The 47841-nt window shown below is 38.7% G+C and carries 46 protein-coding genes, 2 tRNA genes, 1 rRNA gene, 1 other RNA gene, 1 riboswitch and 1 other annotated feature; of the genes, 37 read left to right on the forward strand and 13 right to left on the reverse strand.

The annotated features are described in order from the left end of the window. Positions 1 to 333: 333 nt before the first annotated feature. From jag to rpmH, 4 genes are all read right to left on the reverse strand, one after another. Entirely contained in the window at positions 334 to 1068 is a 735-nt protein-coding gene (gene jag, locus H514_RS0110535) for an RNA-binding cell elongation regulator Jag/EloR (protein ID WP_027446941.1), read from the reverse strand. Continuing rightward, positions 1065 to 1832 carry a YidC family membrane integrase SpoIIIJ gene (spoIIIJ, locus tag H514_RS0110540; RefSeq protein WP_027446942.1) on the reverse strand — a complete coding sequence of 256 codons (768 nt, stop codon included), beginning with the start codon at positions 1830 to 1832 and terminating at the stop codon, positions 1065 to 1067. Before spoIIIJ ends, jag begins: the two co-directional genes overlap by 4 nt. Positions 1833 to 1919: 87 nt before the next feature. Further along, positions 1920 to 2273: a ribonuclease P protein component gene (gene rnpA, locus H514_RS0110545; protein WP_027446943.1), complete on the reverse strand. Its 354-nt coding sequence runs from the start codon at positions 2271 to 2273 to the stop codon at positions 1920 to 1922. 261 nt (positions 2274 to 2534) lie between these two features. After that, positions 2535 to 2669: a 50S ribosomal protein L34 gene (gene rpmH, locus H514_RS0110550; RefSeq protein WP_027446944.1), complete on the reverse strand. Its 135-nt coding sequence runs from the start codon at positions 2667 to 2669 to the stop codon at positions 2535 to 2537. A gap of 619 nt (positions 2670 to 3288) precedes the next feature. Here rpmH and dnaA point away from each other — a divergent pair. The 8 genes from dnaA to H514_RS0110590 all read left to right on the forward strand — a co-directional run bounded on the left by dnaA (position 3289) and on the right by H514_RS0110590 (position 13802). Beyond that, complete coding sequence (gene dnaA / locus H514_RS0110555; RefSeq protein WP_027446945.1) at positions 3289 to 4638, forward strand: chromosomal replication initiator protein DnaA; 1350 nt, start codon at positions 3289 to 3291, stop codon at positions 4636 to 4638. A 255-nt stretch (positions 4639 to 4893) separates the two neighbouring features. Further along, positions 4894 to 6036, forward strand: a complete 1143-nt coding sequence (gene dnaN, locus H514_RS0110560) for a DNA polymerase III subunit beta (RefSeq protein ID WP_027446946.1) — start codon at positions 4894 to 4896, stop codon at positions 6034 to 6036. A gap of 208 nt (positions 6037 to 6244) precedes the next feature. Continuing rightward, a complete protein-coding gene (gene yaaA / locus H514_RS0110565) occupies positions 6245 to 6466 on the forward strand; it encodes a S4 domain-containing protein YaaA (protein ID WP_027446947.1) in 222 nt (73 codons plus the stop codon). A 28-nt stretch (positions 6467 to 6494) separates the two neighbouring features. Next, the gene (gene recF, locus H514_RS0110570) at positions 6495 to 7619 is read left to right on the forward strand and encodes a DNA replication/repair protein RecF (protein ID WP_027446948.1); all 1125 of its coding nucleotides are present in this window, start codon (positions 6495 to 6497) and stop codon (positions 7617 to 7619) included. A gap of 9 nt (positions 7620 to 7628) precedes the next feature. Continuing rightward, entirely contained in the window at positions 7629 to 7913 is a 285-nt protein-coding gene (remB, locus tag H514_RS0110575) for an extracellular matrix regulator RemB (protein WP_027446949.1), read from the forward strand. 45 nt (positions 7914 to 7958) lie between these two features. Next, positions 7959 to 9887: a DNA topoisomerase (ATP-hydrolyzing) subunit B gene (gyrB, locus tag H514_RS0110580; protein WP_407946837.1), complete on the forward strand. Its 1929-nt coding sequence runs from the start codon at positions 7959 to 7961 to the stop codon at positions 9885 to 9887. Between the two features lie 155 nt (positions 9888 to 10042). After that, positions 10043 to 12550 carry a DNA gyrase subunit A gene (gene gyrA, locus H514_RS0110585; RefSeq protein WP_027446951.1) on the forward strand — a complete coding sequence of 836 codons (2508 nt, stop codon included), beginning with the start codon at positions 10043 to 10045 and terminating at the stop codon, positions 12548 to 12550. Between the two features lie 148 nt (positions 12551 to 12698). Further along, the gene (locus H514_RS0110590) at positions 12699 to 13802 is read left to right on the forward strand and encodes an HD-GYP domain-containing protein (protein WP_027446952.1); all 1104 of its coding nucleotides are present in this window, start codon (positions 12699 to 12701) and stop codon (positions 13800 to 13802) included. A 42-nt stretch (positions 13803 to 13844) separates the two neighbouring features. Here H514_RS0110590 and H514_RS0110595 read toward each other — a convergent pair whose 3' ends face one another. Next, positions 13845 to 14789 (reverse strand): YaaC family protein, encoded by a 945-nt coding sequence (locus tag H514_RS0110595; protein ID WP_036842280.1) that lies wholly within the window; start codon positions 14787 to 14789, stop codon positions 13845 to 13847. Positions 14790 to 14928: 139 nt separating this feature from the next. Here H514_RS0110595 and guaB point away from each other — a divergent pair, with 139 nt between their 5' ends. The 6 genes from guaB (at position 14929) to H514_RS0110625 (ending at position 21869) form a co-directional block, all read left to right on the forward strand. After that, on the forward strand, positions 14929 to 16398 hold the full coding sequence (gene guaB, locus H514_RS0110600) for an IMP dehydrogenase (RefSeq protein ID WP_027446954.1): 1470 nt from the start codon (positions 14929 to 14931) through the stop codon (positions 16396 to 16398). A gap of 152 nt (positions 16399 to 16550) precedes the next feature. Continuing rightward, entirely contained in the window at positions 16551 to 17882 is a 1332-nt protein-coding gene (locus H514_RS0110605) for a serine hydrolase (RefSeq protein WP_027446955.1), read from the forward strand. A gap of 125 nt (positions 17883 to 18007) precedes the next feature. Then, a complete protein-coding gene (gene pdxS / locus H514_RS0110610; protein WP_027446956.1) occupies positions 18008 to 18892 on the forward strand; it encodes a pyridoxal 5'-phosphate synthase lyase subunit PdxS in 885 nt (294 codons plus the stop codon). 21 nt (positions 18893 to 18913) lie between these two features. Beyond that, the gene (gene pdxT, locus H514_RS0110615; RefSeq protein ID WP_027446957.1) at positions 18914 to 19504 is read left to right on the forward strand and encodes a pyridoxal 5'-phosphate synthase glutaminase subunit PdxT; all 591 of its coding nucleotides are present in this window, start codon (positions 18914 to 18916) and stop codon (positions 19502 to 19504) included. Between the two features lie 40 nt (positions 19505 to 19544). Next, positions 19545 to 19771 (forward strand) — a binding site (T-box leader). 265 nt (positions 19772 to 20036) lie between these two features. Then, entirely contained in the window at positions 20037 to 21311 is a 1275-nt protein-coding gene (gene serS / locus H514_RS0110620) for a serine--tRNA ligase (protein ID WP_027446958.1), read from the forward strand. A gap of 183 nt (positions 21312 to 21494) precedes the next feature. Next, on the forward strand, positions 21495 to 21869 hold the full coding sequence (locus H514_RS0110625; RefSeq protein WP_027446959.1) for a VOC family protein: 375 nt from the start codon (positions 21495 to 21497) through the stop codon (positions 21867 to 21869). Positions 21870 to 21923: 54 nt separating this feature from the next. Here the strand turns inward: H514_RS0110625 and H514_RS0110630 are convergent, their stop codons facing one another. Further along, entirely contained in the window at positions 21924 to 22532 is a 609-nt protein-coding gene (locus H514_RS0110630) for a hypothetical protein (RefSeq protein ID WP_027446960.1), read from the reverse strand. A 158-nt stretch (positions 22533 to 22690) separates the two neighbouring features. On the opposite strand from H514_RS0110630, the gene H514_RS0110640 reads away from it, so the two are divergent. Together H514_RS0110640 and H514_RS0110645 are read left to right on the forward strand one after the other, a co-directional pair. After that, positions 22691 to 22783, forward strand: a tRNA-Ser gene (locus H514_RS0110640). A gap of 177 nt (positions 22784 to 22960) precedes the next feature. Further along, on the forward strand, positions 22961 to 23140 hold the full coding sequence (locus tag H514_RS0110645) for a hypothetical protein (protein ID WP_027446961.1): 180 nt from the start codon (positions 22961 to 22963) through the stop codon (positions 23138 to 23140). A 28-nt stretch (positions 23141 to 23168) separates the two neighbouring features. Here H514_RS0110645 and H514_RS0110650 read toward each other — a convergent pair whose 3' ends face one another. Together H514_RS0110650 and H514_RS0110655 are read right to left on the reverse strand one after the other, a co-directional pair. Then, complete coding sequence (locus H514_RS0110650; RefSeq protein WP_027446962.1) at positions 23169 to 23849, reverse strand: deoxynucleoside kinase; 681 nt, start codon at positions 23847 to 23849, stop codon at positions 23169 to 23171. Then, complete coding sequence (locus tag H514_RS0110655; protein WP_027446963.1) at positions 23846 to 24487, reverse strand: deoxynucleoside kinase; 642 nt, start codon at positions 24485 to 24487, stop codon at positions 23846 to 23848. The genes H514_RS0110650 and H514_RS0110655 overlap by 4 nt, the downstream gene beginning before the upstream one ends. 225 nt (positions 24488 to 24712) lie before the next feature. Between H514_RS0110655 and H514_RS0110660 the strand changes: the two genes are divergently transcribed. The 4 genes from H514_RS0110660 (at position 24713) to H514_RS0110675 (ending at position 28182) form a co-directional block, all read left to right on the forward strand. Continuing rightward, a tRNA-Arg gene (locus H514_RS0110660) sits at positions 24713 to 24785 on the forward strand. A gap of 121 nt (positions 24786 to 24906) precedes the next feature. After that, positions 24907 to 25437 (forward strand): hypothetical protein, encoded by a 531-nt coding sequence (locus H514_RS0110665; RefSeq protein WP_027446964.1) that lies wholly within the window; start codon positions 24907 to 24909, stop codon positions 25435 to 25437. 138 nt (positions 25438 to 25575) lie between these two features. After that, a complete protein-coding gene (locus H514_RS0110670) occupies positions 25576 to 26526 on the forward strand; it encodes a BMP family lipoprotein (protein WP_027446965.1) in 951 nt (316 codons plus the stop codon). 3 nt (positions 26527 to 26529) lie between these two features. Further along, on the forward strand, positions 26530 to 28182 hold the full coding sequence (locus tag H514_RS0110675) for a methyl-accepting chemotaxis protein (protein ID WP_027446966.1): 1653 nt from the start codon (positions 26530 to 26532) through the stop codon (positions 28180 to 28182). An 84-nt stretch (positions 28183 to 28266) separates the two neighbouring features. On the opposite strand, the gene H514_RS0110680 is transcribed toward H514_RS0110675, so the two are convergent. Beyond that, the gene (locus H514_RS0110680) at positions 28267 to 28863 is read right to left on the reverse strand and encodes a hypothetical protein (RefSeq protein WP_027446967.1); all 597 of its coding nucleotides are present in this window, start codon (positions 28861 to 28863) and stop codon (positions 28267 to 28269) included. Positions 28864 to 29055: 192 nt separating this feature from the next. Between H514_RS0110680 and H514_RS0110685 the strand changes: the two genes are divergently transcribed. Then, a complete protein-coding gene (locus H514_RS0110685) occupies positions 29056 to 29802 on the forward strand; it encodes a gluconate 2-dehydrogenase subunit 3 family protein (protein WP_027446968.1) in 747 nt (248 codons plus the stop codon). Positions 29803 to 29819: 17 nt separating this feature from the next. Continuing rightward, complete coding sequence (locus tag H514_RS0110690; RefSeq protein WP_027446969.1) at positions 29820 to 31532, forward strand: GMC family oxidoreductase; 1713 nt, start codon at positions 29820 to 29822, stop codon at positions 31530 to 31532. 43 nt (positions 31533 to 31575) lie between these two features. On the opposite strand, the gene H514_RS0110695 is transcribed toward H514_RS0110690, so the two are convergent. Both H514_RS0110695 and queF read right to left on the reverse strand, forming a co-directional pair. Beyond that, positions 31576 to 32208 carry a queuosine precursor transporter gene (locus H514_RS0110695; RefSeq protein ID WP_027446970.1) on the reverse strand — a complete coding sequence of 211 codons (633 nt, stop codon included), beginning with the start codon at positions 32206 to 32208 and terminating at the stop codon, positions 31576 to 31578. A 47-nt stretch (positions 32209 to 32255) separates the two neighbouring features. Beyond that, a complete protein-coding gene (gene queF / locus H514_RS0110700; protein ID WP_027446971.1) occupies positions 32256 to 32753 on the reverse strand; it encodes a preQ(1) synthase in 498 nt (165 codons plus the stop codon). A 71-nt stretch (positions 32754 to 32824) separates the two neighbouring features. Beyond that, positions 32825 to 32869, reverse strand: a riboswitch (PreQ1 riboswitch). A gap of 168 nt (positions 32870 to 33037) precedes the next feature. Here queF and aldA point away from each other — a divergent pair. The 7 genes from aldA (at position 33038) to H514_RS0110735 (ending at position 41756) form a co-directional block, all read left to right on the forward strand. Continuing rightward, a complete protein-coding gene (gene aldA, locus H514_RS0110705; protein ID WP_027446972.1) occupies positions 33038 to 34486 on the forward strand; it encodes an aldehyde dehydrogenase in 1449 nt (482 codons plus the stop codon). A 239-nt stretch (positions 34487 to 34725) separates the two neighbouring features. Next, the gene (gene acsA / locus H514_RS0110710; protein WP_027446973.1) at positions 34726 to 36435 is read left to right on the forward strand and encodes an acetate--CoA ligase; all 1710 of its coding nucleotides are present in this window, start codon (positions 34726 to 34728) and stop codon (positions 36433 to 36435) included. A 229-nt stretch (positions 36436 to 36664) separates the two neighbouring features. Next, a complete protein-coding gene (locus H514_RS0110715; protein WP_051255112.1) occupies positions 36665 to 37975 on the forward strand; it encodes a lysine N(6)-hydroxylase/L-ornithine N(5)-oxygenase family protein in 1311 nt (436 codons plus the stop codon). A gap of 426 nt (positions 37976 to 38401) precedes the next feature. Further along, positions 38402 to 38842: an RrF2 family transcriptional regulator gene (locus H514_RS0110720; protein ID WP_027446975.1), complete on the forward strand. Its 441-nt coding sequence runs from the start codon at positions 38402 to 38404 to the stop codon at positions 38840 to 38842. Positions 38843 to 38969: 127 nt separating this feature from the next. Then, the gene (locus H514_RS0110725) at positions 38970 to 40289 is read left to right on the forward strand and encodes a lysine N(6)-hydroxylase/L-ornithine N(5)-oxygenase family protein (RefSeq protein WP_027446976.1); all 1320 of its coding nucleotides are present in this window, start codon (positions 38970 to 38972) and stop codon (positions 40287 to 40289) included. A 71-nt stretch (positions 40290 to 40360) separates the two neighbouring features. Continuing rightward, positions 40361 to 40876, forward strand: coding sequence for a type 1 glutamine amidotransferase domain-containing protein (locus H514_RS0110730; protein WP_027446977.1), 516 nt, complete (start codon positions 40361 to 40363; stop codon positions 40874 to 40876). 115 nt (positions 40877 to 40991) lie between these two features. Continuing rightward, positions 40992 to 41756 carry a DUF3891 family protein gene (locus H514_RS0110735; RefSeq protein ID WP_027446978.1) on the forward strand — a complete coding sequence of 255 codons (765 nt, stop codon included), beginning with the start codon at positions 40992 to 40994 and terminating at the stop codon, positions 41754 to 41756. 50 nt (positions 41757 to 41806) lie between these two features. On the opposite strand, the gene H514_RS0110740 is transcribed toward H514_RS0110735, so the two are convergent. After that, positions 41807 to 42109 carry a LysM peptidoglycan-binding domain-containing protein gene (locus H514_RS0110740; RefSeq protein ID WP_027446979.1) on the reverse strand — a complete coding sequence of 101 codons (303 nt, stop codon included), beginning with the start codon at positions 42107 to 42109 and terminating at the stop codon, positions 41807 to 41809. Positions 42110 to 42169: 60 nt separating this feature from the next. Then, positions 42170 to 42712, reverse strand: coding sequence for a cysteine hydrolase family protein (locus H514_RS0110745; protein WP_027446980.1), 543 nt, complete (start codon positions 42710 to 42712; stop codon positions 42170 to 42172). A 73-nt stretch (positions 42713 to 42785) separates the two neighbouring features. Between H514_RS0110745 and tadA the strand changes: the two genes are divergently transcribed. From tadA to H514_RS0110780, 8 genes are all read left to right on the forward strand, one after another. Beyond that, entirely contained in the window at positions 42786 to 43253 is a 468-nt protein-coding gene (gene tadA, locus H514_RS0110750; protein WP_027446981.1) for a tRNA adenosine(34) deaminase TadA, read from the forward strand. Positions 43254 to 43374: 121 nt separating this feature from the next. After that, positions 43375 to 43640: signal recognition particle sRNA large type (gene ffs / locus H514_RS24335), an RNA gene on the forward strand. Positions 43641 to 44078: 438 nt separating this feature from the next. Beyond that, positions 44079 to 45779 (forward strand): DNA polymerase III subunit gamma/tau, encoded by a 1701-nt coding sequence (gene dnaX / locus H514_RS0110755; protein ID WP_027446982.1) that lies wholly within the window; start codon positions 44079 to 44081, stop codon positions 45777 to 45779. A gap of 13 nt (positions 45780 to 45792) precedes the next feature. Then, a complete protein-coding gene (locus tag H514_RS0110760; protein WP_027446983.1) occupies positions 45793 to 46113 on the forward strand; it encodes a YbaB/EbfC family nucleoid-associated protein in 321 nt (106 codons plus the stop codon). Between the two features lie 11 nt (positions 46114 to 46124). Then, entirely contained in the window at positions 46125 to 46721 is a 597-nt protein-coding gene (gene recR / locus H514_RS0110765; protein WP_027446984.1) for a recombination mediator RecR, read from the forward strand. A 17-nt stretch (positions 46722 to 46738) separates the two neighbouring features. After that, positions 46739 to 46951 (forward strand): YaaL family protein, encoded by a 213-nt coding sequence (locus H514_RS0110770; RefSeq protein ID WP_027446985.1) that lies wholly within the window; start codon positions 46739 to 46741, stop codon positions 46949 to 46951. Between the two features lie 70 nt (positions 46952 to 47021). Beyond that, complete coding sequence (locus H514_RS0110775) at positions 47022 to 47285, forward strand: pro-sigmaK processing inhibitor BofA family protein (protein ID WP_027446986.1); 264 nt, start codon at positions 47022 to 47024, stop codon at positions 47283 to 47285. 388 nt (positions 47286 to 47673) lie between these two features. Further along, positions 47674 to 47841 (forward strand): 16S ribosomal RNA (locus H514_RS0110780); the annotation flags it as partial.

Genomic DNA, 47841 nt, shown 5'->3' on the forward strand with positions numbered 1-47841 from the left:
TAATCCTATCATGACAAGGTTTTGAGCAACTTCTGTGAATATAAATTCCAATCAATTTGAGATGGGAAAGTCCAAATTATGGTCCGTTAATCTCCATAATCGCGTGGAGGGAAGGAAACGGCAAACTGTCGTGGTAACAAAGGGAAGACGAGACCCCGCAGGCACGAGGAGGCTCGGCTTTTCTTCCACAACAGGCTTGCCGTTTCACTGACCGCAACAAATTACTCAACAGCAACGGACTCCTCTCAGTTTCAAGTCTTCAACATAACTGCCATATTGTTGAATAACTAGGTTCAAATAAGCAAAAAAAATAACCCTGGAACTAATCCAGAGTTATTTCGGTTTAATGACAACGTGTCGATAGGGTTCATTTCCGTCTGAAAACGTTGAAATCTCATGATGATGTTGTAAAGCAGTATGAATGATTTTTCGTTCGTAAGATGGCATAGCCTCCAACTTTACTTCTCGACGAGTTGTAATAGCTTTATCAGCTAAACGATTAGATAATTGCGTCAACGTTTCCTTTCTGCGCTCTCTGTACCCTTCAGCATCAACAATAACAGTTACATACTGGTTTGTTTTACCATTAATTGTAAGTTGCGTGAGGTATTGAAGTGCATTCAAAGTCTGTCCACGTTTTCCAATAAGAAGTGCAATTTTATCTCCTACTAAATCAAACGTAATCTCTTTCCCTTTACGATAAACTTCAACATGAATAGAAGCACCCATACCGTTTGCTACAGTTTCAAGATATTGCTTAGTTTCTTCAATAGCCGTTTCAGTATCGTGTTTATCATCTTCTACTATTTCTGAAGCTTCGACCTGTTCTTCTGTACCTTCCGATGCTTCATCTTGATGGATGTGTTCTTGACTTTCTTCTTCTTCCGTCTCTTGATTCACAATGCTAACTTTCACAATAGCACGTTTGGATCCAAATAGACCGAAAAATCCTTTTTTGCCTTCATCAATGACTTCTACATTGGTTTGGTCCCTCGAGGTGTCTAACTGCTCTAAAGCTGATTGGACCGCGTCCTCAACTGTTTGTCCAGTAGCAGTTATTTGTCTCACTTGGCCGCGCCTCCTGTTTCTGTATCTTTCATCATTGGTTTTCGAATAAACATCGTTTGTCCGATCATAAAGATGTTACCAACTACCCAGTAAAGTGCAAGAGCTGCTGGGAAGTTAATTGCAAATACACCGATCATGACTGGCATGATATAAAGCATCATAGTCATTTGTGGATTAGCGTTCGCCATACCTGCCATCATTAGCTTTTGTTGAATAAACGTTGTTGCTGCAGCAATGAGTGGCATTAAAAAGATCGGGTCTGGATTTCCTAGTTCAAACCATAGGAAGTTATGTCCTTCTATGGCTTGAGTACGCATAATTGCATGGTAGAATGCGATTAAAATCGGCATTTGTACTATAATCGGGAAACAACCAGCTAATGGATTTACTCCATGCTTTTGGAATAACTCCATCGTTTCTTTTTGCAACTGCTGTTGTGTTTGTTGGTCTTTAGAACTGTGCTTTTCTCTAATTTTCTGTAATTCAGGCTGAATCTCCTGCATAGCTTTTGAACTTTTCAATTGTTTTACGTTTAACGGTAATAAAACCAAACGAATGATAAGCGTTACAACAATAATAGATAGGCCATAATTCTCTCCGAATAGTTCAGCGAAATATATAATCGTTTGGGACAGTGGGAATACAAAGTATTTATTCCAAATTCCTTCACTTTCAGCTGTAATGTTCTGATCCATTTCCATACAGCCTGTTAATAAACTGAGGAGTCCTGTCAAGACGACCATTAAAAGGACTTTCTTTCGCAACGTCACTTCCTCCTTATACTTCCAATATCCATAGAAACATCAAATGTATTTTACCACTAATCTATGGAACAGTTCTATATGAAATCTTTAGGCTTTCTTTGATTTTACCAAAAGATTATTTTTCGATAGCACATGGTTCAAGCTTTTCTTCATTTCATGATAGTTCATTTGACTTGTTGGTTTTCTAGCAATAATAACAAGATCATATTCTGAAAGAATGCGATCTTCCATCTCATGAAACGCTTGTCTTAAATATCTTTTTATTTGGTTTCTAGTCACAGCATTGCCAATTCGCTTGCTTACAGACAAACCAATTCGAAAATGACCCTGGTTTTCTTTCTTTAAGTAATACAAAACGAGCTGACGATTTGCAAAGGAAGTCCCTTTTTTAAATACCTGTTGGAATTCTTCGTTTTTCTTAATTCGGTTTTGTTTTTTCATGGTTCAATTCACTCTCCAATAATGTAGAGCAGATTATTAGAAAGAAAGGACTTCATATATGACAACACTCCCTCTACATATGTAGAAAGTTTATGTTCAGGCATCATATACCTTTTTCCAAAATCGCGATTGTTTCATGTTATATAGAAAAACATGATATCCACCTGAAATGGTGAATATCCATGTTCTCCTTAATTAAGGTCATTCTAGAACTTATTATAAAAAAACTAGAAAAAAGACCACTGAGATCGAATCAGTGGCCTATGCGGATAATTGTTTTCTACCTTTACGACGACGGCGTTTTAATACTTTACGACCGTTTGCACTACTCATACGTGCACGGAAACCGTGTACTTTGTTACGCTTACGATTATTTGGTTGAAATGTACGTTTCATTTATAGACACCTCCCTGAGGAATGTAAATACAATAATCTTCTTAAGACAGTCCAATTCATTATAAAAAATCCACCAGGGAAATGTCAACTTATTTTTAAGTTATACACCACAGATCCTCTATTCAATTTTTCCACTCACATATCCTGTGAATAATTTTTTCTGCTCTTTTTTTTATCCACATACATTATCGACAAGATAATCACAAAATATAGTGTTGTGGATAAAATTTATCTACAATCCCTAGATAATGTGGATAAGTGTCGAAAAACCATTGCAACAATGGGATTTATTTGGTATCATATTTGTGTTTTAGTTCTGAATAAACCTCAAGCCCATTATTTGTTTTCCACAGTCTGTGGATAATCTGTGGATAGACATTCACATGGGTGTTGAAGCACTTATCAACAATAATGTGGATTATGCTAACAATTTATTTCAGTACTGTTATAGTAACAGTTTTAAATCCACAGCCATAATTTCTCTTATAGTTTTACAAATGTTGTACAGCACCTCCGGATCTTTCTGCTTCTAGCTTATTTTCTCAATTTAGAAGAGAAAGGATACGTGAGGTTTTTTGTTTCATACTGGTTCCTTAGGATGAAAGGGGTGAACATGTAGTTGGAAAATATACAAGAGCTCTGGGAAAACACGTTAACGAAAATTGAAGAAAAAATTAGTAAACCAAGCTTTGAAACTTGGCTCAAAAGTACAAAGGCTGACTCTTTAAAGGATGACACGCTAGTTATTGTGGCACCGAATGAGTTTGCAAGAGATTGGTTGGAGAGTCGTTATGCAAGTTTGATTTCCGACACATTATATGAAGTGACTGGAGCGGAACTTCAAACGAAATTTATTATTCCGGAAACCAAAGACGTCTCACATGATGATATAAAACCGGCTATTAAACAGGTTCCTAATGATAAAGAGGATGGACAAGAATCTCCTCAAAGTATGCTGAATTCTAAATACACGTTTGATACTTTTGTTATTGGTTCAGGTAACCGATTTGCCCATGCAGCTTCACTTGCAGTTGCGGAAGCTCCAGCCAAAGCATATAACCCATTATTTATATATGGTGGCGTGGGACTTGGTAAAACCCACTTAATGCATGCAATTGGGCACTATGTATTGGATCATAATCCATCAGCAAAAGTGGTTTATCTATCTTCTGAGAAATTTACAAATGAGTTCATTAATTCAATTCGTGATAATAAAGCCATCAACTTCCGCAATAAATATCGAAATGTGGACGTGCTTTTAATAGATGATATTCAATTTTTAGCTGGAAAAGAACAAACACAAGAAGAATTTTTCCATACGTTTAATACACTTCACGAGGAAAATAAGCAGATCGTTATTTCTAGTGATCGACCACCTAAGGAGATTCCAACTTTAGAAGATCGACTACGTTCTCGATTTGAATGGGGCTTAATTACTGATATTACGCCGCCTGATTTAGAAACTCGTATTGCGATATTACGCAAGAAAGCAAAGGCTGAAGGTTTGGATATTCCAAATGAAGTTATGCTATATATTGCGAATCAAATTGACACCAATATTCGTGAATTGGAAGGTGCCCTCATTCGAGTGGTAGCTTATTCGTCATTGATTAATCAGGATATTGATGCATCACTTGCTGCTGAAGCATTGAAGGATATTATTCCTAGTTCGAAACCAAAAGTGATTACGATCCAGGCTATTCAAGAGGTAGTTGCTGAAAAATATAATGTAAAACTCGAGGATTTCGCAGCAAAAAAACGTACAAAAACGATTGCATTCCCAAGACAAATTGCTATGTATCTGTCTAGAGAAATGACGGACTACTCCCTACCGAAGATTGGTGAAGAGTTTGGCGGGCGTGATCATACTACGGTTATTCATGCTCATGAAAAAATTTCGAAACAACTAGCAGACGATCAGCAGTTACAAAAAGATTTAGATGAATTACGTGAAACACTTAAGTCTTAATCATGATAGATGAACGCTAAATTTAACTCCAATTATCTACTTTTTTAGACATTTCGACACGTTTCTTCAAAATCACCCTGTTGATAACTGCAGAAACTGTCCCATGATTTACTCACAAACTATCCACATGTGGATATCCTTTTTCGCATGTGTTTAAATAAGTTATTCACAAATTCACACGCTCTATTACTATTACGATCTTTAAAATATAAATAAATATATAATATAAAGATCCATTTAGGAGGATTCGTTTCAATGAAATTTACAATTCAACGCGATCAATTGATGGATAGCGTACAAGATGTCATGAAAGCTATCTCTTCTAGGACAACAATTCCTATTCTGACCGGGATGAAAATTGAAGCAACTACAGAAGGGGTTAAGCTAACAGGTAGTGATTCTGATATCTCTATTGAATCGTTTATCCCTAGAGAAGATGATGGGATCGTTTATGTTGAAAATATAGAACCTGGAAGTATCGTATTACAGGCTAAATACTTTCCTGATATTGTTCGGAAACTTCCTCAACAGACTGTAGAAATTGAAGTTGATGATCACTTAAACGTTAGTATTCGTTCTGGTAGTGCTGAGTTTCACCTAAATGGCCAGGATGCAGAAGAATATCCGCATCTTCCTCAACTTTCAACAGAACAGAGTTTTGAGGTACCAATCGATTTACTCAAAGACCTTATTCGTCAAACCGTATTTGCGGTGTCCACCTCAGAAACACGCCCCATCTTGACAGGTGTAAACATGAAGGTGGAAGATGAGAACTTAAGTTTTGTAGCAACGGATAGTCACCGTTTGGCATCACGTGATATTCCTTTGAAGGAACAAGCTCAAAACCTTTCGTTTAACAACGTTGTAATCCCAGGGAAAAGTTTAACGGAATTAAATAAAATTCTTGGAGATTCTCAGGAGAGTATTGTTATCAGTGTTACGGAAAACCAAATCTTATTCCGTACGAAGAATCTATATTTCTTATCTCGACTGTTAGATGGCAACTATCCTGAAACATCTCGATTAATTCCTGATCAAACGAAAACACTTGTAACGATTGATACGAAAGAGCTTCTACAGTCTATCGATCGTGCTGCATTACTAGCCAAAGAAAATCGAAATAGTGTTGTTAAATTAACAACGAAAGAAAATAACCAAATAGAAATTACAAGTAATTCTCCTGAGATTGGTAAAGTAGTGGAAGAAGTGCATGCAGAGGTAGTTGAAGGGGAAGATTTAAAGATTTCATTTAGTGCAAAATATATGATGGATTCCCTGAAGATTATGGATACGGATAAAGTTCATATTCAATTTACTGGAGCTATGCGACCTTTCCTTATTCGTCCAAATGAGGATGAACAAATTCTTCAGCTAATCCTACCAGTAAGAACTTACTAAAATTAAGAGCAATATAAAAAAAGGTATTCAATCCAAAAAATCCTACTGCTATGAAGATGGTGGTAGGATTTTTTAATACTTCCTTTAGGAACGTTTTAAAACTGCAACAAAAAGGCTTTTTGAAATACATTTTCCCGTTCCTTTTCTTATGGGCAAATCTTTAGTAAAATAGATAGAAGGCCAAGACTGAAGAAATAAGGTGGATAACATGAACGAAAATATTGAAATTGCAACAGAAACCATCCAATTGGGTCAATTTTTACAGATTGCCAATGTCATTGAGACGGGCGGAATGGCAAAGTGGTTCCTTTCTGAATATCCAGTTTTTGTAAACGGTGAACAAGAGGATCGACGAGGTAAGAAAATTTCCATTGGCGATGTTGTAGAAGTTGAAGGGGTTGGAACCTTTACTGTTGTAAGAGAATCCTAATTCCCATGAAAACTAAAGGGGAATATTCATGCACATAGAAGAGTTAACGTTAAAGCAATATCGAAACTATAAAGATCTCCATTTAACCTTTGATGATAAAATTAATGTCATTATCGGTGAGAATGCTCAAGGTAAGACGAATCTCATGGAGGCTATCTATGTTTTAGCTTTTTCGCGATCTTATCGAACACCCCGTGACAAAGAACTCATTATGTGGGACGAAGAATATGCTAAAATAAAAGGTAGTGTTTATAAACGAAAGCGCCGTTTCCCTTTGGAAGTTATCGTGTCTAAAAAGGGCAAAAAAGCTAAATTAAATCACTTAGAGCAGAAGCGATTAAGTGATTATATTGGTGCTTTAAATATTGTAATGTTCGCACCTGAAGATTTAAACCTGGTAAAAGGCAATCCTCAGGTTCGTCGTCGTTTTATAGATATGGAGATCGGACAAATACAACCTGCCTATATTTATCATTTAGGACAGTACCAAAAAGTTTTAAAGCAGCGAAATCATTTATTAAAAGAATACCAGCGGAATCAGCATAAACAACAAGATACTACCATGCTACAAATCCTGACAGAACAACTGATTGAGCATGCAGCTACTGTGGTTCAGCGTAGATTTAACTTTTTACACTTGCTTAGAAAGTGGGCTGGACCGATTCATCATGGAATAAGCAGACAGCTAGAGGAACTTCAAATTGAGTACGATGCCTCGGCGGATGTATCAGAGGACATGGATTTGTCAACACTGGTAAGGGTATTTCAAGATAAATTTGCAGAAGTTGAAAAAAGAGAAATTGAGAGGGGGACAACTCTTGTTGGTCCTCATCGTGATGATTTGATTTTCAAGGTAAACGGCAAGGATGTGCAAACGTATGGTTCACAAGGACAACAGCGTACAACAGCACTTTCTTTAAAACTTGCTGAAATTGAGTTGATCTTCAACGAAGTAGGCGAATATCCGATACTTTTATTGGATGATGTATTAAGTGAGTTAGATGATTATCGTCAATCACACTTATTACATACCATTCAAGGAAAAGTTCAAACATTCGTCTCAACAACGAGTGTGGAAGGAATCGAACACGAAACCCTTGAACAAGCGGAGTTATTTTATGTTCAAGAAGGCCATGTATCGAGAGAGAATTGAGGTGGCACGATGTTTATTCATATCGGAGATGATCATGTAATTGAATCTGAGGATGTCATTTCAATCATTGATTGTGAACTATTATCCTCATCTTCCATTGTGGAAGAAATGATTTTTAACCAAAGGAAAAATCAACGAGTTTTTGAAACGCCAGATGCGGATGCGAAAGCCATTGTCATCACAAAGGACTATATCTACTTTAGCTCATTATCCGTTCTAACGTTAAAAAAACGTGCTAACATGACATCTACTTTAAATAAATTAGAAGATTTCTCTGAAGGAACTGTGGAGTAAGACAAGATAAATAATAACCTCTGGAAAGAAGTGTAGGTGAATATTATGACAATGGAAGAAAAGCTTTCAGAGCAACAAGCCTATGATGAAAATCAAATACAAGTCCTTGAAGGATTAGAAGCTGTACGTAAACGCCCAGGGATGTATATTGGTTCAACGAATGAAAAGGGGTTACACCACCTCGTATGGGAAATCGTTGATAACAGTATCGATGAAGCGTTAGCTGGCTATTGTGATCATATTACGGTAACGATTGAAAAGGATAATAGTATCACTGTTACCGATAATGGTCGTGGAATTCCTGTAGGGATGCACAAAAAGGCGAATCGTCCAGCTGTTGAAGTTATCTTAACTGTTTTACACGCTGGTGGTAAATTTGGTGGCGGCGGTTACAAGGTATCTGGTGGACTACATGGTGTAGGTGCTTCTGTAGTTAACGCTTTATCTAGTGAATTAGAAGTATTCGTTCATCTAGATGGCCAGATTCACTACCAAAAATATCATCGTGGCGTACCTGATGAAGATTTAAAAGTGATTGGTGAAACAGACGTGTCTGGTACACGCATTCACTTTAAGCCTGATACAGAAATTTTCTCAGAAACGCAAGAATACCAATTTGATACATTAGCAAATCGTTTACGAGAACTTGCCTTCCTAAACAAAGGAATTAAAATCTCGATCAACGATGAGCGTGATGAAGAACAAGAAGACAAAGAATTTTTATATGAAGGCGGAATTGTTTCTTACGTTGAGCACTTAAATCGTACACGTGATGGACTTCATGAGCCGTTTTATGTTGAAAGTGAAAGTGAAGAAATTAGTGTTGAGGTCGCGTTACAATATAACGATGGCTTTGTGAGTAACATTTATTCCTTTGCGAATAACATCCACACGTATGAAGGTGGGACGCATGAGTCAGGATTTAAAACGGCATTGACCCGTGTAATTAATGACTATGCACGTAAGAATCAAATGTTTAAAGAAAATGATCCGAACTTAACTGGTGATGACGTACGTGAAGGTTTAACGGCTATTATCTCAATCAAGCACCCTGACCCTCAGTTCGAAGGTCAAACGAAAACCAAGCTTGGAAATAGCGAAGCACGTACAGTTACGGACAATATTTTTAACGAGTATTTCTCTAAATACCTATTTGAAAACCCTGATTCTGCAAAACAAATTGTTGAAAAAGGATTAATGGCATCACGCGCTCGTGCAGCTGCGAAGAAAGCACGTGAGTTAACACGACGTAAGAATGCTTTAGAGGTTTCAAATCTACCTGGTAAGCTTGCTGATTGTTCATCTAAAGATCCTTCTATCAGTGAACTTTATGTCGTGGAGGGTGACTCTGCGGGAGGTTCAGCTAAGCAGGGGCGTGACCGTCATTACCAAGCAATCTTACCATTACGAGGTAAGATCATTAACGTTGAAAAGGCACGTTTAGATAAGATTCTCTCCAATAATGAGGTTCGAGCAATCATAACAGCACTTGGAACGGGCATTGGAGAAGAGTTTGATATTTCTAAAGCACGTTACCAAAAAATCGTTATTATGACGGATGCTGACGTCGATGGGGCTCATATTCGTACGTTATTATTAACCTTCTTCTACCGATATATGCGTCCATTGTTAGAGCATGGTTATATTTATATTGCACAGCCACCGTTGTATAAAATTCAACAAGGTAAAGCCATTTACTATGCGTTTAACGATAAAGAGATGGAATCGAAGCTAGAGGAACTATCAAAGACACCTAAGCCTGGTTTACAGCGCTACAAGGGTCTTGGTGAGATGAATCCTGAACAGCTTTGGGAAACGACGATGGATCCAGAAACTCGTACATTGCTTCAGGTTAGTTTACAAGATGCGATTGAAGCAGATGAAATTTTTGAGATCCTTATGGGCGATAAAGTAGAACCTCGTCGTAATTTCATTCAGGATAACGCTGCATACGTTAAAAACTTAGACGTATAAAGCAGTCGTAAATACCATTATTCTAGTTTCGACTCCTAGCTTCTAGTGACATGAGTAATCTTTCTAAAGCAAACTTTACCACCTATGAAATCTTGCTTATGCACAAGGAGCTATACAGTCGCCTACACTTTTCGTTTTAAGAGGGAGGTAATTCTATGGCGGAACAAGATCGCCCCCAGGTTCAGGAAGTCAATATAAGTCAGGAAATGAAGACATCCTTTTTAGATTATGCAATGAGTGTTATTGTCTCTCGTGCATTACCTGACGTGCGTGACGGACTTAAACCCGTACACCGTCGTATTTTATATGCAATGCATGACTTAGGTATGCATTCTGATAAAGCTTACAAAAAATCTGCCCGTATTGTTGGAGAAGTTATCGGTAAGTATCACCCGCATGGTGACTCAGCTGTATATGACTCTATGGTACGTATGGCACAAGATTTTAACTATCGATATATGCTTGTGGACGGACACGGAAACTTTGGTTCTGTGGATGGTGATGCAGCAGCAGCCATGCGTTATACGGAAGCACGTATGTCCAAAATCTCAATGGAAATCCTTCGAGATATTAACAAGGATACAATTAATTACGATGATAACTATGATGGTTCAGAAAGAGAACCACTCGTACTACCTGCTCGTTTCCCAAATTTACTTGTAAACGGAGCTAGCGGGATTGCTGTAGGGATGGCGACCAATATCCCACCCCATCAATTAGGTGAAGTAATTGATGCAGTTCTAGCTGTTAGTAAGGATCCAGAGATTACGATTGATGAATTGATGACGGAGTACATTTTTGGCCCGGATTTTCCTACATCTGGTGAAATTTTAGGTCGAACTGGAATCCGGAAAGCCTATGAAACTGGAAAAGGCTCTATTACGGTTCGTGCTAAAGTTGAAATTGAGGAACAAGCGAATGGAAAAGCACGCTTAATTGCTTCAGCACTACCATTCCAGGTCAATAAAGCGAAATTAATTGAAAAAATAGCTGAACTTGTTCGAGATAAGAAAATTGATGGAATTACAGATTTACGTGATGAATCTGACCGCGATGGACTTCGTGTAGTAATAGAGTTACGCAAAGATGTAAATCCAAATGTTGTATTAAATAACTTATATAAACAAACAGCCTTACAAACTTCCTTTGGTATTAATATGCTTGCACTAGTAAATGGTGAGCCGAAGGTATTAAACTTAAAGCAGTGTCTTGAGCACTATTTAGATCACCAAAAAGTAGTTATTCGTCGTCGTACAGAATATGAGTTAAAGAAAGCACAAGCTCGAGCTCATATTCTAGAAGGGCTGCGGATTGCACTAGACCATATTGATGAGATTATTGCCTTAATTCGTGGATCTCAAACAACAGATATTGCGCGCGAAGGTTTAATGACTCAATATGAGTTGTCTGAAAAGCAAGCTCAAGCGATTCTTGATATGCGTTTACAGCGTCTAACAGGCTTAGAACGTGACAAAATCGAAGAAGAGTATCAAGAGCTAGCGAAGTTAATTGAAGAACTCAAAGCAATTCTTGCGGATGACGAAAAGGTTCTTGAAATTATCCGAGAAGAATTAGAAGACATTAAAGAGCGCTTTAATGATAAGCGACGTACTGAAATTGTCGCGGGAGGAACAGATTTCATTGAAGATGAAGACTTAATTCCTGAAGAGACAATTATCGTAACATTAACGCATCAAGGATATATTAAACGTCTTCCAGCAACTACGTATCGTTCACAACGTCGTGGTGGAAGAGGTGTTCAAGGTATGGGCACTAATGAAGATGACTTCGTAGAACATCTTTTATCTACTTCAACGCACAATACGCTATTATTCTTTACCAATAAAGGTAAAGTGTATCGCGCTAAAGGGTATGAGATTCCTGAGTTTAGCAGAACAGCGAAAGGAATCCCGATCATTAACATGTTAGAAGTTGATAAGGGAGAATGGATTAATGCCGTAATCCCAATTGAAGAATTCGCTGAAGATTGGTATTTATTCTTCACTACGAAAAACGGTATTTCCAAGCGAACATCTCTTGATCAGTTTGCGAACATTCGTAAAGGTGGTTTAATTGCCTTAAACCTTCGTGAAGATGATGAATTGATATCTGTTCGATTAACAGATGGTTCGAAGCATATCATGATCGGTACAAAAGGTGGTTATCTAATACGCTTCCCTGAAGAAGACGTTCGTACAATGGGGCGTACAGCTACTGGTGTTAAAGGAATCTCTTTACGTGATGATGATGAGGTTGTATCAATGGAAATCATTGAAGATGGCCTTCAAGTACTAAACGTAACGACTAAAGGATTCGGAAAACGAACACCTGCAGAAGAATATCGTATCACTGGTAGAGGTGGTAAAGGTATTCGTACATGTAACTTGACCGATAAAAATGGTGAGGTTGTAGCTGTTAAATCTGTTACGGGTGAAGAAGATGTAATGATTATCACAGCTAGTGGTGTGTTAATCCGGATGCCAGTAGAAAGTATTTCTCAAACAAGTCGTAACACACAAGGGGTTCGCCTCATTCGCCTTGGAGAAGGAGAAGAAGTAGCTACATTGGCTCAAATCGAAAGCGAAGACGATGAACATGAAGTAACCCAACCTGCAGAAGTCGTAAGTGAACAACAACAAGAAGAGTCAACAGAAGAAGAGTAAGAATGAAAAAGAGGATACACGTTTTAGTGTTCCTCTTTTCTTTTATCCTGTTTTAAGTAATAATGAGGTTATAGTTAAAACCTTCCACATTTAGACTATAAGCGGTTGCCTTCGCTTATCTACATAAGTAATAAGAGGATGTGAAACCATGCGTGTACACCCAAGTCAGTTAGTTCCAGGATGTATGGTCTTGAAAGATGTAATGGGACAAACAAATCATCCTATTATAGAAAAGAATACAGTTATTAAGCCTATTCATATTACGGTTTTACATAAGTTTTTAATTGAAGAAATCGATGTGGGTCCAAAACTTGCTAGTGGTGAAGTTTTTAAACCTGAGGAGTATATAGAGGAAGAGGAATCAGAGGAAGCAAAGAATACCCCAGTAAGAGGAATTACGAGCTTTGCGGATCAATATCTTGATGCTGTTCAAGCTTATAAAAGCATGTTTAAAAATTGGCAAGCTGGATCATCTATTGATATCTCTAAAGTACGTAAAACGATTGTCCCATTAATTCACGAAGCTTTGAAGGATAAAAGTCAGGTCTTTATGTTGCACCATTATTCTACTAAGGAAAATTACTTTTACCATCATAGTATTGCCGTTGGCTTACTTTCCTCGATCATTGCTAAACAGATGAACTTCTCGCAAGGGGAAATTATCCAGATCGGCCTAACTGGCTTTTTGAGTGATGCTGGCATGTCTAAGATAGAGGAACGAATTATGAAGAAACGCGGTCCGTTAACTTCGCGAGAATTCGAGGAAGTCAAAAAACATCCTACCTATTCTTATAGGCTTTTAGAAAAAATACCTGTATTAAAAAATGAGGTTCGTATCGGTGTATTACAGCACCATGAACGACGTGATGGTTCAGGGTATCCTATTGGAATTGCAGAGGATAAGCTACATCCATACGGAAAAATTGTAGCTGTTAGTGATATGTACCATGCAATGACATCAGAGCGTATTTATAAAACGAAGAAATCCCCATTTAAAGTAATAGAAGAGATGATGCAGGACCAATTCGGTAAATTTGATCATAAAGTTGTTCAGGCATTTATAGATAGTATGACGAATTTCTCTACTGGTACCAAAGTGAAATTATCAAATAACCAAGAAGGCGAGATTGTATTTATCGAAGCGAAAACTCCGACACGCCCCATGGTTCGTTTATTTCATAACAATGAGATTATCCATCTTAAAAATTACCGGGATCTATTTATTGAAGAAATCGTTTCAAATCCAAGTTAACTATAGGACTGCCTCTATTGGAGGTCAGTCCTTTTTTATGTCTTAATCCATGAAAATATGAGCCATCAAACGGGGAATTTTCTCACTTGTGGTCTCAAGAAAAGCTTGAATGAACACCAGATCTTCACTAGAGAATGAATGAAGCACATCCCCCCACCACTCCGTTTCATAACGACAGATCATACTAAGGTTATATAGCAAAATATAATGATTGAGTACTTCAGGGACATAGGAGAATAAGCTCCGGCGTTTTGGTAAGACGAGTTGGTTTGTTTGTGAATCCATATAAAAAAAGGAGCGACCTAGATGACCAATAGGTTCATCCAAGTTAATAACGATAAAGTTTTCTTCTTGATCAACATCCTTAATATTTGGTAGAACCTGATTCATATGTTGTTCAAAATAGGAGAATGTCCAATGGTAATCATCAAGAATTCCAATAGGGACTCTAAGTGTTGGATTTTCTTGATGTCCTATAGTGTAAAAGGATGAAGGTTTATTAGGGAATTGATAAACGTGATCCACTTCTGGAATTCGCCGTAGCAACTCATCCATAGAAAACTTTTGATCAAGGAGATGTTCCACATTAAATAAGTGCTTAGAAACATAGGAAAACAATCCCTTATGTTGGATCTTTACTTCATCCTGTAAAAAGGTATAGTTTTGCTTTTTACGTTTTCGACTTGATACACCATGAGCTAGTACAGCAGTTGTTTCAGGATAATCTGGCCTACAAGTTAAAAGAGCAGCTTTTAAGAGTTGGGACATGCCATAAAAATATAGCACTGGCTTTATAGAGAGAGGTGCTTTTCTTCCTTGTTCATAGTAGGTTTCGGCATGTTCAAGAAAATAGATAAATCGATACGTATTGTCGAAACATTTCTTCTCGGCATCTTCAAATCCTTGTTTTTTATAACATTCTTTTAAGTATTTTTGCGTAAAAGGGGCAGATTGTAGTTGAGTATAAATGGACTGAATATTTTGCATTTTTATAAGTTCTTCCCCCTTTCCTAAAAACTGTTGAAAAAGCCTTTAGAATGTCGTATGGTTATGTACAATATAAAGTCTGTTTGCTTAGTGTAACCAACTTTTGAGGAAACCATGAATGTTTAGGAGGGGCTAAATCATGAGAGAAGATAAGTTTGTAAAAGAGAGCTTAACGTTTGATGATGTATTGCTTATTCCAGCGAAATCGGATGTACTGCCGAGAGAGGTTGATGTGGCAACAAGTTTGTCGAAAACCCTTAATCTGAATGTACCGATCATTAGTGCTGGTATGGATACTGTAACGGAAGCAGAAATGGCGATTGGCATGGCAAGACAAGGTGGGCTAGGTATCATCCACAAGAGTATGTCCATTGAGGAGCAAGCTGAGCAGGTTGATCGTGTAAAGCGCAGTGAAAGTGGTGTGATTTCAAATCCATTCTTTTTAACGCCTGAAAACCAAGTTTATGATGCTGAACACTTGATGGGAAAATATCGCATCTCAGGTGTGCCGATTGTAAATAATGATGTAGAACAGAAGCTTACAGGAATTATTACAAATCGTGATCTTCGTTTTATCCAAGACTATTCCATTCAAATTTCAGAAGTTATGACGAGTGAAAATCTCGTTACAGCCCCGGTTGGGACAACGCTAGAGGAAGCGGGAAAGATCTTACAAGGATACAAGATTGAAAAGCTCCCACTCATCGATGAAGATGGTGTACTCAAAGGCCTTATTACGATTAAGGATATTGAAAAAGTAATTGAATTCCCTAACTCAGCTAAAGATGAACAAGGTCGTTTACTTGCTGGAGCTGCAGTAGGTGTAACAGCTGATGCAGACCTTCGTATTCAAAAGCTTGTTGAAGCTGGCGTAGATGTTATTGTAATCGACACAGCGCATGGTCATTCTCAAGGAGTTATGGATCAAGTACGAAAAGTACGAGAAGAATATCCAGATTTAAATATTATGGCTGGTAACGTAGGTACCAAACAAGGTACACGCGACTTAATTGAAGCAGGAGCGAATATTATTAAGGTAGGTATTGGGCCAGGCTCCATTTGTACAACTCGTGTTGTTGCAGGAGTTGGCGTTCCGCAAATTTCAGCGGTTTATGAATGTGCATCAGAAGCAGCTAAGCATAACATCCCTGTGATTGCGGATGGAGGAATTAAATACTCTGGTGATATCGCTAAAGCTCTTGCAGCAGGTGCTCATGCAGTTATGCTTGGTAGCCTTTTTGCAGGTGTAACAGAAAGCCCTGGAGAGACAGAAATCTTCCAAGGACGCCGTTTCAAGGTATATCGTGGTATGGGCTCTGTTGGTGCTATGAAATCTGGATCAAAGGATCGTTATTTCCAAGAATCAGAACAAGCTAACAAACTTGTACCTGAAGGAATTGAAGGTCGCGTACCTTATAAAGGTCCATTATCTGATTCTGTACATCAGCTGCTTGGAGGTCTCCGTTCAAGCATGGGTTACTGTGGAGCAGACACAATAGATCGTTTTAGAGAAGAAGCTCAGTTTACTCGAATTACAAATGCTGGCTTACGCGAGAGTCACCCTCATGATGTGCAAATTACGAAAGAAGCACCAAACTATAGTGTGTAAATACTAGATGATAGAGGACTACTAGCCCCGGGTTGGTAGTTCTTTTTTATACCCATAAACAATGCGTCACAGAGGCAAAAGTCGTGTTTCTTTATTATCTGTACATGTGATAAAATAGCCTCATGTAGATAAATAAATGGAGGTTGAGATGGTTGAAACATAGATTAAGAGTTACCTTTTTATTACTTACTATGCTAATGATGACATTTACATCCATGCTCGTAAGCCCAATATCGGCTTCAGCAGCTGTCGATGTGAAGGCCAAATCTGCTATTCTAGTAGATGGTGATACAGGAAAGATTTTATTTGAAAAAAGTGCAGATATGGCTTTGCCTCCTGCAAGTATGACGAAAATGATGACAGAATACTTAGTCCTTGAAGCCATTGATCAAGGTAAGATTAGTTGGGATACAACAACTCGTATAAGTGATTACCCTTATAGTATATCCGCTGATCCAGCTTTTTCTGGAGTAGGCTTACGTCAGGATAAAGATTACACGGTAAAAGAACTTTATAAAGCGATGGCCGTTAACTCTGATAATGCAACAACCATTGCCTTAGCTGAACTCATTGCAGGTTCAGAAGGTGATTTTGTTAAAATGATGCGCCAAAAAGCTGAAGAGATGGGATTACCAGATTATAAATTTGTGAACTCAACAGGTCTTTCAAACTCAGACTTAGGTGATAATTACCCAGAAGGGACACAACCTGATGCTGATAACCTATTATCAGCACGTTCAGCAGCTCTCCTTGCTTATAATTTAATTAATGACTATCCAGATGCCTTAACCTATTCCAGTATGACAACGATTCAATTCGAGGATAAAGAAATTGAAAACTGGAACTGGATGCTACCAAATATGCCTGGACACCTTGCTCAGTTCGGCTACCAAGGTTTAGATGGGTTGAAAACAGGTTGGACAAACATGGCTGGTTTCTGTTTTACAGGAACAGCGGAACGTAATGGACAGCGTTTGATCTCCGTAGTTATGAAAACAGATAGTAAAGAAGCTCGATTTGCAGAAACACGCAAATTGATGGACTATGGGTTTAATCAATTTACGCAAAAAGAATTATACCCTGCAGATTATCAGATTGAAGGAGAATCAACTTTTGCTGTAACAAAAGGGAAAGAGGATTCTGTAGAAATTGCTTCTAAAGAACCGATATCTGTGACGATTCAAAAGGGGACAGAAGATCAATACAGTGTAGAATATAAATTAGATGAATCGAAGTTTAACGATGAAGGTGAACTAACAGCTCCAATCAAAAAAGGTGAGCAACTTGGTACGATGAACCTTAAGAATAGTGGAGATGATTTTGGTTATATTACCGACAATGAAAGTGACCGAGAAACGGTTGCAGTGGTTACTCAATCTAGTGTAGAAAAAGCAAACTGGTTCGTCTTAACACTACGTACAATTGGAGACTTTTTCAGTGATATTTTCACAAGTGTTGCTGATACAGTAAAAGGTTGGTTCTAACCTGATTCATTATATAGGCATTTTAAGAATAATGCGTTAAAATAAAGGATAGAGTACAAACGTCCTAAAAGTTAGAACGATTGTCTAAATAAAGAGATAAGAAGAAGGATTGGGAGGAATTCAGCATGTCAAGAACAGGTACAGATCGTGTAAAACGTGGTATGGCAGAAATGCAAAAAGGCGGCGTCATCATGGACGTTGTTAACGCAGAACAGGCTAAGATTGCTGAGGAAGCAGGTGCCGTAGCAGTAATGGCATTAGAGCGTGTTCCAGCAGATATCCGTGCAGCAGGCGGCGTTGCTCGCATGGCTGATCCAACAATTGTTGAGGAAGTTATGAACGCTGTATCCATTCCGGTAATGGCTAAAGCACGAATTGGTCATGTTGTGGAAGCTCGTGTATTAGAATCTCTTGGTGTAGACTACATTGATGAAAGTGAAGTTCTAACACCAGCAGACGAAATTTATCATATTAAAAAGAATGATTATACAGTTCCATTCGTTTGCGGCTGTCGTAACCTTGGTGAAGCTACTCGTCGAATTGGTGAAGGTGCTTCTATGCTTCGTACAAAAGGTGAACCAGGAACAGGTAATATTGTAGAGGCAGTGCGTCACATGCGCGAAGTACAATCACAAATTCGTCAGGTTGTAAGCCTGTCAGATGATGAGTTAATGACGTATGCGAAAGACCATGGTGCACCATATGAGCTTCTTCTTCAAATCAAGGAAGAAGGTCGTCTTCCAGTCGTAAACTTTGCAGCAGGTGGTATTGCGACACCAGCAGACGCAGCGCTTATGATGCAACTTGGTGCTGATGGGGTCTTCGTTGGTTCTGGAATCTTCAAATCCAATAACCCACAGAAGTTTGCTCGTGCGATTGTAGAAGCAACAACGCATTACGATGATTACAAACTAATTGGGGAACTTTCAAAAGATCTTGGTACAGCGATGAAGGGTATGGAAATGTCTACTCTTACAGAATCTGATCGTATGCAAGATCGCAGCCAGTAATTCACTAAAGGAGTATGCATCATGATGAAAATTGGTGTATTAGGTTTACAAGGTGCTGTTCGTGAGCATGTTCGCTCTATTGAAGAGAGTGGTGCTGAAGGCATCGTTGTTAAACGAATTGAACAACTAGATGAAATTGATGGTTTAATTATCCCGGGTGGCGAAAGTACAACTATGCGCCGTCTGATCGATAAATATCACTTTTTAGAGCCACTTCAAGCTTTCGGAAAGAGCGGAAAGCCGATCTTTGGAACATGTGCAGGACTGATTTTATTAGCTACAAATGTACAAGGTCGTGACACCTCTCACTTAGGCCTAATGAATATGAAGGTTGAACGAAATGCATTTGGTCGTCAACGTGAGAGTTTTGAAGCTGAGCTCGAAATAAAAGGTGTAGCGGATGATTTTGAAGCAGTATTCATACGTGCTCCTTATATCGCTGAAGTAGGCGAAGGTGCGTCAGTGCTTGCTCAATATCAGGATAAAATTGTAGCAGCTCAGGAAGGTCACTACTTGGCATGTGCCTTCCATCCAGAGTTAACGGATGATCATCGATTAACAGCCCATTTTGTTAAGATGGTGGAAGAATCGAAAAAATCCCTTGCATGTTAATCCAAAATTCGCTAATCTTAATAAACAACAAACTTAACAAGCAAACGTGATGATAGGAATTAGTAACAATGGTCTTCTTCTCAAGAGAGCCGATGGTTGGTGTGAATCGGTGAAGAAGCCTTGTGAATCCATCCTTGAGCTGATCGATTGAAACCTATAGTAGGTCGATCCGGTGCTAGCGCATCGTTACTCTTGAAGTGAGCCGGAAGGACATTTGTGCCTTCAACCAGGGTGGCATCGCGGGAATATATAACTCTCGTCCCTATTTAATTAGGGACGGGAGTTTTTTATTTGCTTAAGAAATTATAAAATTTGTGGCTTGTGTATAACTCATTTATGAGAGCGTGGCCACATCCAGCTCCAGCGCCCAGCAACGAAGGGACTTCCCTCGCCTCCGTTCGATAAGTCAACATCAAATTGTTTCACAATTTGTGTTTCCTTTATCTCACTACGGGCTCAGTCCAGTCCCTTCGTTGCTAAACGGGCGCTTGCGCTTTTGTTTTTTGTTTTATAAAAAAAGGAGGATATATCTATGTTAGACATGAAGTACCTACGAGGGAACTTTGATGAAGTGAAAGCGAAATTACAAAAACGAGGAGAAGACTTATCTGATCTTGATAAGTTTGGTGAATTAGATGAGCGTCGTCGTGAGCTTATTCGTGAAACAGAAGAACTAAAAGCCAAGCGTAACGAAGTATCTAAACAAATCTCTGCAATGAAAAAAGAGAAAAAAGATGCGGATCATCTGATTACAGAAATGCGGGAGGTTGGTGAGCGTGTTAAAGCTCTTGATACCGAGTTAAAAGAGGTAGAAGAACAGCTTGAAACATTAATGCTTTCCATTCCAAACATTCCTCATGAGAGTGTTCCAGTTGGTGAAGATGAGGATGACAACGTACTGGATCGCGAGTGGGGAGATATCCCTCAATTTGGCTATGAAGCAAAACCACATTGGGACATTGCAGACCAATTAGGTATTTTAGACTTCGAACGTGCCTCTAAAGTTACAGGAAGCCGTTTTGTCTTTTATAAAAACCTAGGTGCTCGCCTAGAGCGTGCTTTAATGAGTTTCATGATGGATATTCATGCTGATGAGCACGGCTATGAAGAAATGCTTCCTCCATACATGATTAACAGCACAAGCATGACAGGAACAGGTCAGCTCCCTAAATTCGCGGAAGATGCTTTCAAGATCGAAGAATGGGATTATTACCTTGCTCCAACAGCTGAAGTACCTGTTACAAACTATCACCGGGAAGAGATCTTAACAGACGAAGATCTGCCGAAGAAATATGTAGCCTTTAGTGGTTGCTTCCGTTCTGAAGCAGGGTCTGCAGGTCGTGACACGCGTGGGTTAATTCGTCAGCACCAGTTTAACAAAGTTGAGCTTGTACACTTTGTGAAGCCTGAAGAATCTTATGATGTGCTAGAGCAATTAACAGGCCACGCAGAGAAGGTTTTACAGTTACTTAAGTTGCCGTACCGCGTGATGAGCATGTGTACAGGTGACCTAGGATTCACTGCTGCGAAGAAATACGATATCGAAGTTTGGATCCCTAGCCAAGATACGTACCGTGAAATTTCTTCTTGCTCTAACTTTGAAGATTTCCAAGCACGTCGCGCAGGAATCCGTTTCCGTCGTGAGCATAATAGCAAGCCAGAATTCGTACACACCCTTAATGGATCTGGCTTAGCCATCGGTCGTACGGTAGCTGCTATCCTTGAAAATTACCAGCAAGAAGACGGTACAGTGGTCATTCCAGAAGTCCTTCGTCCATATATGGGTGGCAAGGAAGTTATTAAGTAAATTCAGGGTTGAGAGTGACGCTGAACAACAGAACAAACGCTTAAGTAATAAAATTCTATATAGTAGAAGAAAAAAGCCACAGGAGCCCTGAATAGACCCTGTGGCTTTTTCATAATGAAGGAATTCCTCTTATTCATCACGAAAGAATATTTTATACCAAATTTTTGAAAGTGAGTGACTACTATGAAAAGTCCAATTCAAAATCTAATGAATACAGTATTTGTTCATGTAAGAGACTTGAAACGGTCGGTGAGATGGTATGGTGATCTATTAGGGCAATCTTATTACTTTGAGTCAGTAGAAGACCCTGTTCACAATATACATGTAAATCATCACACGAGCCTAACACTAGATGCAGGGCCGTCTGAAATGACCAAGGAATTTACCCCTTCACCTTATCCATTGTTTAACCTACACTCCACGAATATAGATGATGCCTTTAATTATGTAACAGAGCTTGGCTATCAAATTGATTCTGATATTACAAGGTTTGACGATGTTTCATTCTTTAATGTGATAGATCCTGACGGAAATGTCATTATGATTTGTGAGGGATAGGAAAAATAGCCGTCACCTTTTTAAATGAAGGTAGCGGCTATTTCTTTCGTAAGTTTATTGCATAGTATCTGTCTTTTCAAATTGATCATTTTTACGATAGTTTTTCGGAACACCTTGTTCATCGTAGTAATAAATACTGTAGCTGTTTACTTTGTTATCTTCCACGCCAACAAAGACGATTAATTGAACATCTTTATTGATAAAAGACTCATAATCTAGGCTGTCACGGTTACCTGGAGCATTATAGCTATAACCATCAACTGTTTTCTTGTCATAACGCCACATAGTTTTTCCGTCTTTATCACTTGTGACTTTTTGATTTGGTTCACCTAACAGGGATCTAACTTCTTTGGTTGGAAGACCAAGAGATAGCTCTTGTTTTAACAATTGAGCTGTTAGTTCTTGAGTCCCATTATTTTCTTCTGACTCAGAAGAAGTTTTTTGCCCCTCTGTTTCTTTTTTGTTTTCTTTCTCAGAATCATTTTCATTTTGGGATTGATTCTTGTCTTCATTTTCGATAGAATCATTTTGGGCAGCATCTTTGTCCTCTTTTTGGACAGTTGATTCTTCATTTGCTGCAGCTTCTTGTTCAGGTTTTTCCTGACAGCTAGCTAGAATGAAAATCAATGAACATGCTGCAAAAGGGTATAACCATTTTTTCATGGGATCTCTCCTTTTTTCTTATGTAGGTTCTTCCATATCATATCGAATGCTTGTCGATTTTTGTAGAGGAAGAAAGCCCCAAACAGAAAAAAGATAAAAAAATGTAGAAAATGCATTGACTCTAATAGGGGACCATGATATATTAGTATTTGTCGCACGGAGGAGTACCCAAGTTCGGCTGAAGGGAGCGGTCTTGAAAACCGCCAGGGGGTTAACGCCCCGCGGGGGTTCGAATCCCTCCTCCTCCGCCATTTTTTATGCGCGTAAAAATTGGAGATTGGAAATCGTCCTCTTTGGATAGATTTTTATAATAACGCATGTAAGAGAACATCCCATTTCGAATGGGGTGTTTTTTTAATGTCTTTTTACTGTTACCATATATTAGAAATAAGGTTATTCTAGATGTAGCTGGGTGGAGGTGATCTGACGTGGGGTTTACGCTCATCATGTTACTAAGTCCATTGATCATCATTGGCATTCTTTCAGAGGTTAAACGACGAAAGCGTATTAATACAAATTACGATAGACACCGTCCAACTGAGCCGGTACAGAAAACTGATGAACGCCCGCATTATGGAATGGGAGAAGACATTCGAGGTGGGAATTAAAAAAAGCTTAGGGCATAGCCCTAAGCTTTTATGTTAATTGACGTGATCTCCATTTTCTTGATTGTTGAATGAAGTGACCAATTTTCTCTAGGATTGGTTCTATAGAACTTGGGTCATTTACAACATCATAATCAGCAATGTTTAGACGAAGAACTGGGCATGAATTAAAGTTGTCGATCCAGTTTTCATAGCGATTGAACATTTCTTCCCAGTATTCAACCGGTGTTTGTTGCTCCATTGGACGTCCCCGTTCTTGGATTCGGCCGACTACATCATCAAACGATCCTTCAAGATAAATTAATAGATCAGGGTGAGGGAAGTAAGGTGTCATAACCATGGCATCAAAGAGGTTTGTGTACGTGTTATAATCCACCTCATTCATTGTGCCTTTCTCATAGTGCATCTTGGCAAAGATCCCTGTATCTTCGTAGATAGAACGATCCTGAATAAAGCCTCCGCCATATTCAAAGATTTTCTTTTGTTCTTTGAATCGTTCTGCTAAGAAGTACACTTGCAAGTGAAAGCTCCAACGTTCAAAGTCATGATAAAACTTATCTAAATACGGATTGGTATCCACTTTCTCTAATGAAGTTCTAAAGTTTAGAGCTTTCGCTAAGGCATTTGTCATCGTTGACTTTCCTACGCCAACTGTTCCGGCAATTGTGATGACCGAATCATGCGGGATGCCATATTCATTTCTTCGATTCATTTTATAACTTCCCCTTTTTCAAAATGATTTTCGATCGTTTGAATCATGTAATCCAAATCATCCTGATGCTTGATAAAGTCTAAATCATCACCATTAAACCGAATGACAGGAATATCTGGATTCTCCTTCTCAAACTTCTCCATAAACAGGTCATAATCCGCAGAGAGCTGCTCCAGGTAACTTGCTTGTATATTTTGCTCGACTTTGCGACCTCGCATACGGATACGATCTAACAATGTGTCCAGGCTTGCATGAAGATAAACAATCATATTTGGCCTTGGCATGTCTTGTGTTAGAATATCGTAAATTTGTACATATTTATCATATTGTTCTTCTTTCAACGTTCGTTCAGCAAAAATTAAGTTTTTGGAAATATGATAATCTGATACAACCGGTTTATCACAAGCGAGATATTTTTTCTCGATATCTTCTAATTGCTTATAACGATTACATAAGAAAAACATTTCCGTTTGAAAGCTCCACTCTTCAATATCGTCATAAAACTTTCCTAAAAACGGATTTTCTTCAACAATTTCTTTTAATAGCGTGTATTCAAATTGGGAGGCAATCTTCTTGGCAAGAGATGTTTTCCCAACACCGATGGGGCCTTCCACTGCTATAAAGGGTGTGCGTCCCATGTTCCTCCTCCTTCACCAACAGTCAAAATTCGATACGTTCTGACAGACAAATTATATTTTATCATACCATTGGATTGGAAGTAACATGTGAAACGACTGAAATTCATTCCATAGATAAAAATCACAAAATTATGTGAAGATTCATTCATCTTAAACCTTAGTGCAGCAAGCTTTTCAAATTAGAAAAGGTTATTTATAATAAAGTGCACATTACAATCCCATTATGGCCCCGTAGCTCAGGGGATAGAGCGTTGGTTTCCTAAACCATGCGTCGCAGGTTCGAATCCTGCCGGGGCCGTTTGAAATTCTCAATAACGAAATTGAGACTGTATCGCCTAATTAATCGAATACCATTAAAAGTTTGAAGCTCATCTCAAAATGGAAAACAATCCAAAAGACTAATTAGAGGTGAGTTACTTATGAAGAAATCAATATGGTTTATTATAATGGCGTCGGTTTTATTATTATCTGCATGTTCAACAAAAGAGAGTTCCGATAAAGCTGAAGAAAATGGAACCTTCTCTAAAGATGAGGTAAATCAAATTAATTTAAGAATTAACGGAAAAAATGTAGCGGTAACACCTCGCTTAGAATGCTTAGGTAAAGAAGAATGTAAAGGGAAAACGAAAGATGCAGTTAAGGCTGTACCAGAGGGTGAAGAGTGGAAAGCTTACTTTAAGAGTCAAGGTGCTGCAAACGTACAAGCTAGTGACGGAGATACAGTAGAAATATCCTTTCCTATGAATAGCCCTTCTAAGTTATACTTTCAATCTCCATCTTCAAATGAAAAACAAGAAATTGTTAATCAAGCTTTTAACTTAGTTCGTAGTGATAAGAAAAAAGAATATTACATGATTACGGCAATATGGGGGGAAGAAGGCGAGCCTGAAGCAATTGTACAGCTTCCATTAGTCGTTAATTTTACTAAAGATGCAACTACTGAAGAATAATGAACTCTAAAGACATGGTTTATAAACCATGTCTTTTATTTTTTCTTATATTTCATATACAACATTAGTCATAACCATCCGATACATATGATGTCTGACATCATACAACAAACATTACATAAATAAGGAGAGTTTCAATTGAAGAAAAGTCTTTTAGTTGTTTTGGCAGTCTTTGCATTCGTTTTAAGTGCATGTAGCACGAAAGAAGAAACGAAAGCATCTTCAGAGCAAAAGAGTATCGGTCTTGTTGTGACGCAAAGTGGATTAGGGGATGAGTCCTTTAGTGATTCAGCATTTAAAGGTTTAGAACGTGCCCGAGATGAAGAAGGAATTCTATTTGATTATCGTGAGCCGCTTGAAGGTGGACATAAAAAACATATGGAGGAACTAATTCAGGAAGGCCATGATTTAATTATTGGTTTAAGCTTTCGTTCACAAGCTGCTATGGAAGCCTTGGCTGAAAAGTATCCAGAGCAAGAGTTTGTATTAATCGATTCCGTTTCAGATTATGACAATATAACATCGATTACTTTCAAAGAAGATGAAGGTAGTAAGCTTATAGGGTTAATTGCTGGAATGCGCACAGAAAGTAATACGGTTGGATTTATCGGTGGAGAGGATATTCCTGTAGTACAAAACTTTGAAAAGGGTTTTCGAGAAGGCGTGAAGCAAGCGAACCCGGATGCGGAAGTATTGGTGAATTACACAAACACATTTGAAGATGATGAAAAAGGCGCTGAAGTAGCTCAGAAACAAATTCAGAAAGGCGCTGATTTTGTTTTCCCTGCAGCAGGTTTTTCGGGGATTGGTGCATTAAAAGAAGCTCAAGCACAGGGCAAATATGCTTTTGGTGTGGATAGTGATCAGTATTATTTAGCTGAAGAAGCCATCGTAACCTCCATGCTTAAACGAGTAGATATTGCTTTGTATGATATGGCGAAACGCTTAAAGAGTAATCAAGAATTTACTGGAGAGCATCTTGAGCTTGGCTTAGAACAAGGTGGAGTGGGGCTTGCTCCAATCCGGATTATTCAATTAACAAGTGATGAACAAGCAATTTTAGAAAAAGCAAAGGAAAAGGGGGAGTAGAACATGTCGATTGGGAAGCGAATCATTTTATTTTCATCCATTCCATTAGTCATTAGCCTACTTCTTATTGGTTTTATCATTTCGCAAATGGTGGATTTACAGAGGTCTTCAAGCAATGAAGTAGAGCTGTTGTTAACAGCAGAAACATTAAATGGAGATTTTATATCTGCTGAACAAGCATTAAGTCATTATTCTTCAAATGCTTCTGAAGGAAACAAAATAGCAGCACTTTCAGCTGTACAAAAAATTCAGAATGACCTTAATGACTTAAAAGGTCAATTGAAAACGGATGATCAGATGCATTGGTATGAACGCATAAGTGATAAGTATGAGAAGCTATCAACGACCGCTCAAGAAGCGTTACAGTCAAGTGATGTGAATGAAGTGAAACGTCAGGCGGCTCGTACAGGTGGAATTTTAAATGATGTGTTCATGTTAAACCGTTCTGCCAATCAATGGTATGAAAAAGAGATGGCACAAAGAAAAGCGGATATTCAGCAACTCATATGGTTTACAGTTATAGCGAGTGTTGTACTCATTATTTTATCTGTTATTGCATCCGGTATCTTAACTAGAAAAACAGCAACACCTATTCAGAGGTTAGCCGAAAAGGCAAATCAAGTGGCTGAAGGAGATCTAACCGTTGAAATACAAGAGACCAAGACTCGAAAAGATGAGATTGGTCAATTAGAGTCAGCCTTTCAATACATGATGACGAGTTTAACAGACACGATTAAATCGATTGATACGATGAACCGTGAAGTCAATGAATTCAGTGAGGATCTAACTAGAGAAGTGAATATGTTAACGGAAGGGTCCAAACAAGTCGCTTCATCTACAGAAGAATTAGCTCAAGGGAGCCAATCTATCTCCTCTGATATTCAAGAATCTAGTTCATTAATCGATAATATGGCAAGTGATTTCGAAGCAAATGTAGAAGCAACGAAGCAATCTAGAACTCAAAGTCGTGATGCATTACAGTCTGTTAATCAAGGTCAAGAATCCTTATCTAACCAGCGACAAATTGTAGATGAAAGTGTTCAATCTATGAAGCAAGTAGAGAATTCTGTTCAATCATTTGTTCAGTATACGGATGAGATAGAAAATACAGTTCAACTCGTTAATGAAATTGCAGAACAGACGAATTTACTAGCCCTTAACGCAGCTATTGAAGCAGCTCGAGCAGGTGAGCATGGTAAAGGATTCGCTGTTGTAGCGGAGGAAGTTCGTAAACTAGCAGATGAATCGACGAAGGCTACAAAACAAATATTTGAAATGGTTCAACATATTCAAAATGGAGTAACCAATATTCAAGAAGTAACAGAACGTTCAATGAACTTGTCTCAAGAGCAACAGCAATCTATGGAACATACAGAAGGGGCGTTTTCTCATATTGATCAACAGGTATCTGTTATTCATGAAGAGTTAGAGACCCTTGCTGAAGGTGTTGAGAAGTCCAATTCTATAGCTGCACAAATAGCAGCCAGCCAACAAAACATTAGTGCTGTAACTGAAGAAACAGCTGCAAGTACAGAAGAAATTCATGCCTCCACTGAACAACAGCAACGTTCATTTGAGACTGTTCAGGAAAAGGTGCAGAGTTTACGAGACTTAATTTCCAATCTCGATGATCAATTGCAGAAATTCAAGGTATAATTTTCAGTAACGAGCAACATTTCAAAAAGAAAACTGGACAGAGGAGGATCTAATTGCTAGGTTCGTATCTGTCCAGTTTTTATATTATTCACTTTCAACGAAACGCTCTACAATAGGCGTATTCGTTCGTTCAACTAAATAGAGAATTTTACTGCGGTGATCTCGGAACTCTGGCTCATAGGGGATCACGAATTCTTCTCCACTTTTTGTTATAAAGATGTGTTCTTTATAAACCTCCATGTTATTTTCCCTTGTAACAATCTGTTCGACTTTTGAGAAGTCATCCCAATTGAGGTCTCTCTGGCTAAGTTCGAATGTTTTGTTATAGTGAAGCCCTTTATCATCAAAGAAATAATAATTGTTAGCTGCGTACACATAACAAGTAACTGAGATTATAAAAGATAATAAGATAAGCCATGGTCCTGTACTTTTACCAGTATCCTCGCGTTTGGAACGAATCATTTCATCAAGCGTCAGAAACATACTTAATAAAAACAAACCACTAAACCCTAATATATAAGCAGAAAAAGGTGCTCGGAAGAACCAATGACTCTTAGAAAAGTGAAACACGTCATGGAGTAAAATTACAAATACGAATGGCATAAAAAAACTACTAATAAAACTAACCACAATAAAACTAATTTTTAAAGGCTTTGTATCGTACCCTATCATTTTTTGCATCGAATTGATCCCCCTGAAAATTTCTTCTCTCTACTTCTCAATATTTTAGAAAATTTAACCATTTTCACTCATTATAATGAAAATGCACAAGAAAGAAAATCCTAATCTTACATTTTTAAAATTCTTAGCGTGTATAAAATCTATGAAAAAAGAAATAATGAATGCTATCTATACTGTCGAGGAGGGCTATATATGGCAGATGAAGAGACGTATAGTCGTAGAGAATTTTTGCGTAAAAGTGGCTATGCTGCAGGTGGATTAGTAGGTGGAGGGTTAATTGCTAGTTTAATAACGAAACAAGTCATGGAAGAGGATCCGAAAACAAACCCCTCTGATCCGAATTTATCGAATGATCATTTTAACGATGCGTTTATGTTTTTCACGAATCGTGATGACTTTCGTGTGCTTGCTTCAAGCTGTGAACGAATATTTCCTGATGATGAAAACGGACCTGGTGCCATTCGATTAGGGGTTCCTTTCTATATTGATCATCAATTAGCTGGTCCTTGGGGAAATAACACAAAAGAATACATGCTGGGTCCATTTTATAAAGGTAAACGGACACAAGGGTATCAATCCCGCTTAAATCGTGGCGAGATCTTTAGGCAAGGAATTCAAAAAATAAAAGTCATGAGTCAAATGGAATTTCAAAAGAGTTTTCAAGAGTTAGAAGCGGATCAACAAGACAACATTCTGTCAGCATTTGCCCAGAATAAAGTGAACATGTCAGGTACGAGTTCAGCAGAGTTTTTCGAGCTCATGCGTGCAGCTACTATTGAAGGAGTATATGCAGACCCCATGTATGGTGGGAATCGAAATATGGAGGGCTGGAAAATGAAAGACTTTCCAGGTGCTCAAATGGCTTATATCCGTCAGATTCAGAGCGATCAATTCATAGAAATGAAACCTCAAAGTTTACACAATATGTTGAACAAATAAGAAAGGGGGATACTGAAGTGCCAAAAACATTACCGAAAGTTGACGTTGTAACAGTAGGCGTTGGTTGGACAGGTGGAATTTTAGCAGCTGAATTAGCTAGGGATGGAATGAAAGTGGTTGGTCTTGAACGTGGAAAGGAACGTACAACAGCAGATTATTTACACGGTCATGATGAACTTCGATATGCGCTAAGGTATAAACTCATGCAAGATGTATCCAAGGAAACCATTACATTTCGAAACAACCGGGGTCAACGTGCTCTTCCTATGAGACAGCTAGGTTCGTTTCTTTTAGGAGAGAATCTGGGAGGGGCAGGGGTTCACTGGAACGGACAAACGTACCGCTTCTTTCCATACGATTTTGAAATTAAATCATTGACCGAAAAGAAATATGGCAAAGAAAAAATAAAAAAAGACTATCTCGTTCAGGATTGGGGCATTACCTACAATGAGATGGAACCCTATTATGATCAATTTGAAAAAGCGTGTGGAATTTCTGGAGAGGAAAACCCTATGGCTGGAAAGCGCAGTAATCCATATCCGACTCCTCCGATGAAAAGTACGCCTATTTTAGAAAAGTTTAAAAAAGCAACCAAACAATTAGGATACCAACCTTACCAAATCCCCTCAGCAAATCTATCAGAACCATACATGAATCAATATGATCAACAGATTAATGCTTGTCAGTATTGTGCTTTTTGTGAGCGTTTCGGGTGTGAATATGGAGCGAAATCAGATCCTGTTGTAACCGTTATCCCTGCTGCTAAGAAAACAGGGAATTATGAAATTCGCTATCACTCCAATGTGACAGAGGTCCTCTATGATGGAGAGAAGGTTACGGGTGTGAAATATGTAGATATTTATAGTGGTGAAGAATACATTCAGCCTGCAGAAGTTGTGGCCCTAACATCTTACGTCATGAACAATGTGAAGTTTTTGCTAATGTCTAATATCGGAGAACCATACAATCCAAATACAGGACGTGGTGTCGTTGGACGTAGCTATTGTTATCAAATATTACCAGGGGCTACGGGATTTTATGATGAAGAGCAGTTTAATTCTTTTATGGGAGCGGGAGCACTCGGAACGTCTATAAATGATTTTTACGGGGATAACTTTGATCACTCAGATCTTGATTTTATCCATGGAGGTGTTATTTCCATCACACAAACGGGGAAAAGGCCAATTGCAAACAACCCAACCCCACCTGATACGCCAAGATGGGGCAAAGAATTCAAAAGAAATTCGATAAAGTATTACACACGAACATTATCAGTAGGTTCACAGGGCGCATCCCTTCCTCACCGTGAGAACTATCTTGATCTTGATCCGACTTATAAGGATGCATACGGTTTGCCCCTTCTGAGGATGACATACAATTTTACGGATCAAGATAAAAAGCTTCATAGATATATAACGAAAAAGACAGCTGAAATATCGGAGAGAATGGGAGCATCTAAAACCGTTCCTCATCCAGAGCTTAAGGATTATAGCATCGTGCCCTATCAGACAACACATAATACAGGAGGAGCAATAATGGGAGAGGATCCTAATACTTCTGTAGTGAATAGTTATTTACAGCACTGGGATGCAGATAATCTGTTTGTTGTAGGAGCCAGCGCTTTTCCACACAACGGTGGGGTGAATCCGACTGACACTGTGGGAGCTTTAGCATATAGAGCAGCTGAAGGGATCAAAATGTACCGGAAAAACGGAGAATTATTAGTGTGAAAAAAGGGAGCTACATGTAATTGTAGCTCCCTTTTTGTCTTTATTAAGAAGTAACCTCTGCACCTGTTGAAGTTGAATGCTTTTCTCTTTTAGCCATTTTAACAAGCAAGTAAGCAATCGGTGTATCAATTACAGCTACAAGGAACTTAAATGCGTATTGTGTTCCAATCATTCCAAGGATTATGCTCCATGGAAGACCATAGAAAGCAATCGTGATAAATACAGTTGTATCTAAGAGCTGACTTGTCATAGTAGATAAGTTGTTTCGCAACCAAAGTTTTTTGTTACCATGTTTCGCTTTTAATTTATGAAATATCCAAACATCCGTATTTTGACTAACAAGATAAGAGATAAGACTAGCTAGCATCACTTGGAAACTACCACCAAGGATTGTAGAAAATTCAGCTTGTTTTTCAAAAATAGGAGCGGCTGGAAGGTTGATAGCGATCATAATAAAAATCATAGCTATAATCTGTGTTAAAAATCCAGCTTTTACAGTCTTCTTTGCTGTTTCTTTCCCATAGACTTCTCCGATAACATCTGTCACTAAATATGTGACAACATATACGATTACTGCTGCAGGTAGGACAAAGTTTCCTACGCTAAACAGCTTGACGCCTATAATATTGGATAAAATGAGTAACCCAACAAACAATGCGTTCAAATACATTAACATATTGATCTCTCTCCTTTGCAGGGAGGAGGTAGTTCTAGCAAACCCTCTTAACGATTATCAATCGTTTCTGGATACATATCGTGGTTCATCATACGGTGCTCAGCCATTTTTTCATACTTTGTGTCTGATTTCCCATAGTTACAATACGGATCAATGGAAATACCGCCACGTGGAGTAAATTTCCCCCATACCTCAATATAGCGAGGATCCATCAATTCGATAAGGTCGTTCATGATGATGTTTACACTATCCTCATGAAAGTCTCCGTGGTTACGGAAGCTGAACAGGTATAGCTTAAGGGATTTACTTTCCACCATTTTTTCATCTGGAATATAACTAATATAGATCGTTGCAAAATCAGGCTGACCTGTTTTCGGACAAAGTGTCGTAAATTCAGGGCAGTTAAATTTCACAAAGTAATCACGGTACGGATGCTGGTTATCAAAACTTTCAAGGATTTCAGGGTTATATTCAAAACTATACGGTGTGCCTTGATTTCCAAGAAGCGTTACATCGGTTAGTTCTTCATCTTTTCGTCCTGCCATGGTGTCTTCACCTCTGTTGGTTTATATTTTTCCAATAAAAAAAGCCATTCCTAAGGAGATGGCATACGTGTCGTCCCTTAGTTTTTTATAGAGGGTTGAGCTAGAACCTCTCCCGACTTAAACGGAATTTTATGATTAAAATTGTATCCATTTGTTTGCGACTTTATTATATCCCCCCTTCCTATACCTGTCAACAGACCTCCAAGCTAGCATAGCATGTTCAAATGTTTGATAGTTTTGGTCACGAGGAAAAGACCCCTACCATCATGAAGGAGGGAAATGGAATGCAAACACATAGACTTTATATTGATGGACAATATGCTGAATCAACAGGAAACGAAACAATAGATGTAATCAATCCTGCTACAGAAGAAGTTATATCAAGAACACCTAAAGGAACTGAGGAAGATGTCAACAAAGCCGTACAAGCTGCCTTAAAAGCCCAAAAGGAATGGGAAAAGACCCCTGCGATCAAAAGAGGGATGGCCGTTCGCTATATGGGTGACCAAATTGAGGAGAAAAGAGATACCTTTATAGAGCTTTTACAACAAGAACAGGGCAAAGATTATGAATTGGCTAGCGGTGAAGTGGATTTAGCGATTGATTACTTCCGTTATATGTCGGAATGGGCACGACGTATCGAAGGGGAAATTGTGCCAAGTGATCGACCAAATGAAAATATCTTAATCTATAAAAAGCCAATTGGAGTCGTTGCAGGCATTGTACCATGGAACTTCCCTGTATTTATTTTAGCAAGGAAAGTAGCAACAGCACTTGTTACAGGTTGTTCCATTGTTCTTAAACCAAGTCAACAAACTCCAAATACAGCTGCAGAATTCACTAAAATAATAGATTCAATGGATCTTCCTTCAGGCCTCTATAACTACATTACAGGTACAGGTGGCACAATTGGTCATGCACTAGCCTCTCACGAAAACGTGCATATGATTTCTATGACAGGAAGTGTAGGAGCTGGAACTAAAGTAATGGAAGCAGCAGCACAGAACATTACGAAAGTGAATCTAGAGCTTGGAGGAAAGGCGCCAGCAATCGTAACGGCTAATGCAGATATTGAAACAGCCGTGGAAAATATTAAAATCTCACGCCTAGCTAATAATGGACAGGCTTGTACGAATGCAGAACGTGTTTATGTTCATGAATCATTAAAGGATCAGTTTGTAAATCGATTGAAAGAGGAGTTCCAGAATCAGTCACTTGATGACCCATTAAAAAATCAACAGGCTGATGTAGGGCCACTTATTAGTGAAGACCGTCTCCAAGAGGTTGATGAGATGGTGCAAAATGCACGTAAGGAAGGGGCAAACCTCGTTACAGGTGGAAAACGTAAAGAAAATACAAGTGGGTTCTTCTATGAGCCAACAATTCTTACAAATGTGAAGCAAGATATGGAGATTATTCAAGAGGAGATCTTCGGCCCTGTTATCCCAGTAATGACATTCTCAACAATTGATGAAGCAATTGAACTAGGCAATGATACAGATTATGGTCTGTCATCTAGTGTTTATACACAAGATCTTAGCGAGGCTATGCGTGTGGTAAATGAACTGAAATTTGGTGAAACATTCGTAAATCGTGAAAACTTTGAAGCGGTACAAGGTTATCATCAGGGAATGCGTAAATCAGGGCTTGGTGGTGCTGATGGTAAGCACGGAATGGAAGACTTTCTTGTAACGCAAGTTGTGTATATGGATTACAACACGGATAAGAAATAATAGGAAATAGAGCTCGGGATATCTGAGCTCTATTTTTAATTTATATATTCTAACTTTTTCCTATTTAATAATAGCTTTTCACTTTAAAAAACATAATGAATCCTCTAAAATAGAAAGTAATTCACTAAATTTTTTAAAAATTTTAATAAGTGTTTAGTACTGTGCATAGATATGTATAGATACTAAAAAATTTTGCGTTATCTGAAATCGTTTACAATCTTTATGGACGAGGTGATCTGATGAACATGCAACGCATTGAAACAATGACAGGAAACTACAACCTAGAAAACTACGAAGAAATGTACAAAAACTTTAACTGGGAAGAAGTGAAGAAAGAGTTCAGCTGGTATGACTCTGGTAAGGTCAATATCGCTTACGAAACCATTGACCGACATGCTGATAATCCAGACAAAGCTGATCAAACAGCTCTTATCTATACGGCACCTGATCGTGAAGAGAAACTTACTTTCTCTGAGTTAAAGCAAAAAAGTAACCAGTTTGCGAACGTTCTGAAGAAGCATGAAATTGAAAAAGGCGACCGAGTCTTTCTATTCATGCCACGCAGTCCGGAATTCTACATGTCCTTCTTGGGAATTTTAAAGGTGGGTGCTATTGCGGGACCACTTTTTGAAGCATTTATGGAACAAGCTGTTCGTGATCGTTTAGAAGATAGTGAAGCAAAAATGCTTATCACTACACCTGAATTATTAAATCGTGTTCCAGTAAATGAACTTCCAAACCTTGAGAAAATTGTTCTTGTTGGAGACACAAACTCAAGTGATCATATTGATTTTTATAAAGAAATGGAGCAAGCTTCTAAGAGCTTTGATATTGAGTGGGTAGATTTAGAAGATGGGATGCTACTTCATTACACATCTGGTTCTACAGGTAAGCCAAAAGGGGTTTATCATGTTCATAATGCCATGTTACAGCATTACCAAACTGCTAAGTGGGTCCTTGACCTTCAAAAAGATGATGTCTATTGGTGTACAGCAGATCCAGGCTGGGTAACGGGAACAAGTTATGGCATTTTCGGTCCATGGCTAAACGGTGTAACAAACGTTATTGTTGGTGGTCGCTTTAGCCCTGAAAACTGGTATAAAACCCTTCAGGATTATAAGGTATCCGTTTGGTATTCTGCTCCCACTGCTTTCCGTAAGTTAATGAGTGCTGGAGAAGATGCTGTGAAACCATTTGATATTTCAAACCTTCGTCATGTCCTAAGTGTTGGTGAGCCGCTAAACCCTGAGGTTATTGCTTGGGGAATGGATGCCTTCAAACTACGTATCCATGATACATGGTGGATGACCGAAACAGGTGCACAGCTTATTTGTAACTATCCAGCACTTGATATGAAGCCGGGATCAATGGGTAAACCATTCCCAGGGATTACAGCTTCTATCATAGACAATGAAGGAAATGAACTTCCTCCAAATCAAATGGGGAATTTAGCGATTAAAGCGCCATGGCCATCTATGATGCGTGCAATCTGGAAGCGTCCCGAAAAGTATGAGAGCTATTTCTTAAACGGTTGGTATGTTTCTGGAGATAGTGCTTATAAGGATGAAGAAGGTTATTTCTGGTTCCAGGGTCGCCTAGATGATGTGATTAATACATCCGGTGAGCGCGTAGGACCGTTTGAAGTTGAATCCAAGTTAATCGAACATGAGGCTGTGGCTGAAGCAGGTGTTATCGGTAAGCCTGATCCTGAGCGCGGAGAAATTATTAAGGCATTCATCACGTTAAATGATGGATATAATAAATCTGATGAATTACTAGAAGATATTCGTCAGTTCGTGAAAAAAGGCTTAAGTGCCCATGCAGCACCACGTGAGATTGAAGTTGCTGATAAGATTCCAAAAACGCGTAGTGGTAAAATTATGCGTCGTCTTCTTAAGTCGTGGGAGCTTGGTCTTCCAACAGGAGACACATCAACATTAGAAGAATAATAAACTTCAAAAAGGCTACTGGCTTCTGAGCTAGTAGTCTTTTTTGTTTCGCTAGGAAAGAGTGTTCATTTATTATTTTGGAAACGAAAGTAAAGGGACGTGGTTGGGAGAGTAGCAACCAGAATGTCCTTCTTTAGCCCTTCACTCCGCTAATGTTAAGGTTTTCACAACATTGTGGTACGATTATTGTAGAAACCGACACAGCGAAAACATTAGGGGAAGTGAAATAATGGAAGAACAAAAGAATATGTACGATCTGATCGGAGTTGGTGTAGGCCCATTTAATCTTAGCTTAGCCGCTCTATTAGATGAGCAAGAAGAAGTAGATACACTGTTTTTTGAGCAGACGCCTAAATTCGATTGGCACCCAGGGATGTTAATTGAAGGAACTAAAATGCAGGTGCCATTTTTAGCTGACTTGGTTACAATGGCAAATCCGAAAAGTCATTATAGCTTTTTAAATTATATTAGTGAGCATGACCGCATGTATCAGTTTTACTTCTTACAGCGCCTAGATATCCCTCGTCGGGAATACAATGATTATTGTCAGTGGGTGGCTGAGCAGTTGGAAAGTTGTCGTTTTGGTAAAAGAGTGACGAATGTACGTCATATTGAAGATCATGATTCTCATTTTGAGGTAGAAGTGTTGGACCTAGAAACGGAAGAAAAAAAGACATACTACTCACGCCATTTGATCTTAGGGACAGGAACATCACCTACGATGCCTGGTTCCGCTCAAGATTTGCCTTCAAATGATGTTTTCCACACATCGCAATTCCTCGAACATCAAGAACGTTGTCGTGAAGCAAAGTCTATAACGGTTGTAGGTTCTGGTCAGAGTGCAGCAGAGACCTTTCGAGAGTTATTAAAAGAACAACGTGATTGTGGTTTTAGACTAGATTGGATTACGCGTTCTCCAGGGTTTGCTTCCATGGAGGAATCGAAGCTGAACCTTGAGCATTTTTCACCTGACTATGTGAACTATTTCTATAGTCTTCCTCAGGATAAAAAGGATGAGATATTTGCTACCCAAGGCTTATATTATAAAGGTATTAGCAACCATACGATAACAGATATTTATAATTTATTATATGAATATTCTGTTGGTCATGAAGAACCGGATGTTGGACTCCAAGTACTATCAGAGTTAAATGATATCAAGCCAAACGAGAACGGTGGTTACACACTTGAATGTCGCCAATGGCAATCTGGTGACCGCTTCACTCATGAAAGTGATGTTGTCATAATGGCAACAGGTTATCGTCCAAATGTACCTGAATTTATTCATGATCTAGGCTCTTATTTACAGTGGGATGAAGAAGGGCGCTATAAAGTAGAAGCTGACTATCGCCTTGAAACATCAGAGTCTACCTCAAATGAAATATATGTTCACAGCGGTATTTCGCACACTCATGGTGTTGGGTCCACTAACCTAGGACTAGCCGTTCACCGTAATAAAGTAATTATTAATCATTTAATGGGGAAGAATGTATATTCTCTTCCGAAAAAAAGTATATTTCAATCATTTCAAGTTCGTTAAAAAACGGTATAGTCCATAGATGTCTAGCTCCAGTGCCCATCATTGCTAAATGGGCACTGGAGTTTTTTTATAGTCTAGGAAATTATAAAATTTGTGACTTGTTTCTTACTAAGGGCTCAGTCCAGTCCCTTCGTTGCTAAACGGGTGCTTGTGCTTTTGTTCTAAGGCATCTTACCGTGCACATGCTTTTTTACCTAGAATCTTTTAACTAGAAATTTTGCTACGACCTACAACAATAAAATAAATATACCGAAATACTGTAAAAAAGGTTACTTCACGACGCATCTTTTATATTGATAAAATAACAGCCTTCTTTTCGTGGTTTGAATACTAAGAACTTTTCTATATTTATAAAGTTGTTGTGACGGATTATTGTTATTATGATATAGTAAAAATGGAATTTGCACGCAAAAAAGGGGACGTTATATGCGTTTAAAAAAATATACCGATTATTCCTTACGCGTACTTGTCTATGTAGGTTCTAAAGAAAACGGGGAGCTCTCCTCAATAAAAGAGATTTCGGATTCTTTTGGTATATCTCAAAATCATCTCAGTAAAATTGTACACGAACTATCAAAGCTGGGACTAATTGATACGATTCGTGGACGTGGTGGAGGCATGCGTCTAGCTGTAGAACCTGTAGATATTAACGTAGGGCACGTCGTGAGAAATATGGAGGATGACTTTACGCTTGTGGAATGGTTAGGAAAAAGTGAGCACGATTGTGGGTTAAACACAGGCTATGCGCTAACTCATATTTTTAATGATGCTTTAACCTTGTTTTTGCAGGAGCTAGACAAGTATAGTCTCCATGATGTTCTGATGAATACTGTAGAAGTGAATAGTGTAATGGAAATTGGTGAATAGGATCATTTTCAGGGAAAGAGTGAAGTCATAAGGCTTCACTCTTTTTTAATTTCGAAACATGCGTTTGTTTTATTCTTCTGGTTTTGAGGGAACATAATGAAGAACCTTTTAAAAGGAAGTGCGGAGAATGAATAATAAGATACATGACTTTATTGCTGTAGGGATTGGTCCTTTTAATTTAAGTTTAGCAGCTTTAACAGATCGTATAGATGATCTTGATGCGTTATTTTTTGATGAAACCCACCGTATGCAATGGCATCCTGGAATGTTAATAGAGGGTACAGATCTGCAAGTGCCTTTCATGGCGGATTTGGTGACGTTTGCCGATCCAACGAGCCCATATTCCTTTCTGAATTACTTACATAAACAAGGTCGGATGTATCCTTTTTTCTTTTTTCAAAAGTTAGAAGTGCCAAGACCTGAATATAATGATTATCTTCAATGGGTAGCAGATCAGCTTAAGGCACTGCACTTTGGTTGTAGAGTAATTGATGTAGTTGATGTTGAGTATGAAGGAGAGCGGTGCTATAAAGTTGTTGTTTTGGATAAAGAAAAAGACGAAACGCATTTTTATTATGCAAAACATGTTGTCCTTGGTACAGGCAGTAAACCGTTAGTTTTTGAAAATGTAAAAGATCTTCCTAATGAAGATGTAGTTCATACAAGTCGCTATCTTTATGAAAAAGATCATCTTCTTAAATCCAATCACATTACCGTGATAGGTTCTGGTCAGAGTGCAGCTGAAATTGTCACAGATCTATTGCACGAACAACAAGAGCATGATTTTTATATAACTTGGTTCACAAGGTCTGCAGGTATCTTTCAGTTGGATACAGCAAAGCTACCTCAAGAGTTTTTCTCACCAGACTATGTGAATTATTTTCAATCATTGTCTTATGAACAACGAATGAACACCTTACCAAAACTTCATACATTACAAAATGGTGTAGATCCCTCTACTCTAAGTGAAATTTATGATCTTCTTTATCAAAGAACAGTAGGTGGAAAAGGGAAGAGGGTGACCATTCAACCGATTACGGAGGTTAAAGAAATCCAGCGTAATTCAAATCATGAGTATTCTTTAACTTGTCATCAATGGCAAAAAGATGAAACATTCACTTATGACACTGAAAAAGTTGTACTTGCTACGGGATACAAGCCCAACATCCCTGATTGGTTTATGGATCGATTTGAACATGAAGTCATTTGGGAGAGTGAGAAGCATTTTAAAGTGTCAAAAGACTGCCAAATCGCTTTTAAAGATGAACGGAAAAATGAGATCTTCACCACCACCAATATCTCTCATGCTCATGGTACGGGAGCGAATAACTTAGGGCTTTCAGTGAACCGTAATGTAAAAATGATTAATTATATGTCTGGGCGTCCTATTTATGAAGAGGGCCATGATACAATCTTTCAACAATTCCGTATGACAGATGAGGGTTAACACACCTAAGGTTTATGATTGAGTTCATCGGGAATGACCAAAATGTATTAGATTTTTAAGGAGATGATGGAATGAGTAAAATCGCTTGCTTAATGACAAATCTTTTTGAAGATGTCGAATACACAGAACCAGCAAATGCATTTCGGGATGCCGGCAATGAGGTTACAACGATTGAAAAAGAAGCAGGAAATAAAGTTGTAGGGAAACAAGGAGATGCTGGAGAAACCATTGATAAAGGCATTGACGATGTGAAACCTGAAGACTTTGATGCATTATTCATCCCAGGTGGTTTCTCCCCAGACCAATTACGTGCTGACGAACGTTTCGTGAAATTTGCCAAACACTTCATGGATGAAGGCAAGCCTGTCTTTGCAATCTGTCACGGACCACAACTTCTCATTACTGCAAAAACCTTGGAAGGAAGAACAGCTACAGGCTTCACTTCTATTGCTGTTGATATGGAGTATGCTGGTGTGAACTATAAAGACCAAGAAGTTGTTGTATGTGGAAATCAATTAGTGACAAGCCGACAGCCAGATGATATCCCGGCATTTATCAATGAATCTCTTAAGGTTCTAGGACAGTAAGATTAGTCAATGGATATCAGCCCAGCTCTCATTAATAGAGGGTTGGGCTTTGTTTTTTAATAGGAATGAAGGAAAGTTTTAAGAAGAAAGAGAAATAGGAAGAGAGGTGACATTCATGATCGTTTTAAATATGGAAAAAGGCATGTTTTTATTCGAGCAGCATCACCACGCTTTGGTTTCTGGTATCATGGCCATGCATTGGAGGTTTGATGGTTTTTTAGGGGAGCATCTACGCGAACAAGTGGAATACGCTGTTGCACAGCATGATCGTGCGTGGATTCCTCTTGACGGGCACCCAATATGGAATGATGATAAACAACAGCCCTATTCATTTATTGATTATCCTATGAAAGAAAAGATGGTTCGCTATCAAGAGGGTGTAGACCAGGTGGAAATGCGATCGAATTATGGAGGCTTGTTATGCAGTCTGCATTATCGTTCTTTTTTTCCAGAAGTGTCTGAGGATGAGAGTATCCAAGCTTTCATTAGTGATGAAGAAGCGCGACAGAAGAAGTTGAAGAATGAGTTGGGGGAAATGATTGGAGATGAGCAATTGAACTTTCATTTTGACCTTCTTCAATTTTGTGATGATCTTTCCTTGTATTGTTGTATGAATGAGCCTGGGGTAACGAAAGAAGAGGAATTATCCTGGTTTCGAGATGGGTTTCCCCAACGTTTTAATTTCGCGCCGGACGGGATTGTTGCTTATTGGGATGGAAAAAACGCCGTAGCATTAGAACCATTCCCATTTCAATCCACCTTTCAAGTCGATATACCTTTTCGTGAGTTAAGACCAGAGCAAATCGAGGAGGTAGGGTTTCCCCAAGCTTGGAAGGAAAGTGTCCTTCATAACCGTACAATAAAGTTTGTTCCAAGGTAAAAAAGCCCCTTCAGAATTATATTGAAGCGATTTCCCTGTAAGGTCTATACTTATTCAAGTTGTGATGGAATATATAATCTTAAACCTACTGGCGGAAAATCATTGATGGGAAACTCATTAATTTCTGCAAGCTCTTGAGCTGTAAGACCAAATTGGTGAGCAATTGATTCTAAGCTATCACCATTTTTCACGAAATAATATTCTCCGCTAACTGGAATAACAATTGCTTGTCCATCCACTAAAAATGCTGGTTCTTCTAGTTTATTTGCTACAATAATTTCATCCATTTTAACGCTATATTTGTTTGCGATACTGTATAGACTCTCCCCATTTTTCACAACGTGAATTTGCACATGTATCCCCCTCATAAGTTATTTCTCTTAGAAACTTATGAGAGTAAGAAGGGAAGTATGTTATAAAAACTGTGATGTAGGCGTTATATCCGCTTTAAGTACATTCTCCATCATTTTTAGCGCATAAGCATTGTCCTGTTCATCATTTGAAGCGATACAGTCTTGGGGTACAGATAAAGAGTATTCCCTCATATAAGCATCATTAGCTGTGAACAAAACACAAATGTTACCTGCTATTCCTGTGATGATGAGGTGTTTTATACCAAGCTCAGATAGCAAAGCTTGTAGAGCGGTTTGATGAAAAGCGGAGTGTTTTGGTTTAATAAGAAAGTAATCTGTTTCATGTGGAACAATTTGATCAAGAAGCTCTCGGTTTTGATCATGAAGACACTTTTGGTAGATGCGATGTAAATCAGCTTGCCACAAACTATAATGATCATTTACATATATAATAGGGAAATGATGTTGTTTCGCATACTGTTTTAATTGAATAATATTAGGAAGCATTTTTTTCGTTTCAGATAATAAAGTTTCTCCATGTGAAAACTGAAAATCGTTGATCATATCTACAATTAATACTGCAGTTTGGTTTGGAGGGTGCATAAAGATGTCTCCTTTCAAATAGTAGTATTTCACGTTGAAAGAATTTAAACCCTGAATGAAGTGAAGTGATAACATGAATCATGAAGAATTTATGGAATTGGCCATTAAAGAAGCTGAAAAAGCAGAAGATATAGGAGAAGTTCCTATTGGAGCTGTAATTGTAAAAAATGGAGAAGTTATTGCTACAGGTCATAATTTAAGGGAGTCTAGCCAGAAAACTTCATCCCATGCTGAGTTTATCGCGATCGAGCGAGCTAATGATGTAGTAGGGAGTTGGCGTTTAGAGGAATGTACGCTTTATGTTACCCTTGAACCATGTCCAATGTGTGCAGGAGCTATTCTTCAGTCTAGAATTCCGACGGTTGTATTTGGAGCATATGACCCCAAAGCTGGCTGTACAGGCTCACTAATGAACCTTCTAGGTGATGAACGATTTAATCACCAGTCCGGAGTGATTCCAGAAGTTCTACATGAACGGTGCAGTCACATGCTGAAAACCTTCTTCCGTAAGCTAAGAGAAGAAAAAAAGCGTTACAAATGATAAATGATGAAGTGTTTACAAACATTAACAAGCATTTGATATTGCATTTTTAATCTACAGTCGCTATACTAGGTATTGCACATCGATAGAGATGAGCAAAACAAAATTGATAACAGTCTTGCCGTGCTAAGCGGGGAGGTAGCGGTGCCCTGTACTCGCAATCCGCTATAGCGAGGCCGAATCCCCGCCCGAGGTGGGGTGGCCTCAAGGCCTGCCTTAAGCGATTGGTGTTGACACCTGGGTCCTGCACAATCGGAACCCGTGAACCCTGTCAGGTCCGGAAGGAAGCAGCAGTAAGCGGTCATTCTGATGTGTTGCAGGGTCGCCTGGGTCGAGCCATGACCTTGAGTAACGCTTGGGGCCACCTCATCGAAGGTGGGTGCACGGCTCATACATAAAATCAACTCACCTGTTTAAGGTGAGTTTTTCTTTTATACAATAAGGTGAGGGTAGTATAAGGTGTTGCTCATAAATGTCTAGCTCCAGTGCCCAGAAACGAATGGACTTCCCTCGCCTCCGTACGATAAGTCAACATCGATTCACCAAGGTTCATCGTGTTTCCTTTACACGTTTGCGATATGAAATTTTAACAAAGAAGGAACTCGACGTAGTTAAAATTTCTAGGTGAAAGTACCACAGCAACTAAGCTTCTGTCTGCGCCTGTGGCTTGCCAATCAGCAAGTTTTGTTAATCGTACTACGGGCTCAGTCCAGTCCCTTCGTTGCTAAACGGGCACTTGCACTTTTCTTATATAAAAAGATTTTTTGAAAACCAAGGCTTTTTTTCGGTATAATTAGGAAGAAACCAAAAAGGAGAACGAGGACAATGAGTTATCAGGCATTATATCGTGTATGGCGACCAAGAAACTTTTCTGATGTTGTCGGACAATCACATATCACGCGCACACTGCAAAATGCGATCGTACAAGAAAAGTTTTCTCATGCCTATTTGTTCTCAGGACCTCGAGGAACAGGGAAAACAAGTGCGGCGAAGATCTTTTCCAAAGCTGTTAACTGTGAGCGTGGACCTGCTAAGGAACCTTGTAATGAGTGTTCAGCTTGTGTTGGTATTCAAGATGGTTCTGTTTCAGATGTTATTGAAATTGACGCAGCCTCCAACAACGGCGTAGAGCAAATTCGAGATATTCGGGACAAGGTTAAATACGCTCCAAGTGCAGTGCAATATAAGGTCTACATTGTCGATGAGGTGCATATGCTTTCGATTGGGGCTTTTAACGCGTTATTGAAAACGTTAGAAGAGCCACCTAAACACGTGATATTCATTCTTGCAACGACAGAACCACATAAAATTCCGTTAACGATTATTTCTCGTTGTCAGCGCTTTGATTTTAAACGGATTTCACAACGTTCGATGGTCGAGCGAATGGAGTATATCGCCGAGGAAGAAAATATCCCTGTTTCGAAAGATGCCCTTGAAGCTGTAGCCCTTTCAGCTGAAGGTGGTATGAGGGACTCCTTAAGCTTGTTGGATCAAGCGATTTCCTATAGTGAAGAACAAGTTACGATAGAAGATGTTCTAGCTGTAACTGGATCGGTTTCTCAACAAAAGCTAGCAGGTGTCGTTCAGGCATTGCAACAAAATGAAGTGAAAGAAGCCTTGCAATTTGTTGATTCTCTCATTCAAGAAGGGAAAGACCCAGGTCGATTCATTTTTGATTTAATTTATTACTTGCGGGATCTTTTGCTCTATCAAAGTGCGCCTGGTTTAGAGGGGATTTTAGAACGGGCTATTCCAGATGATGCGTTCAAGCAACTTAGTTCAGAGTTGCAACCGAACTGGATCCAACAAACAATCTCAACATTAAATCAGTGCCAGCAGGAAATGAAGTGGACAACAAGTCCGAAGGTTTTCATTGAAATTGCTATGTTAAATATTTGTGATATTCAATCTGCGCCTGCGAATTCTTCAGTGGCGATTGAACCTGAATCTGTACAAAAGCTACAGAAAAAGGTAGATGAGCTTGAGAAGAAGCTTTCAAATATACAGCAAGCACCTGCAAATGCCGCGCAAGCTCAACCAGAGCAAAAACGTCCGCAGCAAAGAACGAGAAGGAACCAGTATAAAGTTCCTTATGAACGCATACGACATGTATTGAATGAAGCATCGAAACAAGATTTAAAAGCGGTTCAAACTCAGTGGGCTAGCTTTATGGATTCCTTGAAGCAAAATAGTCCACCTGCGCATGCGCGATTGATGAATAGTAAACCTCGCGCTGCATCGGACCATGCTATTGTGTTATCGTTTAAATATGAAATTCATTGCTCTTTAGCTCTTGAAAACCAAGAGGTCATTCAACAATTATTAGCTGATCATCTAGGAAAAGAAGTTCAAATCATCCCAATTCCTGAAGATAATTGGCAAGAGCTAAGAGAAGAATATGTTCAAAAACAACGTCAGCAGGAACAACCTCAAGATGGGGAAGAGGCTGAACCTCAAGAAGATCCACTTATTGCAGAGGCACGTAAACTTGTTGGCGAAGATTTATTAGAAATCCAAGAAGAATAAAGGAGGTACTGCCATGAAGGGTGGTATGGGAAACATGAATAATATGATGAAACAAATGCAAAAGATGCAAAAGAAGATGGAGAAAGCTCAAGAAGAACTTCACGAAATGACGTTTGAATCCACTGCAGGTGGCGGAATGGTTAAGGTAGTTGCAAATGGTAAAAAACAAATTACAGACGTTGAAATTCAAGAAGACGTTGTAGATCCTGATGATGTAGATATGCTTCAAGACCTTATCCTTACTGCAACAAATGATGTTATTAAGCAAGTAGAAGATAAAACAAACGATACAATGGGACAATTCACTAAAGGGATGAATATCCCTGGAATGTAGGGGGTAGCTGAATGTATTATCCAGAACCTATTTCCAAATTAATCGATAGTTTTACAAAATTGCCAGGGATAGGCCCGAAGACGGCTGCACGCCTGGCTTTTTTCGTGTTAGAGATGGAAGAAGACGATGTACTGGATTTTGCAAAATCGCTCGTAAATGCCAAACGTGAACTCACACACTGTTCAACTTGTGGTCATATTACCGACCAGGACCCTTGTGCGATTTGTCAGGATGAAGAACGTGATAGCTCAGTTATCTGTGTAGTTCAAGATCCAAAAGACGTTATTGCTATGGAAAAGATGAAAGATTTCAGTGGTCGATATCACGTGTTACATGGAGCTATATCACCAATGGATGGTGTGGGTCCAGAGGATATTAATATATCAAGTCTAATTAACCGCCTTAAAGACGAGGGGGTTGAAGAGCTTATTGTTGCAACCAACCCAAATATTGAAGGGGAAGCAACAGCTATGTATATATCACGGTTAGTAAAACCTGCTGGGATCCGAATATCACGAATTGCTCATGGGCTTCCTGTAGGTGGAGACCTTGAATACGCTGATGAAGTAACCTTATCCAAAGCCCTAGAAGGTAGAAGGGAACTATAGAAGTAGGTGTTTCCAAAATGTTTGGTAAGAAAAAAGTAAAAAAAGAAGATTATGATAAAAGGCTGCTTCAAGATCTTCAGCGTCTAAAAGAAGAAGTGGCAACCCTAAGGAAGATTATGAAACACAGCGTCGATGTTAGTTCTACTGGTGCAAATGATCTTGCAATAGCAGAATGTAAATATTTTTATCTATTAAGAGAGGCGCGCAATCGAAACTTGAGTGCACGATAACAATAGAAGTTCTTTTCCTCCTTGTTTGTTCATAGAATACATCAAAAGGACAAGCAAAGGAGGGTTTTGTTTGAGTTCAACCATTATTGTTATTTCTATTGTACTTCTCATTGGAATACTGTTAATAGCAGGAGCACCTTTAACACCTATGAAGTTTCTGGCTAACGGGGCGGTAAAAGTTGTAATAGGTGTGTTGTTTATTTTCTTCTTTAATGTTTTTGGAGCTTCAATGGGGTTACACATTCCTATTAATGTGTTTACAGCTTTAATTTCAGGGTTTCTAGGTTTACCAGGGTTAGCTTCTCTCGTAGCCATTCACCTTTTTGTTTTATAGGAAATACAAGAAACCCTCAGTGGAAAATATATAATCTTGTTAGGGTAAGGAGGCTTGTTTCCTTGCCTTTTTTCATGGAGATCACAAAAAAATAATAAAAATCGCTTTTTCCTATTGCGTACGATTTGTGTGCGTGGTACATTATTAATTGTCGCATTGAGAGCGGCAACGCAAAACATTCGAAAGAAACCAATCAAATAAACTTTTTTACAAAAAGTTATTGACTCTCTTTCGGATAAATGATATATTTATTGAGTCGCTGTTTTGAGGCGACGAAATAAAAGAAACACCATTTGATCCTTGAAAACTGAACGAAACGACATGTTACGTCAATGAATTACTTTTTATTTTTTTAAAGCCAGACATCATTTTGATGCAAAGGCGAACTCTTATGGAGAGTTTGATCTTGGCTCAGGACGAACGCTGGCGGCGTGCCTAATACATGCAAGTCGAGCGCGTGAAACAACATGATCCCTTCGGGGTGATTGTTGTGGATCGAGCGGCGGACGGGTGAGTAACACGTGGGTAACCTACCTGAGAGATCGGGATAACCCCG

It is taken from the genome of Pontibacillus marinus BH030004 = DSM 16465, from assembly GCF_000425225.1.
Taxonomy (GTDB): Bacteria; Bacillota; Bacilli; order Bacillales; family BH030062; genus Pontibacillus; species Pontibacillus marinus.

Bases quoted from the DNA above. Each gene is read 5' to 3' on its own strand.
- rnpA (WP_027446943.1), bottom strand. From the start codon at position 2,273: ATGAAAAAACAAAACCGAATTAAGAAAAACGAAGAATTCCAACAGGTA.
- rpmH (WP_027446944.1), bottom strand. From the start codon at position 2,669: ATGAAACGTACATTTCAACCAAATAATCGTAAGCGTAACAAAGTACAC.
- dnaN (WP_027446946.1), top strand. From the start codon at position 4,894: ATGAAATTTACAATTCAACGCGATCAATTGATGGATAGCGTACAAGAT.
- yaaA (WP_027446947.1), top strand. From the start codon at position 6,245: ATGAACGAAAATATTGAAATTGCAACAGAAACCATCCAATTGGGTCAA.
- recF (WP_027446948.1), top strand. From the start codon at position 6,495: ATGCACATAGAAGAGTTAACGTTAAAGCAATATCGAAACTATAAAGAT.
- remB (WP_027446949.1), top strand. From the start codon at position 7,629: ATGTTTATTCATATCGGAGATGATCATGTAATTGAATCTGAGGATGTC.
- gyrB (WP_407946837.1), top strand. From the start codon at position 7,959: ATGACAATGGAAGAAAAGCTTTCAGAGCAACAAGCCTATGATGAAAAT.
- gyrA (WP_027446951.1), top strand. From the start codon at position 10,043: ATGGCGGAACAAGATCGCCCCCAGGTTCAGGAAGTCAATATAAGTCAG.
- H514_RS0110590 (WP_027446952.1), top strand. From the start codon at position 12,699: ATGCGTGTACACCCAAGTCAGTTAGTTCCAGGATGTATGGTCTTGAAA.
- H514_RS0110595 (WP_036842280.1), bottom strand. From the start codon at position 14,789: ATGCAAAATATTCAGTCCATTTATACTCAACTACAATCTGCCCCTTTT.
- guaB (WP_027446954.1), top strand. From the start codon at position 14,929: ATGAGAGAAGATAAGTTTGTAAAAGAGAGCTTAACGTTTGATGATGTA.
- pdxS (WP_027446956.1), top strand. From the start codon at position 18,008: ATGTCAAGAACAGGTACAGATCGTGTAAAACGTGGTATGGCAGAAATG.
- pdxT (WP_027446957.1), top strand. From the start codon at position 18,914: ATGATGAAAATTGGTGTATTAGGTTTACAAGGTGCTGTTCGTGAGCAT.
- serS (WP_027446958.1), top strand. From the start codon at position 20,037: ATGTTAGACATGAAGTACCTACGAGGGAACTTTGATGAAGTGAAAGCG.
- H514_RS0110625 (WP_027446959.1), top strand. From the start codon at position 21,495: ATGAAAAGTCCAATTCAAAATCTAATGAATACAGTATTTGTTCATGTA.
- H514_RS0110630 (WP_027446960.1), bottom strand. From the start codon at position 22,532: ATGAAAAAATGGTTATACCCTTTTGCAGCATGTTCATTGATTTTCATT.
- H514_RS0110650 (WP_027446962.1), bottom strand. From the start codon at position 23,849: ATGAATCGAAGAAATGAATATGGCATCCCGCATGATTCGGTCATCACA.
- H514_RS0110655 (WP_027446963.1), bottom strand. From the start codon at position 24,487: ATGGGACGCACACCCTTTATAGCAGTGGAAGGCCCCATCGGTGTTGGG.
- H514_RS0110665 (WP_027446964.1), top strand. From the start codon at position 24,907: ATGAAGAAATCAATATGGTTTATTATAATGGCGTCGGTTTTATTATTA.
- H514_RS0110675 (WP_027446966.1), top strand. From the start codon at position 26,530: ATGTCGATTGGGAAGCGAATCATTTTATTTTCATCCATTCCATTAGTC.
- H514_RS0110680 (WP_027446967.1), bottom strand. From the start codon at position 28,863: ATGCAAAAAATGATAGGGTACGATACAAAGCCTTTAAAAATTAGTTTT.
- H514_RS0110685 (WP_027446968.1), top strand. From the start codon at position 29,056: ATGGCAGATGAAGAGACGTATAGTCGTAGAGAATTTTTGCGTAAAAGT.
- H514_RS0110695 (WP_027446970.1), bottom strand. From the start codon at position 32,208: ATGTTAATGTATTTGAACGCATTGTTTGTTGGGTTACTCATTTTATCC.
- queF (WP_027446971.1), bottom strand. From the start codon at position 32,753: ATGGCAGGACGAAAAGATGAAGAACTAACCGATGTAACGCTTCTTGGA.
- aldA (WP_027446972.1), top strand. From the start codon at position 33,038: ATGCAAACACATAGACTTTATATTGATGGACAATATGCTGAATCAACA.
- acsA (WP_027446973.1), top strand. From the start codon at position 34,726: ATGAACATGCAACGCATTGAAACAATGACAGGAAACTACAACCTAGAA.
- H514_RS0110715 (WP_051255112.1), top strand. From the start codon at position 36,665: ATGGAAGAACAAAAGAATATGTACGATCTGATCGGAGTTGGTGTAGGC.
- H514_RS0110720 (WP_027446975.1), top strand. From the start codon at position 38,402: ATGCGTTTAAAAAAATATACCGATTATTCCTTACGCGTACTTGTCTAT.
- H514_RS0110725 (WP_027446976.1), top strand. From the start codon at position 38,970: ATGAATAATAAGATACATGACTTTATTGCTGTAGGGATTGGTCCTTTT.
- H514_RS0110730 (WP_027446977.1), top strand. From the start codon at position 40,361: ATGAGTAAAATCGCTTGCTTAATGACAAATCTTTTTGAAGATGTCGAA.
- H514_RS0110735 (WP_027446978.1), top strand. From the start codon at position 40,992: ATGATCGTTTTAAATATGGAAAAAGGCATGTTTTTATTCGAGCAGCAT.
- H514_RS0110745 (WP_027446980.1), bottom strand. From the start codon at position 42,712: ATGCACCCTCCAAACCAAACTGCAGTATTAATTGTAGATATGATCAAC.
- tadA (WP_027446981.1), top strand. From the start codon at position 42,786: ATGAATCATGAAGAATTTATGGAATTGGCCATTAAAGAAGCTGAAAAA.
- dnaX (WP_027446982.1), top strand. From the start codon at position 44,079: ATGAGTTATCAGGCATTATATCGTGTATGGCGACCAAGAAACTTTTCT.
- H514_RS0110760 (WP_027446983.1), top strand. From the start codon at position 45,793: ATGAAGGGTGGTATGGGAAACATGAATAATATGATGAAACAAATGCAA.
- recR (WP_027446984.1), top strand. From the start codon at position 46,125: ATGTATTATCCAGAACCTATTTCCAAATTAATCGATAGTTTTACAAAA.
- H514_RS0110770 (WP_027446985.1), top strand. From the start codon at position 46,739: ATGTTTGGTAAGAAAAAAGTAAAAAAAGAAGATTATGATAAAAGGCTG.